General features: G+C 39.7%; 49 protein-coding genes and 2 tRNA genes (2 of these 51 only partly in view). 23 read left to right on the top strand and 28 right to left on the bottom strand.

Annotated elements, in window-relative coordinates; translation table 11 throughout:
- From BLQ18_RS08040 to BLQ18_RS08015, 6 genes are all read right to left on the bottom strand, one after another.
- Window positions 1–1225, bottom strand: partial view of a helix-turn-helix domain-containing protein gene (locus BLQ18_RS08040; RefSeq protein ID WP_090294076.1) — the 5' portion only. It extends 611 nt beyond the left edge of the window; the window shows 1225 of its 1836 coding nt (coding positions 1–1225); the start codon lies at window positions 1223–1225; the stop codon falls past the left edge of the window.
- 768 nt (window positions 1226–1993) lie between these two features.
- Window positions 1994–3748, bottom strand: a complete 1755-nt coding sequence (locus tag BLQ18_RS08035) for a RagB/SusD family nutrient uptake outer membrane protein (RefSeq protein WP_090297431.1) — start codon at window positions 3746–3748, stop codon at window positions 1994–1996.
- A gap of 22 nt (window positions 3749–3770) precedes the next feature.
- Entirely contained in the window at window positions 3771–6977 is a 3207-nt protein-coding gene (locus BLQ18_RS08030; RefSeq protein ID WP_090294074.1) for a SusC/RagA family TonB-linked outer membrane protein, read from the bottom strand.
- A gap of 248 nt (window positions 6978–7225) precedes the next feature.
- The gene (locus BLQ18_RS08025; RefSeq protein WP_090294071.1) at window positions 7226–7933 is read right to left on the bottom strand and encodes a gluconate 2-dehydrogenase subunit 3 family protein; all 708 of its coding nucleotides are present in this window, start codon (window positions 7931–7933) and stop codon (window positions 7226–7228) included.
- Window positions 7934–7935: 2 nt separating this feature from the next.
- Window positions 7936–9660: a GMC family oxidoreductase gene (locus BLQ18_RS08020; protein ID WP_417935104.1), complete on the bottom strand. Its 1725-nt coding sequence runs from the start codon at window positions 9658–9660 to the stop codon at window positions 7936–7938.
- Window positions 9661–9821: 161 nt separating this feature from the next.
- Window positions 9822–11054 (bottom strand): multiheme c-type cytochrome, encoded by a 1233-nt coding sequence (locus BLQ18_RS08015; protein ID WP_175443734.1) that lies wholly within the window; start codon window positions 11052–11054, stop codon window positions 9822–9824.
- A gap of 268 nt (window positions 11055–11322) precedes the next feature.
- On the opposite strand from BLQ18_RS08015, the gene BLQ18_RS08010 reads away from it, so the two are divergent.
- Window positions 11323–13158, top strand: a complete 1836-nt coding sequence (locus tag BLQ18_RS08010; protein WP_090294066.1) for a glycosyltransferase family 39 protein — start codon at window positions 11323–11325, stop codon at window positions 13156–13158.
- A 134-nt stretch (window positions 13159–13292) separates the two neighbouring features.
- On the top strand, window positions 13293–14327 hold the full coding sequence (locus BLQ18_RS08005; RefSeq protein ID WP_090294064.1) for a DUF481 domain-containing protein: 1035 nt from the start codon (window positions 13293–13295) through the stop codon (window positions 14325–14327).
- A 9-nt stretch (window positions 14328–14336) separates the two neighbouring features.
- Here the strand turns inward: BLQ18_RS08005 and BLQ18_RS08000 are convergent, their stop codons facing one another.
- The 6 genes from BLQ18_RS08000 to BLQ18_RS07975 are packed head-to-tail and all read right to left on the bottom strand — an operon-like array spanning window position 14337 to window position 23364.
- A complete protein-coding gene (locus tag BLQ18_RS08000) occupies window positions 14337–14777 on the bottom strand; it encodes a DsrE family protein (RefSeq protein ID WP_090294062.1) in 441 nt (146 codons plus the stop codon).
- A 37-nt stretch (window positions 14778–14814) separates the two neighbouring features.
- Window positions 14815–16581: an Ig-like domain-containing protein gene (locus BLQ18_RS07995; protein WP_090294059.1), complete on the bottom strand. Its 1767-nt coding sequence runs from the start codon at window positions 16579–16581 to the stop codon at window positions 14815–14817.
- Window positions 16582–16590: 9 nt separating this feature from the next.
- The gene (locus tag BLQ18_RS07990; RefSeq protein WP_175443733.1) at window positions 16591–17937 is read right to left on the bottom strand and encodes a DUF4249 domain-containing protein; all 1347 of its coding nucleotides are present in this window, start codon (window positions 17935–17937) and stop codon (window positions 16591–16593) included.
- A gap of 5 nt (window positions 17938–17942) precedes the next feature.
- Window positions 17943–19283, bottom strand: a complete 1341-nt coding sequence (locus BLQ18_RS07985) for a DUF4249 domain-containing protein (RefSeq protein WP_090294055.1) — start codon at window positions 19281–19283, stop codon at window positions 17943–17945.
- On the bottom strand, window positions 19280–20593 hold the full coding sequence (locus BLQ18_RS07980; RefSeq protein ID WP_090294052.1) for a DUF4249 domain-containing protein: 1314 nt from the start codon (window positions 20591–20593) through the stop codon (window positions 19280–19282). The genes BLQ18_RS07985 and BLQ18_RS07980 overlap by 4 nt, the downstream gene beginning before the upstream one ends.
- A complete protein-coding gene (locus tag BLQ18_RS07975) occupies window positions 20593–23364 on the bottom strand; it encodes a TonB-dependent receptor (protein ID WP_090294050.1) in 2772 nt (923 codons plus the stop codon). Before BLQ18_RS07975 ends, BLQ18_RS07980 begins: the two co-directional genes overlap by 1 nt.
- Window positions 23365–23582: 218 nt before the next feature.
- Between BLQ18_RS07975 and BLQ18_RS07970 the strand changes: the two genes are divergently transcribed.
- Entirely contained in the window at window positions 23583–25190 is a 1608-nt protein-coding gene (locus BLQ18_RS07970) for an amidohydrolase family protein (protein ID WP_090294047.1), read from the top strand.
- A 60-nt stretch (window positions 25191–25250) separates the two neighbouring features.
- Here the strand turns inward: BLQ18_RS07970 and BLQ18_RS07965 are convergent, their stop codons facing one another.
- The 6 genes from BLQ18_RS07965 to BLQ18_RS07940 all read right to left on the bottom strand — a co-directional run bounded on the left by BLQ18_RS07965 (window position 25251) and on the right by BLQ18_RS07940 (window position 29642).
- A complete protein-coding gene (locus BLQ18_RS07965; protein ID WP_090294045.1) occupies window positions 25251–25853 on the bottom strand; it encodes a hypothetical protein in 603 nt (200 codons plus the stop codon).
- A gap of 123 nt (window positions 25854–25976) precedes the next feature.
- Window positions 25977–26252 carry an ATP-dependent Clp protease adaptor ClpS gene (locus BLQ18_RS07960; RefSeq protein WP_090294042.1) on the bottom strand — a complete coding sequence of 92 codons (276 nt, stop codon included), beginning with the start codon at window positions 26250–26252 and terminating at the stop codon, window positions 25977–25979.
- Between the two features lie 22 nt (window positions 26253–26274).
- A complete protein-coding gene (prmA, locus tag BLQ18_RS07955; protein WP_090294040.1) occupies window positions 26275–27108 on the bottom strand; it encodes a 50S ribosomal protein L11 methyltransferase in 834 nt (277 codons plus the stop codon).
- Window positions 27109–27114: 6 nt separating this feature from the next.
- A complete protein-coding gene (gene tpiA / locus BLQ18_RS07950) occupies window positions 27115–27864 on the bottom strand; it encodes a triose-phosphate isomerase (RefSeq protein ID WP_090294038.1) in 750 nt (249 codons plus the stop codon).
- A 26-nt stretch (window positions 27865–27890) separates the two neighbouring features.
- Complete coding sequence (locus BLQ18_RS07945) at window positions 27891–28985, bottom strand: BT_3928 family protein (RefSeq protein WP_090294035.1); 1095 nt, start codon at window positions 28983–28985, stop codon at window positions 27891–27893.
- Window positions 28986–29090: 105 nt separating this feature from the next.
- A complete protein-coding gene (locus BLQ18_RS07940; RefSeq protein WP_090294033.1) occupies window positions 29091–29642 on the bottom strand; it encodes a DUF1599 domain-containing protein in 552 nt (183 codons plus the stop codon).
- A 94-nt stretch (window positions 29643–29736) separates the two neighbouring features.
- On the opposite strand from BLQ18_RS07940, the gene folP reads away from it, so the two are divergent.
- From folP to BLQ18_RS07925, 3 genes are read left to right on the top strand one after another with little or no spacing between them, the layout of a single operon-like run.
- Window positions 29737–30570 (top strand): dihydropteroate synthase, encoded by an 834-nt coding sequence (gene folP / locus BLQ18_RS07935; RefSeq protein ID WP_090294031.1) that lies wholly within the window; start codon window positions 29737–29739, stop codon window positions 30568–30570.
- 44 nt (window positions 30571–30614) lie between these two features.
- Complete coding sequence (gene cdaA / locus BLQ18_RS07930) at window positions 30615–31403, top strand: diadenylate cyclase CdaA (protein WP_090294028.1); 789 nt, start codon at window positions 30615–30617, stop codon at window positions 31401–31403.
- Complete coding sequence (locus BLQ18_RS07925; RefSeq protein ID WP_090294025.1) at window positions 31400–32179, top strand: DUF3667 domain-containing protein; 780 nt, start codon at window positions 31400–31402, stop codon at window positions 32177–32179. The genes cdaA and BLQ18_RS07925 overlap by 4 nt, the downstream gene beginning before the upstream one ends.
- A 3-nt stretch (window positions 32180–32182) precedes the next feature.
- Here BLQ18_RS07925 and BLQ18_RS07920 read toward each other — a convergent pair whose 3' ends face one another.
- Window positions 32183–33955, bottom strand: coding sequence for an ABC transporter ATP-binding protein (locus BLQ18_RS07920; protein WP_090294022.1), 1773 nt, complete (start codon window positions 33953–33955; stop codon window positions 32183–32185).
- Entirely contained in the window at window positions 33945–34694 is a 750-nt protein-coding gene (gene truA / locus BLQ18_RS07915) for a tRNA pseudouridine(38-40) synthase TruA (protein ID WP_090294021.1), read from the bottom strand. The genes BLQ18_RS07920 and truA overlap by 11 nt, the downstream gene beginning before the upstream one ends.
- A gap of 88 nt (window positions 34695–34782) precedes the next feature.
- Between truA and BLQ18_RS07910 the strand changes: the two genes are divergently transcribed.
- Entirely contained in the window at window positions 34783–35277 is a 495-nt protein-coding gene (locus tag BLQ18_RS07910) for a metallophosphoesterase family protein (RefSeq protein WP_090294019.1), read from the top strand.
- Window positions 35278–35336: 59 nt separating this feature from the next.
- On the opposite strand, the gene BLQ18_RS07905 is transcribed toward BLQ18_RS07910, so the two are convergent.
- A complete protein-coding gene (locus tag BLQ18_RS07905; protein ID WP_090294018.1) occupies window positions 35337–35747 on the bottom strand; it encodes a DUF4293 domain-containing protein in 411 nt (136 codons plus the stop codon).
- A 190-nt stretch (window positions 35748–35937) separates the two neighbouring features.
- On the opposite strand from BLQ18_RS07905, the gene rho reads away from it, so the two are divergent.
- The 5 genes from rho (at window position 35938) to BLQ18_RS07880 (ending at window position 40571) form a co-directional block, all read left to right on the top strand.
- A complete protein-coding gene (gene rho / locus BLQ18_RS07900; protein ID WP_090294016.1) occupies window positions 35938–37542 on the top strand; it encodes a transcription termination factor Rho in 1605 nt (534 codons plus the stop codon).
- Between the two features lie 132 nt (window positions 37543–37674).
- Window positions 37675–38337: a hypothetical protein gene (locus tag BLQ18_RS07895; protein WP_139150378.1), complete on the top strand. Its 663-nt coding sequence runs from the start codon at window positions 37675–37677 to the stop codon at window positions 38335–38337.
- Between the two features lie 395 nt (window positions 38338–38732).
- Complete coding sequence (locus tag BLQ18_RS16890) at window positions 38733–39032, top strand: hypothetical protein (protein WP_139150377.1); 300 nt, start codon at window positions 38733–38735, stop codon at window positions 39030–39032.
- Window positions 39033–39132: 100 nt separating this feature from the next.
- Window positions 39133–39819: a hypothetical protein gene (locus BLQ18_RS07885; protein ID WP_090294009.1), complete on the top strand. Its 687-nt coding sequence runs from the start codon at window positions 39133–39135 to the stop codon at window positions 39817–39819.
- Between the two features lie 65 nt (window positions 39820–39884).
- Complete coding sequence (locus BLQ18_RS07880; protein WP_090294007.1) at window positions 39885–40571, top strand: hypothetical protein; 687 nt, start codon at window positions 39885–39887, stop codon at window positions 40569–40571.
- A 61-nt stretch (window positions 40572–40632) separates the two neighbouring features.
- Here the strand turns inward: BLQ18_RS07880 and rpsT are convergent, their stop codons facing one another.
- From rpsT to proS, 4 genes are all read right to left on the bottom strand, one after another.
- Window positions 40633–40884: a 30S ribosomal protein S20 gene (gene rpsT, locus BLQ18_RS07875; RefSeq protein WP_090294003.1), complete on the bottom strand. Its 252-nt coding sequence runs from the start codon at window positions 40882–40884 to the stop codon at window positions 40633–40635.
- A 35-nt stretch (window positions 40885–40919) separates the two neighbouring features.
- Window positions 40920–40991 (bottom strand) — tRNA-Glu (locus tag BLQ18_RS07870).
- Between the two features lie 57 nt (window positions 40992–41048).
- Window positions 41049–41120, bottom strand: a tRNA-Glu gene (locus tag BLQ18_RS07865).
- 80 nt (window positions 41121–41200) lie between these two features.
- A complete protein-coding gene (gene proS / locus BLQ18_RS07860; RefSeq protein ID WP_090294001.1) occupies window positions 41201–42676 on the bottom strand; it encodes a proline--tRNA ligase in 1476 nt (491 codons plus the stop codon).
- A gap of 94 nt (window positions 42677–42770) precedes the next feature.
- Between proS and BLQ18_RS16885 the strand changes: the two genes are divergently transcribed.
- Complete coding sequence (locus BLQ18_RS16885; protein WP_139150376.1) at window positions 42771–44027, top strand: hypothetical protein; 1257 nt, start codon at window positions 42771–42773, stop codon at window positions 44025–44027.
- A 38-nt stretch (window positions 44028–44065) separates the two neighbouring features.
- Complete coding sequence (locus tag BLQ18_RS07845) at window positions 44066–45568, top strand: OmpP1/FadL family transporter (protein WP_090293992.1); 1503 nt, start codon at window positions 44066–44068, stop codon at window positions 45566–45568.
- 50 nt (window positions 45569–45618) lie between these two features.
- Here BLQ18_RS07845 and BLQ18_RS07840 read toward each other — a convergent pair whose 3' ends face one another.
- Window positions 45619–47064 carry a T9SS type B sorting domain-containing protein gene (locus tag BLQ18_RS07840; RefSeq protein ID WP_090293990.1) on the bottom strand — a complete coding sequence of 482 codons (1446 nt, stop codon included), beginning with the start codon at window positions 47062–47064 and terminating at the stop codon, window positions 45619–45621.
- Between the two features lie 108 nt (window positions 47065–47172).
- Entirely contained in the window at window positions 47173–48975 is a 1803-nt protein-coding gene (locus tag BLQ18_RS07835; RefSeq protein ID WP_090293988.1) for a T9SS type B sorting domain-containing protein, read from the bottom strand.
- A gap of 133 nt (window positions 48976–49108) precedes the next feature.
- Here BLQ18_RS07835 and folE point away from each other — a divergent pair, with 133 nt between their 5' ends.
- Window positions 49109–49789 carry a GTP cyclohydrolase I FolE gene (gene folE / locus BLQ18_RS07830; RefSeq protein WP_090293986.1) on the top strand — a complete coding sequence of 227 codons (681 nt, stop codon included), beginning with the start codon at window positions 49109–49111 and terminating at the stop codon, window positions 49787–49789.
- A 13-nt stretch (window positions 49790–49802) separates the two neighbouring features.
- The gene (gene cysS / locus BLQ18_RS07825) at window positions 49803–51284 is read left to right on the top strand and encodes a cysteine--tRNA ligase (RefSeq protein WP_090293985.1); all 1482 of its coding nucleotides are present in this window, start codon (window positions 49803–49805) and stop codon (window positions 51282–51284) included.
- A 3-nt stretch (window positions 51285–51287) separates the two neighbouring features.
- Here the strand turns inward: cysS and BLQ18_RS07820 are convergent, their stop codons facing one another.
- A complete protein-coding gene (locus BLQ18_RS07820) occupies window positions 51288–52196 on the bottom strand; it encodes an AraC family transcriptional regulator (RefSeq protein WP_090293983.1) in 909 nt (302 codons plus the stop codon).
- Between the two features lie 212 nt (window positions 52197–52408).
- On the opposite strand from BLQ18_RS07820, the gene exaC reads away from it, so the two are divergent.
- The 7 genes from exaC to BLQ18_RS07785 form a co-directional block, all read left to right on the top strand.
- A complete protein-coding gene (exaC, locus tag BLQ18_RS07815; protein ID WP_090297426.1) occupies window positions 52409–53932 on the top strand; it encodes an acetaldehyde dehydrogenase ExaC in 1524 nt (507 codons plus the stop codon).
- 1 nt (window position 53933) lies between these two features.
- Window positions 53934–54320 (top strand): DUF779 domain-containing protein, encoded by a 387-nt coding sequence (locus BLQ18_RS07810; RefSeq protein WP_090293981.1) that lies wholly within the window; start codon window positions 53934–53936, stop codon window positions 54318–54320.
- A gap of 57 nt (window positions 54321–54377) precedes the next feature.
- Entirely contained in the window at window positions 54378–54599 is a 222-nt protein-coding gene (gene yidD / locus BLQ18_RS07805; protein WP_090293979.1) for a membrane protein insertion efficiency factor YidD, read from the top strand.
- Window positions 54600–54665: 66 nt separating this feature from the next.
- The gene (gene lgt, locus BLQ18_RS07800) at window positions 54666–55634 is read left to right on the top strand and encodes a prolipoprotein diacylglyceryl transferase (RefSeq protein WP_090293977.1); all 969 of its coding nucleotides are present in this window, start codon (window positions 54666–54668) and stop codon (window positions 55632–55634) included.
- A gap of 3 nt (window positions 55635–55637) precedes the next feature.
- Window positions 55638–56120, top strand: a complete 483-nt coding sequence (locus BLQ18_RS07795; protein ID WP_090293974.1) for a DUF192 domain-containing protein — start codon at window positions 55638–55640, stop codon at window positions 56118–56120.
- Window positions 56121–56642 carry a GNAT family N-acetyltransferase gene (locus BLQ18_RS07790; protein WP_090293972.1) on the top strand — a complete coding sequence of 174 codons (522 nt, stop codon included), beginning with the start codon at window positions 56121–56123 and terminating at the stop codon, window positions 56640–56642.
- Between the two features lie 31 nt (window positions 56643–56673).
- Window positions 56674–57671, top strand: partial view of an ATP-binding cassette domain-containing protein gene (locus BLQ18_RS07785; protein ID WP_090293971.1) — the 5' portion only. It continues 253 nt past the right edge of the window; only the first 998 of its 1251 coding nucleotides appear in the window; the start codon lies at window positions 56674–56676; its stop codon lies beyond the right edge, outside the window.

The following is a 57671-nucleotide window of genomic DNA, read 5'->3' as shown; positions in this document are numbered from 1 at the left end:
ATTTTATCTCCAGAATTTCCTTTTGTCTAGATATTTCTGAGATTCTTCTTCGCGCTTCCAATATTCTGAGACGCTGTTCTGATTCGACTGAAAAAAGTGAATCACTTACCGATAAGTATAAACTAGTGAAATATTCTGCCTCATCAGAATACCCCATTGCCTTGTTCAATAACGATAATTCTTTGCTCACCTCCTTTATAACATCAAAAGCCTTGATCTCCTTCGCGGATTGGTATGCATTATTGTAATCTTTCTGGGCGGTGATACTATCTCCTTGTTTTAAATGAAGTAAAGCCATTAATACATGGGCTCTTGGTTTTCTAAATCTATAATTGTTTGCTTCAATTATATCAAATGCCTTATTTAAAAAATCCTGTGCTTTATCCAATTCCAACTCCTCTATATAAATGGTGGCAATATTCATATAAACCACACTTTGTATATAGTCCCCTGGAGCCTCAATTGATTCTTCCAATTCTAAATAAAAATCATAGATCTCTAAAGCTTCCTTGCTCCCCTTTAATTTATGGGTCATCCTAGCGATCTCATCAATTTTAGGAAAAATGAACCGTCCTTCCTTTAACTCTAAAATATAATCTAGGCCATGTAAACAGTTATCCAATGCTTTTTCATATTCGCCCAATCGTAAATAGAAATGTGAAATGGCCGAATAAGCCCGCATACGGGTGTATGAATCTTCAGCATCATCTCCTTCTTCCAAAAGATTAAGCGCAGTTTCATAAGCGAGATCGTATTCTCCCCTTTCGGTAAAAATGTAGGATTTAAGGGTTTCAGTATCGGCTTTAATTTTGCTAAAGTCCTGTAGCTTTTCATTTGATTCCAGCTGACAGGCCAATTCCATGGATTTATCAAACTGCCCTTCTATAAAATAGATAAAAGCTTGATTTCCTATACTTCTTAAATAACCCTTTTCATAATTTAAGTCCTTTGAGAGTGCGTTTGCCTCATCATTATATTTTTTTGCAAATTCAGTAGATTTAAAAATATAATAGGTGTACAGTTCCAAGTTTACATCAATCCGTTTCTCTCCAGAAGCATTTGCTCTTTCCGCTAAAAGGTCTTCGAGTTTTGGGAATTGTTGATTTTCCACCAACTTCTTAATTCCGTCTAAATACGGTTGAAGTGTATTTGATGTGATTTCATGGCCATATACTGATACAATGGATAAAAAAAGGAGTATTATCCAAGTTCGTCTAATTAACATGATGTGCGTTTGTTTGTTATTGTTTTAGTTTTTTTGCCATATCCTTTTTAAACAAACTAACTACTATTAAATGTTGAGGCTGATAACATGTCTTGATAATTTACAACACCCTAATTTAACATTTCTTTAATAACTGTAGGTGTATTTTGACAAAATGATAAAATATACCTATTCATTTTTTTAAAACTCAGATAAGCAACCTTGGTAAATTCCACTAAAATGTGAAGCCGCTGTATTATTATTTTGAATGCTGCATTCTTTTATTTCCAATGAAAAAAGCAATGTTGTATGAAGTCAACATTGCTTTTAAACTCGAATGAATTAAAATTCAACTAACTCAAAATTTTATGGTTTTAATCCAATTACTTAAACTTAGAGAAAAGTCAAACCTTCGTTATAAACTATCTATCGTAAATTTAACTTATCACTCGCTCTTTAGGTGTTGTATTTCCAAAAAGACACCTCAAATTCAAGAATTTTCACCCCCGTTCGATTCATAAATAAACCATTGGTAAATTATTGGCATGTTCATTCCTGAAATTGTTGACTTTTTCTCCACAAAATATCAGCTTCATATTAAAAATCAATGTTTTACACTTACACCAACATTAAATAAGAATTGCGACAAAGAGCTATTTTTTAATTGACTTTCGCACCCTAATGGTCTAATATTAGCTGTTTCCCAGTACTACAAAAGGCCATGATAGCAATTGCTACCACGGCCTTTTGATTGTTAGGCACAAAATCCTAAAATTGAATGTTATATTCCTAGTACGCTGGATCCTGTGTTAAAGTTGGAGCTCCATCTTTAACCGATCTATCAATAGCTTCAATAGGAATTGGGAAAAACTCATTTTTGTTGGCTTGGAAAGACCTTCCTTGCAAATAAGTTCTGTGCTCGGATTCACTTTGCAGGTATTGGTTCAATACGTCTGCTGCGATACCCCAACGTTGTAGATCAAAGAAACGGTGACCCTCCATGGAGAATTCCAATCTTGTCTCAAAACGTACTGCTTGTCTTGCCACATCTTTGTCGGTCCAAGCTGCATCATAAGTTGCGATATCGTAATTGGCAGCATATTGCCCATCAACAATGGTAAAGTCGTTACGCTCATCACCTTGTGTGGCCAAAGGAACAAAACCTTCAGGATTTGCTGCTCTAGTTCTAATTTGATTCACAAGACCTCTTGCAACTTCAAGGTCACCTACCTCAACCTCCACTTCAGCAAGCCAAAGAATAATCATATCCAAGCGCATCATTCTGTAGTTGTTGGCAGAAAGGTTACCCCAACCACCTTGTCCAAAGGCTTCTGGTTCTGCAACGTGTTTCATACTAAAGAATGGTCCAGCATAGGTAAGGTCACGAACGAAATCGGTCTGATAAATCTTAAATCCTTTATAAAGAACACCTGGTCTTCCAACAGAGTGGTCCAGTCTTGGATCTAAAGTACCTGTGTAGTCTGTCAACGTAGTGGTTGGATCCACTGTAGCAGGTACATCCGCATCGTCAAAAGTATCCAACATCGGAAGTCCTCCTTCGGTCTTGAATGCATTTACAAGGTTCTGTGAAACTTGATAAAATCCGCAGCATCCCCAAGGATCTGTATATGGGTGAGCCAAACCAATACCTCTGTTCGCTGCATCACCAGTGGCACTACTGATTGCATATTGCACTTCAAAAATAGATTCTGAATTGTTTCTGGTAGCTACCAAGAAGTTATCTTGGTATTTATCCATCAAAGAAAAAGGTCCGTTGTTAAGGATATCTTCCAAAATTGGTTTTGCCTCTTGCAATTTTGTTGCATTTGCAGATCCATCCGAATTCCATCCTTGATACATTTTCGCCTTGGCCAAGAAAGCTTTGGCAGCCCAACTAGTAGGTCTCCCTATCTCACTTTGCGATTCTGGCAAAACAGCAGCGGCAGCTTGAAAATCAGCTTCGATGAAAGGCCAGATCTCACGATCGTTAGGCACTTTGGTGCTCTCCAAATCGTTCAAATCAAAATCCTCATCACTGATATAGGTAGGCATTCTCCACATTTTTCTTGCTTCCATATGGAACAAACCTCTTAAGAATCTAGCTTCTGCAATAATTTGCTCTTTTTGTTCATCTGTGGCATCTTCCACTTTTTCCAAGGTATTGATCACATTATTGGTCGCTGCAACACCTTTGTAAAGTCCTCTCCACTTATCGCGGACATGCACATTAAAAGATTGGAAGTCATACGCTTCAATAAACGACTGCTCTGGCTGATCCCCAGCATCCGTTCCTTTTAAAGCATCATCAGAGGCTAAATTAAACACCCAGTTATGAATGTCGTTATGCCATGTTTGGCCTTCCAAACCACCACCAGGCACCATTGTATATGCCCCAAGCAATAGACCGTTCACACCATCTAATGTGGCAACATCTGCCTCACTGAACTGGCCTTGTGGCTGTCTATCCAAAAAATCGTTATTACAACTCATCACTAAAGCCACCAAGCCTAGAGTTCCGAGTAATGTCGATATTATCTTTTTCATTTCTGTAAACATTTAGTTTTCATTATTTAAGTGTAACATTTAACCCCAAACTAATGGTCTTGGCCACTGGCTGTGCCCCACCATCATAACCTAATGTTAGGTTCCTTCTAGAATCGTCCGCATTGCTCAATTGAACCTCGGGATTAAGACCTGTATATTTCGTAAACGTGGCTATATTCTGTGCTTGAACATAAACTTGCGCCCTGTCCAAACCAATTGTGGACAAAATTTTATCAGGGAAATTATAGGTCAACTGAATGTTCTTCAATCTAAAGAAGCTACCGTCCTCAATCAAATAGGATGAAGGTCTACTACTGATTTGATCATTTGCATCCATAATCGGGGAAGTGGCATTTGGATTAGCCGCTACCCAAGTACTTGGATCTGATTGTGGATTGGTTGGCTGCCAAGCATTGTACAACGCTCTGGTGCTTCTGTTACCTTGGAAGGTGTTGAAATCTGCGAAATAACGTACATAGTTGAATACATCATTTCCTTGAGATCCATTACCAAAGATGTTCAAGTCCAAGTTTTTGTAACTCAAATTGATGTTGATACCGTAAGTGAAATCTGGGTGAGGACTACCGATAACGGTACGGTCGTCATCATTGATAACACCATCGTTGTTTACATCTGCCACCCTGAACTTACCTGGTGCATTATAATCTCCATAAGGTGCCCATGCATCTGCCTCAGCTTGTGTTTGGAAAATACCCAAGTTTTTGAAGCCATAGAAAGAAGATAATGGCAATCCTGCTTCTGTAATGGAAAGTGCAGGAATCCTTCTACTTTGTCCAAAAATTCTAGTGCTTTCGCCTTCCAATTCATCTACATTGTTCTTGTAAGCTGAAAGGTTTGCACTGACCTCATAGGAGAAATCTCCTTTTTTGTCCCCGTAGCTAAGTCCCAAATCAAAACCTTTATTGGTCATTTGCCCTACGTTGAAAGCAGGCTCATCTGCCTGACCAGCGGTATAGGTTACAGGTACATTGATCAACATATCGGATGTTACACGCTTCCAAATATCCAGGTTAAGGGAAACTTTGTTGTCGAACATTACCACATCCAAACCTAAGTTGTTCGAAGTTGTGGCTTCCCACTTGGCGTTTGGATTTCCAAATGCTCTTGGTGCAAATCCAATGGTCGGAGAACCTGTTGAACCATCAATAGGATAACCACCCGTAAGAATATCTGAACGATACGTTGTATAGGCGTTGTAATCTCCAATTTGTTGGTTACCTGTTTTACCCCAACCGTATCTAAGTTTTAAGTTATCGATCCAAGTTACATTTTCCATGAACTTTTCATCGGACATCCTCCAACCTAAACTGAAAGCAGGGAAGAATGCACTTCTGGATGCTTGTTGGAACCTTGAGGAAGAATCGTTTCTCAAAATAACCTGAGCCAAATATTTTCCATCGTAGTCATAGTTTAACTGACCAAATTGTGACCACAGGGTGTAATCTTGCCAAACAAACCCTCTGTTCGTAGCGGTAGTAGCATCACCCAAATCCAAATAACTAAGAATGTTATTGGTTCCGAATGCGTAACGCTCACGACGAGCTTCCATGCGCTCTTCAAATTGTTGAATGGATTCCACACCCACATATGCCTTAAAGTTGTGTATCTCGCTAAAGGTCTTGGCATAGGTTAGAGTGTTTGTCCATGTCCACTGATACTCGTATTGCTCCCTTGCAGTGGATGAACGGATAAAGTTACCCTCAACGTATTCTGGTTGTGGACGCCCTAAATCTCTTTCACGTTGTACTCTGGCATCAACACCAAAACTGGTGCGGATTTCAAGACCAGGAATCAACTCATAGTTCGCATAAGCATTACCCAAAATTCGAAGGCTATATCTTCTATCATCTTTATCTCTGTACAATCTTGCGTACGGGTTAAAGTTGTTACCCAAGTTAGCTCCCCTACTACCAGCAAAGTTGCCAGCGATATCGTAAATAGGAAGTAATGGATGGTGTTTGTATGAACCAGAAACTGGACTCTGCTCATCATCATTGGATACATTTCCTTTTAAATTATCAAAGGATGCTGTGAAGTTTTCCCCAATGGTCAGTTTTTTGTTCAATGCTCTGAACTCTGTATTCGCTCTTAAAGAAACCCTATCGTAGCTGAAGAACTTCACAATACTTTCTTGGGAAAAATAACCTAAGCTAAAAGCGTATCTAGCCATTTCGGTTGCTCCAGAAGCCGAAATATTATGGCTTTGAATAGGTGCTGATTGGGAAACTTCTTGCCACCAGTTGGTATCAGCAGAACGGGTAATTGCATAAATGTTACCTGGCTCCAATGCATATAGACTTGGGTCTGTTGCTGGGTCACCTTCCATAGCTCCACTTGGGAAAACATAATCTGGAATGGAAACTTCACCATTTGCACCAAAGGTATATTGCCCGTGGCTAGGAGTTTTACCTGCATATAAATCCGCTAAATATAGATACTCACCCAATTCCCTTGCATTCAACGCTTCTACGTCATTTGCTGGTGATTGAATACCATAAAACGTATTGTAATCAATCGTAGGTTTTCCCATTTTACCTTTTTTGGTAGTAATAATGATTACACCATTTGCTGCCCTAGATCCATAAATGGAAGCTGAGGAAGCATCTTTCAACACCTGCAAAGATTCAATATCATTCGGGTTAAGGTTGGATTGTCTCTGGGAAGGAACCCCATCGATAATGTAAAGCGGGTCGTTGTTCCCTAGGGTACCAAAACCACGAATACGAACCGTGGCTTCACCACCTGGACGTGCGTCGTTAACAATGGTAACCCCTGCTGCTCTACCCTGTAATTGTTGCGAGAAGGTGGTAGAAGGTATGGATTGCATCTCCTCGGCATCTACAACGGTTACCGCACCGGTTAAATCCTTTTTGGCCTGCGTACCATAACCCGTAACAATAATTTCATCCAATTTGTTGGCATCTTCTTCTAGTGTTACGTTAATAGTAGTTTGTCCATTTACTGGAACTTCAACCGTTTTGTATCCTACATAACTGATAACCAAAGTTGCGTCACTTGGGGCAACAATGCTGAAATTTCCATCAAAGTCAGTCTGGGTACCATTGGTAGTCCCCTTGACTATAACATTGGCCCCCGGTAAAGGTCCTGTTTCATCGGAAACTGTACCTGTTATTGATTGGGCCTGTGCAAAACCCATACAAAGTACAGCAACCAAAAAAATAATTCTCTTGAAAAAAGGTTTTTTCATAAGTTCAATTTTAAGGTTTGTGTTAGTTAATTACTTGAGATTCGAACTTTTTCCACCATTGGAAAAAATACAGTTTGTGTATGGTAAACTTAAATTTTAAGATTACACCTATTAAGGAATACGCGATTATACGCCATCAAATTCATGAATTTTATAATTTTAAATGCCTGTTTTTAAGCTTTTGAGAATAAAATTCTTAAAATCAGCATATAATCACGCTTCACTAAATTGTACTATTACATTTTAAATTAGGTCAATAGGTTGCCGTGTTCATCCCATTCCGCAATTTCATTCCGCTTGCTTTGGTCCACACATTTTGCTATCCATTTTGGATCATAGGCCACACCATGTTGATCCAAAACATCTTGGGGAACTCCATCCCAAACATTGGGTTGATTTCCTTTATACCCCAAATCGGCGATGCCTACTTTTGAAGTGTAATATCCCGTTACTGTCAAGTTTCTCATCAACGCAAAAAATTGAATTTCCAACGGTTGATCATCCAATGGAATATCCACATCATGGAAAGCTATGGTATCCAAGATTTGTTTTTGCTGCTCCAGCGATGCCGATTTAAATTCCTTATCGAATTGTGTATTGGAAGCATGATCCAACCACATAAGACCACCCTTTAGGGTGAGTTCCAAATCGGGAATGTCCTTGGCGATAAACTCAATAAATTCAGGAACTTCTGCTTCAATGGGGCCGCCATGGGGTTCCTTAGGTGGCAAAATAATGGTACTCAACAAAGTGATGGTCTCCATTTCGTGCGCATTGAACAACTGGATTTCCTTTAGCTTTTCAATGCGTTTCAGTTCTTCTGGGGTTCTCCCAAAATAAGGACTTTCGGAAGGTGCTGGTAGCTCCAATTCAGTATCAGTCTTGCAGCCATGGAACATTAGGGCAGAAGCACCAGCCCCCATAATGATGGTTTGTATACTTTTTCTTCTGTCCATTTTTAAAGATTTTGTTGTTTTAATTGCTCAATGATGTAATCGGACGCACGCCATGATAATGCCAAAATGGTCCAAGTACAGTTTTTATCCGCTTGCGAGGTAAATGGTCCTGCATCTACAATAAATACATTGTCCACATCATGCAATTGGTTGAATTTATTGGTGACCGAAGTTTTTGGATCATCACCCATTCGTGTTGTACCTACCTCATGGATAATTCGCCCAGGAGCTAGCAGTCCATAATCAATATCAGCACCTGGTTTGTCCCCAAGAGCTTCACCTCCCATATTATGGATGATTTCTTCAAAGGTGTCTTGCATGTGTTTGGCTTGTTTCACTTCCAAATCAGACCATTTGTAGTTGAACTTGAGTACAGGGATTCCGAATTTATCCACAGTGGTATTATCGATTTCACAGTAGTTTTCCTTTCGCGCGATACCTTCTCCTCTACCTGCCATATGGACTACAGAGCCATAATATTTCTTCACGTCATCGCGAAGCACATCACCATATCCACCCACATTAAGACCAAAGAATTTATTGAACTCATTGGTATTGAATCCAAAACCATAATTGGGTTGACGCATTCCTCCTCCCACTTCAATATGGTAACCGCGAGGAAAATCCAATTTGCTGTTATCACCCCACCATGGAGAATACACATGCATGCCCCCTGTACCATCTTCGTTATAGGAAACTTTTCGGTTCATTAGTGCTGGAACAAAAGCAGCACGACTTGCACCTGTGGAATCATGTAAATACCTACCCACATGATCACTGCTGTTGCCCAAACCATTTGGGTGTTGCTTACTTTTGGAATTCAATAGAATACGTGCCGAACTACATGCGGATGCCGCAAGAACAACTACCCTGCCTTTTAATTTATATTCTTTAAGATCATCCTTGCTTACATAGGATACCCCAGTTGCTTTGCCCTCTTCATCGGTTGTTACTTCCCGCACCACGGAATTGACATAGATTCTAACTTTGCCCCCGCTCTTTTGGGCTGGGAATATCAAACAACTTCCAGCTGAAAAATCAGCATAAACCGAGCATGACCTCGAGCATTGTCCGCAATAGAAGCATACACCCCTATCGTTGTTTATTCGCTTGGTCAACATGGAAAGTCGTCCAGGAATTACGGGGACGCCCGATTTTTGAGCCCCATTTATATAAAATAACTCGTGCAATCTAGGTTTTGGTGGAGGTAGAAAAAATCCATCAGGATCGTTCTCTAAACCTTCATTGGTGCCATACACCCCAATAAGTTTGTCCACCTTATCGTAATAGGGTTTTACATCGTCATAGCCAATTGGCCAATCTTCTCCATGCCCATCACGGGTTTTTCCTTTAAAGTCCTTAGGGCCAAAACGGAGTGATATTCTTCCCCAGTGGTTGGTTCTACCTCCCAGCATATGGGACCTGAACCAATCAAATTTGGTACCTGGTTCATGGGTATAGGGCTCACCTTCGATTTCCCATCCGCCGTAGGCCATATCCCATCCACCAAATGCTCTTGTAGTTCCTGCTCCTCTATTGGGAGACTCATAGGGCCACTTAAGTTGTGTCATGGTTTTGGGGTCGGCGGGGTCAAAAAATGGACCTGCTTCCACTACGGCCACATTCAAACCTGCATCGGCCAATTGTTTGGTCGCCATTCCCCCACCAGCTCCAGAACCTACAATGATCACATCATAAAATTCTGGTGCTTCTTTGATCTGTATCATACATTTTCTTTGTGAAATTCGCTGCGAAAAATAGTGCTATGACCAAGAAAACTTGAAGAATTGAAAACAAAGCAGCCCCAAATTCAAGAATTTTATAAAGAATAGGGCTCCTTATAAAATTTAAACGAGTGGAATCTTATAAAAGGACTATGTTTTTTGGGTTACTCTTTGCCGTTTTGAAGTACCTGATCCATGTAAATTCCGATAAGGTGTGTTCGGATATCCACTGAAGTTTCCTCTGCATTTTCTTCCAATTTCACTTTCATGGTTTGGGAGGGAAAAAGTGGCATATGGCAACCGATACAATCGGTAAGGTTGGCAGCATCAAAACCTGAATTATTATGCAGATTCTTAGGTGCAGCATGACATTCAATACATTTTGAGTTGAAATGATCATAATCGCCTCGTTGTTTTTTATGGGGATCATGACAAGTGGTACAGCTCAATGTTTCTGAATTTTTAAAACATTCACTGCTTTTCAACAGACCATATTGATTTCCATGTACATCAAGCTCTGCTTGGGGACGACCAAAATTGTAATTTTTTGCATATGTATCCAATTGATCACCAACCATAAAAGAAAAAGGATTTTCCTTTATTTGAATGGCACGAAGTCCCGAATGACACTGTACACAATTGTCCATTTGTAATTGACGGGAAAGGGAATCAATAAGGACCACAGGATCTATTGAGGTTGAATTTAAATTTCCAGTATTGAAATCAACATGTTTTTGTAAAGGCCCATGACAGCGCTCGCAATCAATGCCCAGCATGAAAGATTCGCGATCATACACATTTGAAATACCTTTTGGATCCTCATTCTTTGCAAAAGTCACATGGCATTTCACACAATTATCGGTAACTGCCCTAGTGTATTTATAATTTGGATACCCTGGACTATTGATAAAATCATCAATGAGTGTAAAATAGGAAACCTGGAGTTGATACAGAGAATCTCCTTTGAACGTTAAATAGGATTGTCCCTTAACGCCTGACCCAACAACAATATCCAAACGAGATCTATCCAACAATTTATCGGTAGTTTTGGAATGTATGGTCTGATAAAAGCCGTCACCTTCCTGAAGGATTTGTGCCTTGCCATCAATTAGTTCCACTTCTTGTGCTGATCCGTTAAAAGAACCCTTTAGGGTTTCAACAGAAGCAACTGCTGAAGTATTGTAATGGGCCGTTTGAATATGACTTTGATAAATATCTTGATGACAGGCTATACAGGTTTCAGACCCAGCAAAATGTTCCCCATTATAATGAATTGGAAGGGATTCCGACACAGTGAAATATTCCTCTTTTTCTTGATTAAAATAGAATACGCCAGCAACTACAAGAATTGCTACAAAAATTAAGATGTAGGTGCTTTTGTTTAGTCGGGAAAACACATGTGCAAATTCAAGGTTAGTACTGAAAGCTACCAAATATAATTAACTAATCGGCAAAGCAAATTAACGGCCCAAGCTATTTTAAATATTTTGACTGGCAAAATCCCATCCTTAAAATGGGGTTATTTCAATCTAAAAACAACTAATAAAACCCTCTTTTTCAAATACCTATAATTTATTCGATGTTTTTTTTCATATCTTTCGAATGTACACTAATCAACCATCAAAAGATTTCGAAGCTATGTCCCCCAGGTTTCAACCGTAAATTATGGAGACAACTAAGAAATTAAACCAACCTCTTGCAAATTATATTTCAATCGTAGTTTTAGGTGTAGCAATAGTATTGGGTATCGCTATGCGATTTTTACAATATTTAGCTGCAACATCCTATTTTAAAGATGAACTCTATTCCCTTTATAACATCCATCGATTATCATTTGCAGGACTTTTCACGGAAGACCTTGAATATAATCAAATTGCCAACTTTGGATTTCATTGGGGTCAAAAACTGATAATTTCCTTGGTAGGATTTTCCAATGAATACACTGCTCGATTTTTCCCGTTCATATTCAGTATTCTAAGTATTTACATGGTGTATTTAATCGGAAAACGGTTCTTTAAAGGGTGGATACTTTACTTATCCATCATCCCTACTGCCATTAGTTTTTGGGCAATCATCAATAGTTCCAATGCAAAGCCATATATGGGTGATGTGTTTTTTATCATGTGTATGGTGTATGCCATGCTGGTTATTGTAGAAAAAGACATTATGACCAAATGGAAGACCGTAGTACTCGGAATCATAGGTTTCTTCACTGCCATATATTCCTTACCTGGATCGGTTTTTGTACTCATCTGCCTTTTAATGTTATGGTGGAAGCCAGGAAAAGAAAAAATAAAAGAATTGGCACCGATTTGGGGACTGTGGCTGTTGGGTGGTATCATCAGCGCCATATATCTCCTTTTTTTTCTTTCAAGTTCCGATCAGGATGCCATGCAAGGTTACTGGGATTTTGCATTTCAACCTTCCAATGGTATTATAGATATTTTGAGTTATATCCTAAACGCTCTTTACGCCATTCCCTTTAATTATTTGGTGTATGGCGTTCAAAACCCGATTTCCAATGCATTACTTTACCTATGTTTGGTACTTGCTGTTTTCGGTATTGTTTCCCTTTGGAAATCGAACCGTTTTCAAATGGTTTTACTTCTTGCTCCTATTTTAATGAGCATATTGTTTACGCTGTTCAAAGTATTGCCTATGTCTACGGTACGATTAAGTATTTACTTTTCATGGACCATATTTTTGTTGGCATTTGTTGGTTTACACTTTTTGACCACTCAAGTAAATTCTAAACTCAAAACGGTTTTCGCTAGCGTTATGACCATTTTAATGCTCGGTCAACTTTTAGTTGCCTATCAAGGAGCCAAAACATTGCCCTTGCAAGTGGAGCCCACTAAAAAAGGATTGATGGCGATCAAAGAAAATTTGAAAGAAGGCGATATTGTTATCATTCCGCAACGAGGAACCGAGCAAATGGCCTATTATACCAATGAGATTGATATTGGTGAATATGTTATTGGAACAGCAGATTTTTCATCTGAAGACCAACTCATAAACGACCTGAAGCCTTACAAAGAAAACAATAGGGTATGGTACTTCTTTCTTGGTTACCGACCAGAAGCCAATCCAGGAATGCAAGAATACAGATTTAAGGAGATATTGGATGAACATGGCAAAAAGCTGGAAGAATTCACATTTACTTCCTTCTATCCTACTTGGGTAAGATTGTATGATTTCACTTCCGAAATAGCAGTCAATAATGATAAATCATTAGGCATTCTTGGTTCAGCCATATCAGGATGGGACAGCTCCACTCCACTTCAACAAATAAATGATGAACGAGTTTGGGAAACTGAAATTGAACTGTCTGAAGGTGAAATAAAATTTAGGTTAAACGATAGTTGGGACACCAATTGGGGCGGAATGGATTTCCCAAAAGGGGAATTGATTCCAGGAGGACCAAATATTCCAGTGAAACAGGGCAATTACAAATTAAAGGTAAACCTTGAATCGAATACTTACGAGTTTATAGCCTTTTAATTTCTTATACTCCCACATTTTCAAACCACAAATTTTCAAGATATATTTATAGGAGACAAACATCGATCTTCCCCCACAATTCCCCCTCATTTTTAATTGGTTGACCAAATTGGTCCATCCAAAAACCGTTTTATATGAGTACATCAAATTTGAAGCTTAGCTACATTGCACCTTTTATTCTTTTTTTCCAATTATCCAATATGAGTGCCCAAATCGATTCGCTTGTACTTGTGAACAACGATATGATTGTGGGAGAATTAAAGGAGTTGAAACAAGGCGTTATTACCATTGAAACCGATTATAGCGATAGTGATTTTAAAATTGAATGGGAAAAAATTAGATCAATTGATACCCAAAATGAATTCATGATAACCGTTAGATCGGGAACTCGATATAACGGAATTTTAAAAAGCGTGGATACTTCACGTATTGCCATTATAAGCACATCGGATACTTTGGCAACCGTTTTAAAAAATGATTTGGTGTATCTCAAGGAAGTTCAAGGGAGTTTTTTAAGCAATCTTTCAGCCTCATTAAGTGTTGGATACAATTACACCAAGGCGGATGATCTATCCCAATTAAGCGTCCGGAGTTTATTGGGGTACAGGGCTAGACGTTGGGAAGCGAGTGCCAATTACAACGATGTACGCTCCAGTAAAAACAACACTAACTCCGTTAAAAGAGTCGATGCATCATTAGGCTACAAATATTATTTAAAAAAGAATTGGTTTACGCTGGCAGAAGTTTCTTGGCTATCCAATACGGAACAGAATATCAACTTGCGTACTTTGGGAAGGGTCGGTTTAGGCAAATATCTGGTGCAGACAAATAGTTTTTACTGGGGATTACAAGGAGGTGCATCCTTCAACAACGAAAATTTTTCTGTTGATGGCAACGATATCACAAACAACAGTACCGAAGCCTTTTTGGGCTCTGAATTGAATTTATACGATATGGGCGACCTCAGCTTGTTGACGCGAGGCATCCTTTATCCAAGCTTATCGGAATCGGGAAGGTGGCGTTTCGATTTTAATTTTGATATAAAATACGACCTACCTTTGGATTTCTATATCAATCTGGGAGTTACACTGAATTACGATAACCAAGCTGTGGATAGTGCCAGTCAAACCGACTATATTTTCCAAACGATGATTGGTTGGAGCTTATAGCAATACTTTTTAATAAAATAAGGTACTATAACCTTTGGCTTGCAGTTGCAGCAATCGGACAGAATAGGTAACCACTGGCTCCATTCCCTCTGCCAACTGGCCTTCGGTAACGCCAAGTTTTTCCATGGCCACACTACAAACGCTAACTCGAACTTTCCCTTTGTATTTTTGAAATAAGGTTTCCAACTCGGAGCCCTTTACCAATTGCTTTACTACCTTGCCTTTTACAACAATTTCGTAATCGGTTACTTCAACACCACTATCTACAAGTCTGTCATACATACCCAAAACCCCTCTAAAATGAAGTTCTTGGCTCACCCCAAAGGCATATTGTTTGGTTGCCGAAAGGTCTGAAACAATTTCAGCATCCAATTTGTCTTGACCAAAGGTTTGGGAGGTTGAAAAGAAGAAAATAGCACTCAGCAACAAAAGGGTTCTAAAAGTTTTCATATGACCTTATTTTAAGTTTAGTGCTATAAAAATACGATTATTGATTCTCTTCTCTTACCACGAAAATCTTTTTAAACGAAATAGGTTTTCCATAGGTAGTGAATCCATCAAAAACCACCTCGAACTCGCCAGTAAGGTCGGAGGTGTAAAACTCGAATTGTAATTCTTCATCCTTAACTTCAACATGGGGTTCCCAAAGAAGTAGCCTTCTGTAATCTGGAATGCTCCCATAACCCAAACTATCATTCTCTGCATAAAATTGCTTGTAATAGTTTTTATTGTCCAACGGCTTTTTAATGTCCACATTTACACCCACTTCTGGCTGATAATTTTGATAGAAATCTCCGTCATACGTTTTCACGTACAACATCCCCTGATAACTTTTGCCCAATAATACAAATTGGTCACGCACCAAACTGATGGTCTCAATTTTTCGTGCATCAAACTCCTTGATAGCCTCATGGTTCGGAATAAAAACTCCATCTATTACTACGATGGCAGGATCAAAATTGTTGGCTTCGTCATAAGTCTCAAAATCTTGTGCCACTCGGATATAATCGTTGCCTTTTCCATTGTTACGATATCCCGCAAAGCTGAACAATTCCACCAAGGTCTCTTCAAAAGTTGGAAACTGGGTGTATTCGTCCAATCGCAAAGTTTCAGGCATTCCGCCATCGAATGGGTCAATAGGAAATCCCAACAATACTGAATCTGGTTTTGCCGAGAAGAATTGATTTTCTAACTGATTGTGCACACTTCGCCCAATAATTTCATCCCTATACTCAGGTTTAAGATGAAAATTCCCAAAGTTCAATCCGCTAACATCCAATTTTGAAGCATAGCGCTGCTCTACCACCATATTCTTATCACCGTTAAGTACTTGAATGATGGCTCGGGGTGTTTTGTACTGTTTTTTCAGATAGGTATAAAAATTGCCCGATTCATCGGTTACCGCAAATTTGGTTAAAAACTCCTCTCCTGGAATCGAAACCACAACATCGGCATTGGCAACAGGGCCGTCATTATTTTTAACGGTTCCGTACAAAAGTTCTCCTCGCTGCTCGGGAAGGTAAAGACTATCGCCCGCTTTTTTTAGTAACTCACCATCCACACCCATATATGTTGTTCCAAACTCCATCGCATTCATAACTGGTTGTGCCTGAATCGCCTCTTTTTGCTGGACTTTTAAGGTGTAGTTGCCATGTCCCAATTTCGCCTTATAATTTTTGATGTTGAGCACGACCTTTTCTCTTGGCTGATGGATATTTTTATCCAATTGAATTAGAATCATGGAAGAATCCACGGGTTGCACTTTTAATGCTTCTGTTTGGTTGTCAGAAACATCACCAATAAGGGCACCTTGATCCACTTGATAGGGATTAATCACAACGATATCATCTTTATATACCTGTTTTAACCCATTATTTTTCATCCATTGGGTATAGGCCAAAAGTTTGTAATTTCCAGAGGGCACATCGGTATTGATAAAAAAATCACCTTGCCCCTTTGCGTTGGTCAATCTAATTTTTTGTTCAAGCACATATTCCTTTTGTTCGTTCACCAACGCCACATAGCCAATATCGCTAATAGTGCTCAACCTACTGTTTTGTGCATTGAAATTATAGAAGGCATAGTTTATATACTCCCCAGCAAAAACAACAGGTCCTGTGTGGTTTAAATACACCTTTTCCTGCGGTAGCTTTTTCAAATTCAGCAGTTCCGAATTATCCTTTATCACGTATTGTGCCCTTGCCAAACTGGCGACACTTAACAATATCCAAAAAAGTGCAAGCTGTTTTTTCATACTATTCTTTTATTCTTCCCAAAAATCGGGTACTATGTTACTTCCAACTACATTGCAATCACCACAAATGGCCGGAACCACCCAATAAGGCCCTTCGCATAATCCTGGATCATAATTATCTTCCCAATATTCTACCAAACCTAGTTTAACCCGAGTTATTAAATCTTGTGGACATTTATCCAACGGCGGAGTAGGTCCATCCCTTTCAGGATTAGGAATTTGTGGAGAAACTGGTCTTTCACAATCAAATTCTCCAAAATACGGTGGTAAAGGTTCTCCGGGAAACAGGTCCTCATAATTGAAATAAAGGCGCTGTTGCACCTCGGTACTTACGTCAAAAAAGCCAATTACTGTAGTGCTTCCATCCACATCCAAAACATTGCCTTCCAATCTACCTGGTTGAATTTGACTGAACAAGGACTCGCTCTGCGAAAAAGCCACCAAACGCTCATAAAACTCATAGGATTTGGCCGACACTGCCATTTGTTTTACCAAAATACTGTAGCGATGGGAAATTATAGGGTTTTGATTGCTGATAAAACGTACGAGATTTTTTTTGGCAACTGTTCCACTTAACACATTGGCATTGAGAAGCACTTCTTCGTTGGACAAATCAGTTCTATAGCATACCCTTTCCTCTCTAGCTCTTGGCACTAATCGAACGTCTGGATGCAAAACCTCCGTTTCTCCATTGCTGTATTCTATTTGCTCTCTATCTTCTCTTATAATTTCAAATTCAAACGCGGTCCATTTTGGGGCAATAATTTTATAGGTTTCCTCGTAATTGTACCGCAATAATTTTGCGCCACCGTCAGAGAATGAGGCATCTACAAAAATGCCCACTCCATCCTGTCCGCTTCCACTTTCCATGCGTTCCACATACAGATTATCAATGAGTGCTACTTCTGGAGTTTCCATGGCCTCTGATTCATAGTGCTCACCATCCGCTGTAGTAATTGCTAATTGATAGGATGTATTGGGCATGGCCGCAAAGGCAATTTCTGATTCGTAAGTACCCTCTTCGGTTTCTTGAAATACATAACTATTACCATTGTTATCCGTTACCACCACTTGTGCTCCACTTTCATAATTTGTTTCAAGACCTCGCTCAATTATTATAGGTGTGGTTGCATTGAACAACCTTTCTTCTTCCACATTTACCGTACTATCACTTTCAACCCGCTGCATGCGGCTCAGATATACTTTTTGCGTTTTTTCTACATTGGTAATATTCGATTCAACAATCAAAGCACCTTCCAAATCACCACCAGTTTCGATTTCTGAAGCGGCATCAAAAGGTTCCACACAAGAAATTACCATAAGTGGAATAACTACAGTTGATATGTATTTTGCCATACTAATCATTCCTCCCAAAATTCTGGTACAACGGTATCTCCCAAAAGGGTACAATCCCCACACAATCGGGGTACAAAAAGATAGGGACCCTCACACGAAAAAATCGACGCTATATTTTCATCATAAGGGCCATAATAACTGATCAACCCTATGTTCACTTGCTCAATAATGGATTGTGGGCAGCCACCATTTCCTGTTGAGACCCCTGTTAAACAATAGGAAGGATGTGTTTCATTGGTTGAAATTGGATGACAATCATACCACCCAAAAGCATAGGGCGGCAATTCCTCTCCAGGAAAAAAATCCTCGTAGTTAAAGAACAAGCGTTGTTCGGTCACCGTGGTGGCCTCCACATACCCCAAAACATTTTCTTCCTGTCCATCTGCCCTTCTCACATTGGCGTATAATGCCCCTGGTTGAATCCCGGAAAACAGGCTTTCGGATTCTGAAAATTCCTTTAAGATCCCATAATATGTATTCGCTTCAGTGGATTGCACATATTGCTTCACCAAAATGCTGTACCGGTGGGAGATGATAAAATTGTCTTTCCCTATAAACCGCACCATTTTCCTTGACACCTTTGATGAGTTGGTTGTATTCGTGCTCAACAAATCTATGGAAGTAGAATAGACCGTATTGTAGCAGGTTTTGTTCTCTACTTCCCGAGGTACAATCTCCAAGTTATAGGTCGGCACAGGCAGGGCGCAGGGATCATAATCCGTCAATCGAAAATCATATTCTTGCCAGTCAGGCGCCACCACTTTGTAGGTCTCCTCAAAAGCGTACCGATAGTGTTCTGGACTACCCTCACTAGGATCACTGTCCATATAAATGGCCACGCCTTCCACTCCTGTCTCGCTGATGGCCTTTTCGGCATAGAGTCCACTAATTTCGGAGGAACCTGCAAGCCGTATGGTATCGGAAACATATTCCGATCCAGATTGGGTAGCTATTTGTAAGGTATACTCCATATTCATTTCCAATGCGAAAGGGTCGGTCGAAAAATATTGTCCCTCACCGTCTTCGGTAAAATTGTATTCGGTTCCTGTATTCGACACCAATTTGAGACTGGCCCCAGACTCTACGGTAACAGAGTCAAACGGTCTGCTCCCCAAAGGAATGTATGGGTTCCAAACGGTGTCTGTAACCAAATCAGTTCGCGAATCGCTTCGACTCAAATAAACGGTTTGCGTTTTGAGCTCATCAGTGAATTTTGCTTCCACCACCAACATTCCCGCTCCATCACCACCCAGGGTCTCAATTTCCAATTCTTTTATGCATGCACTTAGCCCAATGAGCAAGACCAAGCCAAAAATCACGTTATATATTCTCCCTTTCCATCTCATTCCTCCCAAAAATCTGGTACAACATTCGCTCCCAATAAAGTACAATCCCCACAAAGTTTCGGCACAAAAACATATGGCCCAGGACATGATGCATCTGGCACCAAACTCTCCTCGTATTCGGAATAGTAGGTAACAATATTAGCTTCTATTCGATCCAGTAATCCCTGTGGGCATGCTGGCGGCGGCTCTGGATTATATAATAAGGCTGTTTCAAAACCACAATCATAATCAAAGGCATAAGAAGGTTTTTCCTCATCTGGAAAGAAATCTTCATAATTAAAGAACAATCGTTGTTCTGTAGCTCCAACCGCTTCCACATAACCCAATACACTTTCTTCGGCACCATCTTTTCGATATACATTGGAATAAATTGGCCCGGTTTGCACTTGGGAGAATAAACTTTCGGATTGGGAAAAATCTTTTAGTATTTCAAAATAGGAGTTTGCGTCTTGGGATTCCACAAATTGCTTCACCAAAATGCTGTAGCGTTGGGCAATGATGAAATTTTCCCTGCTGATAAATCGCACCAAGTGCCTGTTAATATTTGCGGATGAGTTCCCTGCGACACTCAGCACGTTTATGCTATTTGATGAAACGGTGTTGTAACAGATCTTGTTCTGAACTTCTCGTTCAACTATTTCCAAATTATAGGTAGGTGGACTGGTGGTATTATCGTAATTGGTGAGTTTAAAATCATATGGGTTCCAAAGAGGGGCTTCAATCTTATAGGTTTCATCGTAAGCAAACCTATAATATTGGGAGTCTCCTGAAAGCGGTTCACTATCTACATATATAGCGACTCCTTCAACACCAATATCATTGATCATTCTTTCCGCATACACATCTGTTATCCCCGCCGTTCCCACAACTTCGATGGGGTCTGATAGATAGCCGTCTCCAGAACTTGTAGTGATATCCAGTTGATACTGTGTGCCCATGGCCAACGCAAATGGAGTATTTGAATAATATTTTCCAGGTTCCCCTTCGGTGAACATAACTTCAGAACCATCTGTTCCCAAAAGTTTTACCGTAGCAGCTGATTCCACTGTTACCGAATCGTAGGGTGTTGCCCCGGGGGTAAGGTATGGATTATAAATTGTATCAGTTTCCAAATCCAATCGGGAATCACTTCGACTCAGAAATACGGTCTGGGTTTTGAGTTCGTCGGTTAGCACTGCTTCGACCACCAATAAATCACTAGCAGATGTATCACCCAATGTGTCAATATCCAACTCCTCTAAACAGGCCACAAAGCATGTTAAAAGAACTAGTGCAAAAACACATTTATATAAATATTTATAAAGCTTCATTAAAATTTAAAATTGTAGGTTATGGAAGGGATGGGAATCCCAAAAATGGAGCTTTGCAATGCCTTGGCCTCTCCGTCTTCTGTTACAAAAAACACGGAATAAGGGTTGTTCCTGCCCAAAACATTGTACACCTGAATGGTAATAAAACTGTGGGCCAATTTGTTCCTTTTGTGGTTCCCCTCAATGTTGAAACCTAAATCCAAGCGGTAATAATCAGGTATACGATATTTGTTTCGATCACTGAACACCACATAATCGGCATTGTTGAATCTGAAGGTCCCCACAGGATAGGTTATCGGTCTTCCTGTTTGATACACAAAATTCATAGAGAAACTGAACCGTCTCGTTAATCTATAATTGGCGATAAGACTTATGTCATGGGGCTTATCAAAATTGGACGGAAAAAACTCCCCATTGTTTATTCGTTCTTCGCTGGAGTCACCATCAAATTTGTAAAGCGATCTGGAATAGGTATAACTCAACCATCCGTTTAAATCGCCCTTGTTCTTTTTTAGCAAAAATTCAACGCCATAGGCTTTTCCTTCTCCTTGCAAAACCTCTGTTTCTACATTCTCATTCAACAATAGATCTGCACCGGTTTTAAAATCCAGTACATCGTCCATGAGTTTGTAGTAGCCTTCCAAACTTACTTCGAACATATTATCGTTGAAGTTTTTATACAATCCCAAGGCCGCCTGATAGCCCATTTGAGGTTTTATGTTCAGATCCGACAATTTCCAAGTATCAATCGGAGAAACCGTTGTATTGTTGGATAAGGTATGAATGAATTGATAGGCATTATTAAAACTTGCCTTTATTGAAAAGTCGGGAGTGAACAAATATCTGGCCGAAACTCTTGCCTCTGGACCACCATAGGTTTTAATAAACTCACCACTTTTATAATTCAAAGTATCGGTCACCGTGGACTCACTTTTAGGTTCGCCTTCTGCATATTGATATTGGGTCGATTCTCCCATCGCGGCATAAAAAGCGTAGCGGGCACCAACATCGACTGAAAATTTATCGGAAATCTTAAACTCGTCCCCAATAAAAAGTGCGCCTTCAAGCCCTTGTTCATCAGCTACGTCTACTGGCGTTATATTCGATTCACTGTTCTTGGGATCTATACTACCTGGATTTGTGGAATAATATTTTGCTGAAACCCCATAATCCAAATTATGTTTATCATTTAATCGGGTACGTAATTTGTATTTCAGTTCCGATTCGTTGATGGTGTAATCCAATTCGAAATCGTTGTTCGATTCCCCATCAAAATCAATCCCAAAACGGTAATCACTATTCGCGGCCAATAAGGTTCCATTGGTTTTTTCACTTAGTTTATGATTCCAACGCACCGAAAAAAGTCGATTACTATAATTATATAAAGAATCTGATGTTATGCTGAAGTTGTCCTTGCTATAATAAGCGGTCCCTCGAATCTCGCTATTCTCGTTGAATTTATGGTGATATTTTACGATACCATCAAAAAATGAAGCCTGACTATTGCTCAATGACTCCTCATCCAATGAACGAAGAATCCAATCGGCATAGGCACCCCTAGCCCCCACAATCAATGAAGAGGTATCCTTTTTAATAGGAAACTCCAATGCCAAATTCCCGGTTACCGGACCAATGGACCCTTCCCCAGAAATTTTTTCTGTATTTCCATTCTTGGTCTCTATATCAAATACGGAAGATAGCCTTCCTCCAAACTCAACAGGAGGTGCTCCTTTATAAATATTTACCCGCTCGGTTGTAAAAGGATTCAAGGCTTGAAATATGCCAAAAAAGTGGGTTGGGTTATAAATAACTGCATCATCCAAAAGCACCAAATTCTGGTCTGTTTTACCTCCACGCACATTAAGTCCTGATGCTCCCTCACCTGCCGATGAGATTCCGGGCAGTGCTTTTGCCACTTCCAAAATATTTCGTTCCCCCAATACCAAGGGAATATTTTTTGCCTCTTCGGATACAATTTCTTCATTTCCAGTTGTGGCATCCTGCACATTTCTGATGGCATCAGCTTCCAAAACCACTTCATCCAATTGTTCCAAACTTTCTTCCAAGTTCAGATTAAGGCTTCCATCGTTATACATCACAACCTCCCTTTCCATATCCCGTATTCCCATCGCACTTGTGGAAATTACATTATAACCTGCAGGAAGCTCAATATTGTAATTGCCCTGTTCATCTGTTATAGCTACCCTATTACTCCCCTTTATTCGAATTGCCAAATCAGGAATGGCTTCACCTGTTCTCGAATTCATTGCTTTTCCTGACAACCTGTAGGACGATTTTAAATCTTGCCTATCTGCCCTACCAATGCGGACCAAAGGCAACTTGTTTGCTGTTTGCACTGTTGCCTCTTTATAAAATGCGGGGGGCGGTAAATTTTGGTTGACGATTACACTCTCTTGGGTTGATGTGGTGTCGGTTATTCCAAAGAAATTTCCAGGGAGTTGATCGTAAACAATACTGTTCTGCAATAAAAAAACACGATTTTCCTTTTCAGAAATGTAAAAGTTCAACTGAGTTCCAGACAATACCGAGGTTAGAATATCGAATAAAGATGCCTCTTGAAAATCTTGATCGATCTTAACGTCTCCCAACCAATCTTTGAGGTAAAAAAACGAATAGCCAGATGCCTCCTCAAGTTCCTCGAAGAATTCGGAAGTGGTTTTGGCATTCCCAGAAATAGTGATATTGGCTTCTTGTGCGTTTGCGAAATGTCCAGATATAAAAAGGAACAAAACACCCACAATTTTAGCCATTTTGGCGGAGTAATTACGAAAATATAGCAATGGTTAAATGAATTAGCTTACTACAATTTAACAAAAAACCAATAGGTTAATTAAATTAGCAATGGAATTTTTGAAGTCATTTCAATCTAACACACAAAATGATAATTATTTCAAATTCAACTTATCATTTTGCAATTGAAAAGAACAAAAAATTGTCAATACCATAAACCAACCAAAACGAATTCATTATGAAAAACCTCAAAATCAGCTTTTTACTTCTTACCTGTGCCCTATTTGGGTTGCAACTGCATGCCCAAATCGAAAAAGCACCACTTCGGAGCGAAGGAGAAGGACCATGGTCCCAATTCATTATTCGCGGGGTCACAGTAATCGATGGCACCCTATCCCCTCCTATTGGACCTGTGGACATTGTTGTGGAAAACAACAAAATTGTATCTGTCCAAGTAGTTGGTTTTCCTGGAATGGACATCAACCCAAACAGAAGGCCTCAACTTAAACCGGGTGGGAAAGAACTGAATGCCGAGGGCATGTACCTACTCCCTGGCTTTGTAGACACCCATGCCCATATTGGAGGAATTCCTCAAGGCACTCCTGCTGAATATGTGTATAAATTGTGGTTGGGACATGGTATCACTACCATTTGTGACCCAGGTTCTGGAAATGGAATTGATTGGGTCTTGGATCAAAAGAATAAAAGTAATAATAACGAAATCACTGCACCTCGAATTAAAGCCTATAATTGGTTTGGCAATAATTTGAATGGGGAGCGCGGAAGAATGGATATTACCACTCCCGAAGCAGCTCGTGAATGGGTGCGTGCCAATGCCAAAAAAGGTGCTGATGGCATCAAATTTGGCGGTGGACTTCCTGAGGTAATGACGGCAGCCTTGGATGAAAACAAAAAATTGGGATTGCGTTCCAAAACGCACCATGCCCAGCTTTATGTAGGCCGTTGGAATGTATTAAACAGTGCACGTGCTGGATTAACCTCCATGGAGCATTGGTACGGACTACCTGAGGCTATGTTCGAAGATAGAACGGTACAAGACTATTCCTTGGATTACAATTACCAGAACGAACAAGACCGTTTTGGCGAAGCAGGTCAATTGTGGGCCCAAGCAGCAAAACCATTTTCAGATAAATGGAATGCCGTCATGGATGAATTGATTTCATTGGATTTCTCCATTTCCCCAACCATGGTGATTTATGAGGCTAACCGTGACCTTCAAAGAGCAAGACGTGCCGAATGGCATGAGGAATACACCTTGCCTTCCCTTTGGGATTTTTATGCGCCTAGCAGACAATCACATGGTTCATATTGGCATTATTGGGGTACCGAACAAGAAATCAACTGGAAGCAGAATTACAAACTTTGGATGACCTTTTTGAATGAGTACAAAAACAGGGGTGGTCGAGTAACTGTGGGTACTGATGCTGGTTTCATTTACCAATTGTACGGTTTTGCCTATCCAAGAGAGATGGAGCTTATGCGCGAAGCAGGATTCCACCCGTTGGAAGTGATCAAGGCAGCCACATTAAACGGTGCTGAAGCCTTGGGCATGGATGACCAAATTGGAACAGTTACAGCTGGGAAACTAGCAGATTTTGTAATTGTGGAAGAAAATCCATTGGAAAACTTTAAAGCCTTATACGGTACTGGAGCTATTCAGTTACAGGAAGACAATACCATTGAGCGTGTTGGCGGCGTAAAATACACTATCAAGGATGGAATCATCTACGACGCAAAACAGCTTTTGGAGGATGTAAAGAAAATAGTAAAAGACACCAAAGCTGAAACGGGTTACAAAATCACCCAACCAGGAATAAAGGATTAAAACGCATTGAACCAAAAATAAAAGGCAGCCAAATGGCTGCCTTTTTTTATTCTTGATGAATCACAGGTTCAAAGTATCCGAAGCCTGTTTCATTGCATTCAATTCTTGTCGCAAGCGTTCATTTTCCATAATATATTGTTCCCTTAAATATTCCAGTTTGCGTTCAAACTCATCGGCTGGCACATATTCAGGTTGCAAGAATGCGCCATTTATCATACTGAACACCGTAAACAAAAAACTAAAGGCAACAGCAGCAACCAATCCGAACAACATGGTTTTCTCTCGTTTCAAACTGGGAGAATGCCGCTTGATCTGTTTTTTATCCTCCTTGGAAATTTTCCTTGTACTGGACATCTGATCTAAAAACACATCCCATTTTTCCTCTTCCTTTACATACAAATGCATAAATCCGCCTTCATCCAAAAAATCTTCGGTACTTGGCGTTGAAGCCAATAAAAACAAATCCATACCATTGCCACTCATTACATCTAAAAGAGAAGGGTCATAATCCAAAATGTCCTGTACCAGTTTCACCACGAACTCCAAACTGTAATTGGGTCGTAAATATTCATCGTACAAGGTTTGGATTTCGAAGTAATCGGTTCTGCTCAAGGCATAATCTAAAAAACGATCTTTTAGTTCGGCCTTAAAAAATTCGCTCATTTTTTAGATAGGAGGGTTAATGGTTGGTGTTGGTTAAGTGGATTTAGATATTCTCGTTTTTTTATATATAAAGTCAGCTCCATTTCATACAAAAGGAACATCCATTAATTAATTTCACAATGTCTACATGATTTCTGCACTGAGGCCTGCTTGCAATAATTTAGTGCATTTGGGTTTTAGGATATCATATTCTCCTGTTTTGACCGTACATTTTCCATTGTAATGCACAATCAATGAGCATTGTTCTGCTTGTTCTGGAGTATGCTCACATACATTGATCAGTGTTTCGATAACGTGGTCGAAGGTGTTCACATCATCATTAAAAAGTACAATTTCATGTTCCTTTATCGTCTCTTCCTCCAGAAGGACATCTTCCATTTCTTTTTCCCTAGTGCCCATAAATTCTGAGATTTACTTCTCTCTAATTTACATATTTTGCTGAAATCCAGCGGTTCTTCTCCATTTTTTTCTCAAATTCCAAACCATGGGCAGCACATTTTGCAGAAATCACATCCAAATCCTCTAAATAGAAGCCACTTAAAAATAAAGACCCTCCTTTATTCAGGCATTTCACGTAATTCGGAATATCTTCCAATAGAATATTTCGATTGATATTGGCAAGAATCACATCGTATTTACTATCTCCCAGCAAACTAACATCACCCTGCATTGCCTTGATATCGGAGCAATTATTTCGCTCCACATTTTCCTCAGTATTCAAAAAGCACCATTCATCAATATCAATCGCCTCGGTATAGCCAGCACCTTTCATTTTTGCCAAAATGGCCAACACTCCAGTACCGCATCCCATATCCAGTACTGATTTCCCTTCAAAATCATTATCCAAAATATGCTGAAGCATCATATGGGTGGTTTCATGGTGCCCTGTTCCAAAGCTCATTTTAGGCTCAATAACAATATCGAAATCCACAGGTTCTGCTTGGTGAAAAGGAGCGCGAACCATGCACCTGTCACCCACTTTTATGGGATGGAAATTCCGTTCCCATTCGGCATTCCAGTTCTGCTGTTCAATTTCCTTTGTGGTCCAAGTGATTTTAAAATTTGGGTTTTGAAGTACAAAAAGATGGCTGAGGTTAGCCTCTTCCCATTCAGATTTAAGAATATACGCCAGAACCCCAGTTTCGTTTTCCACAAAACTTTCAAAGCCCAGTTCACCCAACTCCGCAATTAGAATATCACTTGCGGGTTGGGCAGGGTCTACCTTAAAATCGAATTCTAAATAAACCAAGGACATATATAATTAAATAGCAGCGATAATGGCCACGAAATCGTCGGCAACCAAAGAAGCACCTCCAATTAAACCACCATCTACGTCTGGTTTACCGAAAATTTCTCCAGCATTTCCAGGCTTTACACTTCCTCCATATAAAATAGAAACCTCATCTGCTACGGCAGCACCGAAAGCATCGGAAATGGTTTTTCTAATAAAAGCATGCATTTCTTGAGCTTGCTCTGGTGAAGCTGTTTCTCCTGTTCCGATAGCCCAAACAGGCTCGTAGGCCAAGACAATATTTTTCCAAGCACTGGCATCCAAACTAAACAATGCGTTTTTAAGCTGGCTTTCAACCACATCAAAATGCTTATCAGATTTTCTATCTTCCAATTCTTCACCAAAACAGAAAATGGTTTTCAATCCTTTTTCGATCGCGGTGTTTACTTTTTTAGCCAATAATTCATCATCCTCACCAAAATAAGCGCGTCTTTCTGAGTGACCCAAAATAACAGTGTCAATGTCTAGGCTCAATAACATATCAGCAGAAATCTCTCCAGTGTAGGCTCCGCTTTCTGCAAAATGCATATTCTGTGCAGCCACTTTAATGGTTGAACTACCAAGAGCTGTTTGTGCTGCTTGCAAGTTCACAAATGTTGGTGCCACAATAACTGTTGCATTCGTATCGGGTAGTTTGGCGGAAAGTTCAGTCAACAATGCCTCCGTCTCCTGAAGGTTTTTATTCATCTTCCAGTTTCCTGCCACAATCTTTGTTCTCATGATATTTGTTTTTCTTGTGTTATTGTTTAGAAAGTAAGTTTATCCAAATCGTTGTAATGTACTTTTTGTTGGATGGTTCCCTTTTTAAGGGTCAGTACCGCTGGATTGGAGCGGACAATGGTCTTTAATGTTGTTTCATCAGTAAAGAAAAATTCAAAGTCCAGTCCATACTCAACCTTAAGCTCATCTGTCATTTCTTTGCTTGATGCTGACATACCTATTACTCGATAACCATTTTGTTTGGCCTTTGCCGCCACTTCGGCTATTTCTTTGAAAGCTTCATAATTGCTTTTCTTCAAATCGTACGCTACCACCATCATTAATTTTTCTAGGTTTAGCACCTTACCTGCATAATCTACACCGTCCTGCTCTATGGTAAAATCATGAATTGGAGGTTCGTAACCTTTTTGAATCTCTGTGGTTTCCACATCAATAAATTCACCATCTACACTAGGGTACTCCCCAGCAGTGGTATAAATTTTATCTTCCCCATTTACTTTAAAGCGCCATGCGTATTCGTAAATCGGTTCTGCAGCTCCTTCTGGTACCGACATCCCTTCTTGAATATTAGCTCCAATTTTATAAGGTCTAAAATCAACGGTTGGCAAATGGTTTAGCACATGATTGGCAAACCATGCGCAAGCCACTAAAGCCACTCCCCCAATAATCCAATTGATTTTCGGTGTAAAAAGTGGCGTAATGTATTTTCTTCCGAAGAATAAAATCAAAATGAACACCAATAATATCACATCTTTAGTGAAAGATTCCCAAGGGGTCAATTTCACTGCATCTCCAAAACAACCGCAGTCGGTAACTTTATTAAAATAAGCAGAATAAAAAGTAAGGAATGTGAAGAAAACTATCATCAAAAGTAAACTCCAGACCGTAAATTTTGGCTTAAATCCTATTAAAAGAAGTATGCCTAAAATCACCTCAACAATCACCACAAAAATGGAAATCCCCAAGGCAATTGGTGTTAAAAAAGGTAAATCCAGCACTCCAGGGCTAAAATATTCTTCCAACTTAAAGGAAAATCCCATGGGGTCATTTAACTTGATCCATCCACTAATAATAAATAGTACTCCGACTATTATCCTAGATATCCAAACGATATATTTCATTGTATAAATTTGAAACCACTAAATATATAAAAGCTCTACTTGTTTGACACCCATTGCACAAATTGTTCGAATGTTGTTATGCTTTTGAGGTGCCCTACCAATAAACTATTGGTTAGATTTTTCTTCCCCAAGATGGATCAGCGCAAAAACCGCATAATTAACCATGTCTTGATAATTGGCATCTACACCTTCGCTTACCAAAGTATTTCCTTGATTGTCTTCAATTTGTTTTACACGAAGCAACTTTTGAAGGATTAAATCCGTTAAAGAACTCACACGCATATCGCGCCAAGCTTCTCCATAATCGTGATTTTTATCCTCCATTAATTTTTTGGTAATGGCCACCTGCTCATCATACAAAGCAATGGCTTCTTCCGCATTAATATCGGGCTGCTCCACTACTCCTTTTTTAATTTGGATGAGTGCCATAATGGAATAATTGATGATTCCAATAAACTCAGATTGTTCACCCTCATCCACCTTTCTAACCTCATTTTGCTGAAGGCTTCGAATGCGTTGGGCTTTAATAAAAATCTGGTCTGTAAGGGATGGTAATCGCAAAATACGCCATGCGGTACCGTAGTCTTTAGCCTTTTTTGAAAACAAATCGCGACAGGTTTTGATCACCGCATCGTATTGTTGGGAAGTCTGCTGCATGTATTGTTGCTAATTTGCGTAAATTTCGTTCAATTGTGCCCATTTGCGTGCACTTTGCCAAAGATAATGAAACCCAACAAAGGAGTTATTTTTTATGACGATAAACTGCAAAGGTGATTTGGTGGACCTTACCGTGCCCAAAGTGATGGGTATTTTGAACCTTACCCCCGATTCTTTTTTTGATGGTGGAACCTATAAAGATGAGGCTTCCATTTTGAATCGCGTTGAGGGCATGTTGAACGATGGAGCCACTTTTATAGATATGGGAGCCTACAGTTCCAGACCTGGTGCCGAACATGTTTCTGAGCATGAAGAATTGCAAAGGATGATTCCTATTGTTGATTTGGTCTTGAAACACTTCCCTGACACCTTGATTTCAATTGATACTTTTCGCAGTAAAGTTGCCTCCGAAAGTGTTGCACACGGCGCTGCCATCATCAACGACATTGCCGCAGGGAATTTGGACGAAGCTATGTTCGATGTGATTGCTGAATTGCAGGTGCCCTACATTATGATGCACATGAAAGGTACGCCACAATCCATGCAAAAAGAGATTGTTTATGAAGACCTTCTAATGGATTTGCGAACCTATTTTTCAGAAAAAGTGGCAGAGGCCACCTCAAAAAAAATAAACGACATCATCATTGACCCAGGGTTTGGATTTGCCAAAACAACAGAACAAAACTACACCTTGCTCAATCATCTAGATTTGTTTAAAACCTTTGGTTTCCCCATTTTGATTGGGTTAAGCAGAAAATCAATGATTTATAAAGTTTTGCAATCCAACCCTAAAGAAGCTTTGAATGGCACCACGGCCCTACATACCATTGCCTTGTTAAAAGGCGCAAATATTATTCGGGCACACGATGTACAAGAAGCCGTGGAATGTGTTAAACTTGTAGAAGCGTTGAAAGCCAATGCACTCTAGGCATTGGTTCTTCTATTTTTGCTAATTTTACAAAAACACTGCTATTGGATTTTCTAAATTTTCTCGATTTTCAAGTTACGGATATCATAGATATACTCCTCGTGGCAGCTTTGCTCTACTACGTTTATAAATTGGTTCGAGGAACTGTTGCCATCAATATTTTTATTGGAATCGTTATTGTTTGGGCGCTTTGGAAATTGACCGAACTGCTTCAAATGAAAATGATCAGCAGTATGGTAGGTGGATTCATGAACATTGGATTGATAGCATTGATCATAGTTTTTCAGCAAGAAATACGAAAGTTTTTGTTGATGATCGGGTCCACCAATTTTGCTAAAAAACGAAATTTCCTGAAGCACTTTAAATTCATGAAGCAGGATGTTATTGTCACCAAAACAGATGTTGAATCCATCGTTGGTGCCTGTGAAAAGATGGGAAGCACCAAAACAGGAGCCATTATTGTGATTGAACGCAACAATGCCTTGGATTTTGTAATGTCTACTGGTGATGCCATGAATATTGAAATCACCCAACCTATTCTGGAAAGTATCTTTTTTAAAAATAGCCCTTTACACGATGGCGCCATTGTGATTCAAGATAATTTTATCACTGCCACACGTGTGATTTTACCCGTTTCCAACGATAGAAATATTCCGTTACGATTTGGACTTAGACACCGAGCAGCGGTGGGTATCACGGAAAAAACCGATGCGGTTTGTTTGGTGGTAAGTGAGGAAACTGGAGCAATTTCTTATATAAAAAACGGGGATTTTATTCCTTTTAAGGGCCCCGAGGAGTTGACCAAAAAACTTAAAAAGGATTTGGAGCAATGACGTGCAAAAATTGTGAAGCCAAATTAAGAACCGACTACTTGTATTGTCCCAATTGTGGTGGAAAGGTAATTCGAAATAGAATCACGATTAAATATCTCTGGTTCGATGTTCTTGATCGATACTTTAATCTGGACAACACCTTTGTGAATACTTTTATTCACTTGTTTACCAAACCTGAAATTGTAATTGAAGGTTATATTCATGGACTTCGCAAAAAATATCTAAACCCGATAAGCTATTTGGGAATTGCATTAACGCTTTCCGGTCTTCTAATTTTTATGATGACCAAGTCCATAGACTTTATGCAATTTGACATATTCGATGTTGGGATAGAAACGGATTACCAGAAAAAATTAATGGCATTTGTCATGGATTATCAGTCATTGATTTTCATCATCTTTATCCCATTAATGGCTATAGCAGGTTGGTTATGTTTTGATGAGAAAAAATACAACTTCGCAGAGCGGACCATTATTTTCATGTATGCCTTATCCCATTTTAGCATTGTAATTTTTCTACCATCCTTATTACTTCTTATTATAGCACCTGAAAATTATATGACTTTTTCCATGTATGGATCCTTGTACATGCTAGTCTATGCAAGTTATGTGGTGATTCGCACGTCAAGCTCAAAAGGTTTAGCAATTGTTACCCGACTTATCTTATTCAATTTGTTATTTGGAGTTTTATATATCATGACATCCACCTTATTCCCAATCATTATGTTATTAACTGGGGAATTGACTTTACAAGACATGTTGCCTCCAGAAAAATAACAATTAAGCCACTTCCTCTGCCAAAAATTGGGCATTGTACAGGTCTGAGTAATACCCTCCGTTTTCTAGAAGTTCTTTGTGATTGCCAATCTCAACGATTTCTCCAGCATCCATCACAATAATCTTATCCGCTTTTTTGATGGTCGCCAAACGGTGGGCAATAATAATAGAAGTCCTGCCCTCGGTAATTTTGTCTGTAGCCTGTTGGATCAATTGCTCGGAATAGGTATCCACAGAAGATGTTGCCTCGTCCAAAATCAAAATACTAGGATTGCTCACATAGGCGCGCAAGAAAGCGATCAATTGGCGCTGACCGCTGGAAAGCATACTTCCTCTTTCCTTTACATTATATTGGTAGCCCCCAGGAAGACTGGAAACAAATTCGTGCACCCCAATTTGTTTGGCCGCTTCTTCAATTTGTTCTATGGATATATTTTCATCACGCAGTGAAATGTTGTGCGCAATGGTATCGGCAAACAAAAATACATCTTGCAGTACAATGGCAATATGTGATCGCAAAGAATGTAACGTATAGTCTTTCAAACATACATTATCCACCAATATTTGCCCTGAATTGATTTCGTAAAAACGGTTAAGCAAATTAATGATCGTGGATTTTCCTGCTCCTGTCGCCCCAACTATGGCCACAGTTTCACCTGCATTTACCTTAAAGTTAATACCATGAAGCACCTCTTCATCTGGAACGTAACCAAAATGTACATCTTTAAACTCAATATCCCCTTTTACATCGGCCTTCTCCACAGTGCCCTCATCGGCAATATGGCTATCCGTATCCAAAATTTTGAATACTCGGTTCGCAGCCACCATTCCCATTTGAAGGGTATTGAATTTATCTGCAATCTGGCGCAATGGACGGAACAATAGATCCATCAGGAAAAAGAAGGCAACAATCGCCCCCTTGTTGTCCATTCCAACATTTTCTATATTCTGAATTACTCCAAAATACACCACCAATCCGATACCAATGGAGTTGGAAATTTCAGCAATCGGAAAAAATATGGAGTTGTACCAAACAGTTTTCAACCAAGCATTTTGGTGTTTTTCGTTGATGACTCTGAACTTTTCCTTTTCAATTTCTTCACGGTTGAACAATTGCACTATTTTCATTCCAGCAATCCGCTCCTGAACAAAAGAATTCAAGTTGGACACTTGTGCACGCACTTCAACAAAAGCAACTTTCATGGCTTGTTGAAACAGACGAGTAGCAATCAAAATTATAGGTAGAATGGCAAAAACAATCAAGGCCAACTTCCAATTGATGACAAGCATAATAATTGCCGCGGACAACATTTTTAAGGCATCAGCAACGATCATAAAAAATCCTTGACTAAAAATTTCCCCGATACGTTGCATATCGGCTACGGCCCTTGTTACCAAAACACCTATGGAAGATTTATCGAAGTAGGTCATTTTAAAACCAGTCATTTTTGTGAATAGCTTTATGCGGATATCCTTGATTACCGATTCGCCCAAAAGATTCGCAAAATAATTGAACAGCAACTGGGTCGTTACTTGACCTAAAAGGAAGACCAACATCAATAAAACAGCATTCAACAATTGCTCACTGTCTTTACTTTCCAAGGATTGATTGATGATGTCCTTCACCAAAATTGGAATTCCAATAGCAAAAGCTGCGGATAAAATGGCAACAATGGCCACCAACCAAAAAATGCCACTATAGGGCTTGGTATATGAAAACACACGTTTGAAGAGCCTAAAATCAAACGCTTTTCCTGTATCCTTACTATCGCTCATTAAAAATATCTTTTGGATATAAAACCTTGGTCAAATATAATCCTTTTGCAGGTACAGAAACACCAGCTTCTGCCCTGTCCTTACTTTCTATAATTTTATGAATGTGCTCGGGGGTTATTCTGCCTTGCCCCACATCCAATAAGGTACCGACCACCGCACGCACCATATTTCGTAAAAAACGGTCTGCCGTAATGGTGAACACCCATTTATCTTCCTTTATTTCCCATTGAGCATGTCGCACATCACAAGTAAACGTCTTGACATCTGTATTGGATTTGGAAAAACATTCAAAATCGGAATAATCCAAAAGCAAAGCTCCTGCTTGGTTCATGACATCCAAATCCAAAGGTTGCAAAACACAATGGGCCAAATCAAAATAAAAAGGGTTCTTTTCTTTAACCAACCAATATTCATAAGTACGTTCTGTGGCATCAAACCTTGCATGTGCACTTGGCACCATTTCAAAAATGCCCTGCACAGCAACATCATCGGGCAAAAAGGAATTCAATCTGTACACCAACTCTTCGGTATCTTCAATTGTTTCAAAATCAAAATGGGCAAACATTTGTTTGGCATGTACCCCCGCATCGGTTCTCCCTGCACCAACTACTTCTATTCTTTTCCGAAGCAAGGTACTTAATCCCTTTTCCAAAACTTCTTGCACCGTAATGGCATTAGGTTGGTTTTGCCAACCGTGATATGCCTTGCCGAAATATGAAAATTGGATGAAGTATCTCAATGGAATCCCTTACTTTTAAGTCGATAAAGATAATTCAATCCCCACCAACATATTTCCAAGCGGATTTTTTTAGCATATTTTTAGCGTTATGACCAAGGTTTTATTGCTCTCCGACACCCACGGACACATTGATGACACCATTTTAAAATACGCTGCGCAGGCTGATGAAATCTGGCATGCCGGAGATATTGGCAATTTATCAGTAACGGACAAACTGGAGGCTTTAAAGCCTGTACGAGGGGTTCACGGCAACATTGACGACCATGTGATCCAAAAGGAATTTCCAGAAAACAATCGATTTATGTGCGAGGGTGTGGATGTTTGGATCACCCATATTGGTGGCTACCCTAACCGCTACAATATTCGGGTACGGGATGAAATCAAAAACAACCCGCCAAAACTCTTTATATGTGGACATTCCCATATTTTAAAAGTAATGCATGACAAAAAACTGAACTTGTTGCACATGAATCCCGGGGCTTGTGGCAAGCACGGATTTCATCAAGTTAGAACCATGCTCCGCTTTGTAATCAACGGGGATAAAATCTCTGATTTGGAAGTAATTGAATTGGGCAAACGCTAAAGTAAAAACCCCGGCCGGAGCCAGGGTTTTTTCGCACTAATACTACTAAGATGTTAGGTTCAACGTAAGCGATCAACAGATTTTACAAGATCTTCATCCTTTTTGATAGCCCTGTTTGCCAGGACCAGAAAAACGATAGAAAATACAGGAATCAGCATCCCAATACCCTTCTCAGAAACAACAGTTTCTCCGGATAAGCTTAGCGATCGATAAACGAAAAATCCTAGTAAAAAAAGATTTAATATCATATTCAATCTGTTTACCACAAATTGATTTTGTCGCTTTTTGTACATTAAAATTGAAACCACCGCCAATACGGTCACCACATAAAAGACGAGGCTTACAAGAACTTCATCTTGGGCAAAGACTTCCTTACCGTTAACTTCAACCCAAAGATTCAGAAAAAATGGCAATACGCCCGAAATTAGGCCTACTACCAATAAAAAAAACGTCTGAATTCGTTGAATCATTGTGCAAATTGATTTCGAATTGCAAAAATAGGCGTCTTTTTGGGAATTGAAACGATATTCTTGAAAAATAATTCGTATTATTGTGTCGTTATTAGCAAGCACCTACCTAGGAACTCTTTCTTCCTGTAGCATCCAAAATAACCTTACTTCATATTTAGAATCACACAAGTTTAACTTATTTCTTTACTTAATGTTTGAGATTTCAGATCTAAAAGCTAAAAAGCTTCCTGAGTTGCAAGAGATTGCAAAAGACCTTAACGTTCCCAAATTCAAGACTTTAAAAAAATTGGATTTGGTCTATCAAATTTTAGACGTTCAGGCTTCCAACCCCAAAGCGGTTGCAGAAACCGTTGCCGCCCCTACCTCCACAGAGGAAAAATCTGCTCCTAAACCAAAACGCACTAGGACTCCCCGCAATAAATCAAATGATTCTGTTACGGACAAAAAAGAAGATTCCAAACCAAAAGCTGCCCCCAAAAAAGAAACGCATCAAAAAAGTGATGATTCAAATAGTCAGCAGCCTCAGAAAAAGGACAACAGACAAAACAACAATAACAACCAAAAGAATCAAAACAACAACCGCAGGAACAACAACCAGCAACACAAAAACCAACACGAAAAAAAGAGCAGTAATTTTGATAAGGATTTAAAAAACAGGTACAAAGAACCTGAATATGAGTTCGACAGCATTATTGAGAGTGAAGGTGTTCTGGATATTATGCAAGATGGTTACGGATTTTTAAGATCTTCCGATTACAACTATCTTTCTTCTCCAGACGATATTTATGTTTCCCAATCACAGATCAGGTTATTTGGTCTAAAATCAGGTGATACCGTTTTAGGAAACATCAGACCTCCAAAAGAAGGTGAAAAATATTTCCCTTTAATTAAGGTAAACAAAATTAACGGATTGGACCCTCAAGTGGTTCGTGACCGCGTGGCCTTTGAACACTTGACTCCTTTATTTCCTAAGGAAAAATTCAAATTGGCCGAAAAACAAAGTACCATTTCCACAAGAATCATGGATTTGTTCTCTCCAATTGGAAAAGGACAAAGGGGAATGATCGTTTCCCAGCCTAAAACAGGTAAAACCATGTTGCTTAAGGACATTGCCAACGCAATTGCCGCTAACCACCCAGAGGTTTATCAAATTATATTATTGATTGATGAACGTCCTGAAGAGGTTACCGATATGCAACGTAATGTGCGCGGTGAGGTTGTGGCTTCTACTTTTGATAAAGAAGCTTCAGAGCACGTAAGAGTGGCCAATATTGTATTGGACAAAGCAAAAAGATTGGTTGAATGCGGACACGATGTGGTGATCCTATTGGATTCCATTACCCGTTTGGCCCGTGCCTACAACACCGTACAACCAGCCTCTGGTAAAGTATTGAGTGGTGGTGTGGATGCCAACGCATTGCACAAACCAAAACGTTTCTTTGGTGCGGCCCGTAATATTGAAAATGGTGGTTCCCTTTCCATTATCGCCACTGCATTGACAGAAACCGGTTCTAAAATGGACGAGGTGATCTTCGAGGAATTTAAAGGTACAGGTAACATGGAACTTCAGTTGGATCGTAGAATCTCCAACCGTAGAATTTTCCCAGCCATTGATCTTATTTCTTCTTCAACACGTAGAGATGATCTTCTGTTGGATGAAAACACTATTCAACGTATGTGGATTATGCGCAAATATTTAGCGGATATGAACCCTGTGGAAGCTATGGAGTTTATGGAGCAACGCATTAAGCAGACCAAAAACAATGAGGAGTTTTTGCTCACCATGAACAACTAGATTATCCCTTTAGAATACATAACTTAGAAACCCTCCACTATTTTTTGGAGGGTTTTTTATTACATGCATTTAAAGAAATGCTTTATCTTTAAATCGGTTTCCCCAAAAACTGAACTTTTAAACACTTATACCATGAAAAACATTCACAAAGGAACCCTTGCTGTGCTAGGGTCTGTGCTTTTATTGTTGGGCAGTTGCCAACAAGGAGCCAAAAAAGATGAATCCACCGCCCCTACAACTTCCGAACCCGTTGAAGCAGAACCCGTAGCCCCACCTAAAGGCATTATATCGCTGGATGAGTCAAAATCGCTTTATGATAATTACACTAAAAATAGAGTGGATATGATTGAGCGTATGGAATTGGAGCAATATCCAGATGAAAAGTTTGAGGCTTCTCGCTTCACTTCATTTACCTATTCAGACATCAAACAATATATGGCCTACATAGAACAAGAGGCCAAAGAAGCTAATGTAGACATCTCCTCATTGCGTTTTTATTTCGCCAATTACCCCAACACTCCTGATTTCCCTGATGGAAAAAAAGTGGTGCACCCTAGACAAAATTCTATTTTTATTGTACCAACCATTAAGGTAGATGGCGAAGATTACGGATTTTATATTGGAGCAGATGGCAATGCCAAATTGATCAAGGATGCAGTGGGCAGTACTGAAACTGGTTCAACTGATAGCAATGACAAATCATACGCCAGCATGCTGCCCGTTTTTTTACAAGATGACACCAGTCTTAACTTAAACCACGGTAGTTCAGGCCCTCCACCATATGGTGATTTTTAAAAATGCTTCAAGATTTTTATAAATATTTGGTTGAGGTTTTTTATGTCCCCCTTTATCTAATTACTTGGATTGTAGCCTTGTACAGATACCGAAGGTATTTTGACACACCTTTGAAGTATCTACCCATGATAATTATCTATACTTTTTTCACAGAGTTACTAGGCACATTTATTAAATATAGTAATGACTTCCAATTTTTTTCTGACATACGCTATTCTTGGCACAATGTCATTATTTACAATCTTTACCAATTGGTTTTTTTTCTTTTTTTCTTCGAAGTCTATCGAAAGGTTCTCAAAAATAAAAAACATCAAAAATGGGCTCGTTACGGAAGTTACCTTTGCTCTATTGCTTACATCGTAAATGCAATCATCTTTAATCCTTTGCACAATGGAATGAGCAATGCCCATATTATTGGCTCAATAATCCTGGTTTTCTTGATTGTGATTTATTTTAAAGAAAAAAAGGACGAAGGAAGATATCCAGCTTTAAAGGACAACCTTATGGTTTGGGTAAGTATTGCGCTATTAATGTTCTATTTACCCTTCCCCTTAATTTCCTTGTCGTACAAAATAAAAGATTTGGATATTGGAATACGTGCCATTTTACGCCCGCTACTATTAACTTCAATAGTTTTAATGTACGGCACCATAATTTTTGGACTGATCATTAGCAAACGAAGAGCATTTAGGTAATCAGTGTTTTAAAAAAATTAAAGCCTCCTTCAACGGAGGCTTTTTTATTACATTTACAACCCTATAAATTCACTGTAATTTAAGAGGTTACAATTCACCAATGGAAGGATTTTACACATTCATCACCCAACATTACATTCTCCCATTTTATCTTATTGTATGGATCGTGGCCATGGCCCGTTACAGTACTTATTACGACACCCCGTTAAAATACTATCCCATGTACTTAATGTACACCTTTCTCACTGAAGTATTGGGCTATTTAATCAAGTATTTTGAAGAGTTCCAGGTGGTAAATGTTGAAAAATACAGCTGGTACAATGTATTGATCTTCAACATTTATTCGGTGATTGCTTTTATGTTTTTCTATTATGTCTATTGGCTAGTGTTAAAACAAAAGCATAACAAAAAGTGGATTGTTATTGGAGCTGCGGTAACCTTAACCAGTTATGGCATCAGTTTATTTTTCCAAGATCCTTTTTATAGCAACCTGTATTATGCTGATATGATTGCATCTTTTGTCTTGTTGTTCAACATATGGCTTTATATCAAAGAAAAGAAACAAGAAGACAGTCCCTACCCCATGAAATACAATCTGATGTTTTGGACCAGTTTGGGACTGGGTGTTTTTCACATCATTTATCCATTCCTGTTCTGGGTAGGCTACGAGATTCCACAAATCTGGATTGATTACAACTTTCGAACAATTCTAAGGATTTCCATTTTGTTCATGTACGGCACTTTCCTAATCGGAGTTCTAGTGCACCGTCGAAAAGCCTTCCGTTAAAATCGTTTATTTAATAAACTGTATTTTTAGTATTGTCCGATTGTTCGGATAACTACGACTACTGCATGGAAGAATTCTATGGTTTTTTAATCGATAATTACACAATTCCACTTTATTTCATTACTTGGATTGTGGTTATTTTCCGTTATCGCATCTATGTGGACACCCCCTTAAAGTTCTTTCCAATATTTATCATTTACACCTTTCTAACTGAAGTGTTGGGATATTTAATTTGGCGATTTGATGAGTTTCAATTTTTAGCAGATGATGCCTACAGCAACTACAACGTAATTGTATATAATTTTTATGCATTCATCTCATTTCAATTTTTCTATTATGTTTACTGGAATGTGCTGAAGCGTGAAAAGCATAAAAAGTGGGTGATGTACGGTGTTTATACAAGCATATTGGCTTTCTTGGTCAGCCTGTTCTTTCAAAACCCATTTCACATCAGCTTGTACTATGCAGATATTATTTCTTCACTTATTTTACTGATTTGTATTGGCTTGTACATTCATGAAAAGCGAACAGACAAGGAAATGTATCCCACAAAGCACAACCTTATGTTTTGGACAACTTTGGGATTGGCCATCTTTTATTGCTTTTTTCCAATCATATATTATTTGGGACACGAATTACCCACTGTAGCCTCAAATTATGGTGTTTTTAATATTTTGATGATCGTGGTACTTTTCATGTATGCCTGCTTTATTGCTGGTGCCATTTTTGGTAGAAGAAAAACCTTTAGATAAATAAAGCGCAAAAAAAACGCCCCCGAATGGGAGCGTTTTTCAAATATCTTTAAATCAAGAATTACATTCCTGCAACCTTGCTCATCAACTTACTCTTAAGGTTTGATGCCTTATTGGTATGGATAATGTTCTTTTTTGCCAATTTATCGATCATACCAACTACTGTAGGCAACAAAGCTTCGGCAGCTTTTTTGTCTTCCTCGTTACGCAATTTTTTGATAGCATTACGCACAGTTTTGTGCTGATATCTGTTACGCAAACGTACCGCTTCGTTTCTTCTGATTCTCTTTAATGCTGACTTATGGTTTGCCATTGCTTATAATTAATTCTTTCTAAATACTTTTTTTGTAGCCCGTAGGGGAATCGAACCCCTGTTACCAGGATGAAAACCTGGCGTCCTAACCCCTAGACGAACGGGCCATTAATTTCAATTTAGGGATTAAAATCCCATTTTCAATAAGTCCATATGAACTTTAGTAGCCCGTAGGGGAATCGAACCCCTGTTACCAGGATGAAAACCTGGCGTCCTAACCCCTAGACGAACGGGCCATATGGTTGCACAATTGCGGATGCAAAAATACAACTATTTTTAAGTCTTGCAACAGTAAATATTATTTTTTGCATCCTAATTAATAGGCCTTTGCAAACAATACCCGTTGCGAAGATGGTTTTCCTGTCACAATACAGCTACCATCTTCCTGTTTTGCATTCAATGGAATACAGCGTATAGTGGCTTTTGTCTCCTCTTTTATCTTATCCTCTGTCTCCATGGAGCCATCCCAATGCGCTGATACAAAGCCTCCTTTTTCTTCCAACACCTTTTTAAATTCGTCATAAGAATCCACTTCGGTGATGTGACTATCCCTATAATCCAAGGCTTTTTGGAAAATGTTCTCCTGCATTTCCTTCAACAAGGCTTCAATCTTGTCCACAATGTTATCAGCAGCAACTGTTTCTTTCTCCAAAGTATCCCTGCGGGCCACTTCAAATGTACCATTGGCCAAATCACGCTGACCAACCGCCAAACGAACAGGAACACCTTTCAACTCATATTCGTTGAATTTGAAACCAGGCTTATGTGTATCCCTATCATCAAATTTTACCGTGATTCCTTTGGCACGAAGCTCCTTCACCAACGGATTCACTTTTTCAGAAATGGCATCCAATTGGTCCATTCCTTTATATATAGGTACAATTACAACTTGAATTGGCGCCAAGTTCGGAGGTAATACCAAACCGTTATCATCACTGTGAGTCATTACCAACGCACCCATCAAACGGGTAGAAACTCCCCAAGAAGTAGCCCAAACATGCTCCTGCACCCCTTCTTTGCTGGCAAATTTTACATCAAAGGCCTTGGCAAAATTCTGTCCCAAAAAGTGCGAAGTACCAGCTTGAAGTGCTTTACCATCTTGCATTAAAGCTTCGATACAATAGGTTTCCTCTGCTCCAGCAAATCGCTCGCTCTCGGTTTTGGTTCCCTTAATCACAGGAACACCCATATACGTTTCCACAAATTCGGCATACACATTCATCATGAGTTCGGCTTCTTCCAAAGCCTCCTCTCGTGTGGCATGTGCAGTATGCCCCTCTTGCCATAAAAATTCAGCAGTTCTTAGAAAAAGTCGGGTACGCATTTCCCATCGCACCACATTGGCCCATTGGTTAATTTTTAAGGGAAGATCTCTGTAGGATTGAATCCACTTGCGGTAGGTATCCCAAATTATAGTTTCGGAAGTTGGACGAACAATAAGTTCCTCTTCCAATTTTGCATCTTCGTCCACAACAATACCACTGCCGTCCTCAGCATTCTTTAATCTATAGTGTGTCACAACGGCACACTCCTTGGCAAACCCTTCTACGTGACTTGCCTCCTTACTTAAGTATGATTTTGGAATAAATAAGGGAAAATAGGCATTTTCATGACCTGTTTCCTTGAACATTTTATCCAATTGAGCTTGCATTTTTTCCCAAATGGCATAGCCATAAGGTTTTATCACCATACAACCCCTAACTCCTGAATTCTCAGCTAAGTCCGACTTTACAACAAGTTCATTATACCATTTGGAATAATCTTCTGCTCTACTTGTTAAATTTTTACCCATCTATTGAACTTTGGCACAAAACTTGTGTTTTCTTTAATAAAATAATTCGGTAAAACTAGTTATTTTTAATATGTTCAACAATAAAAATTGCACCATGTTAACGTCTTTACCCCTCAATAAACTACAGACCTTTTCCATGTTTTCCGTCATCGCTCTATTGATGGCGTCATGTGGATCTTATCAACAAGCCTCTTATTACGATGATGGAATTTATTCCAGCAGAGACCGTGTTGTTTATGTGGAAAAACAAAATCCCGAAGCTGTTCGAAATGCAGAAATGGAGAACAATATTTATGGGGATTATTTTGGTGAAAAAGCCAATGAATATGGCGAGATCTTAGATGGTGAAATCTTCACAGATGTTGATAGTTACTCAAGTCAAATGGCCAACGACACCATTCCCTATGGTGAGCAAACGGATTACTTTGCTTATAACAACAATTACAACGGAAATCCAGGTTGGGGAGACAATCCTACAAGCATCTCTATAAATGTTTATGGCAACAACTGGGGCTGGGCCAACTACGGTTGGGGTGGTTACTGGGGTTGGAATAGCTGGGCCTGGGGTTACCCTTACAATAGCTGGGGCTGGGGATGGTACAGTCCTTGGAGATATAGCCGTTGGGGCTGGGGTTGGAATACTGGCTGGGGTTGGAACGCTGGCTGGGGCTGGGCTGGATATGGCTGGAGATGGGGTTACCCATACAACGGCTGGGGCTGGAACGGATATTACGGAAGAGATTATGCATACATGTCGGGCAGAAGAGGATATTCACGAATTCCTGGAACCACTTTGCGCTCAAGAAATAGTTACACCAGTGATTTTAGAAGAAATAGCGGTCGCTCCAATTCAGCAGTGACCAATAGAAGCAATAATCTAGCGAGAAGAAGCAACAGCAGCTACACCAATCGTGCAAATACACAACGATATTCAAGAAGCGCTGCAGCTACTCGAAACCAAAACTACAGAACAAGCAGAAGTACTCGATCTACGGCTGGTTATTATAATAGAAGCAGTAGAACAACCCGTCCTTCATACGGAACCTACTCCCCCAACAGAAGCTCAAGAAGCTATAGTGGAACAAGTAGACCGAGCACAAGAAGCTCTTATCCAAGCTATAGAGGAGCTACAAATAGTTCTAGATCATACTCAACACCTTCAAGAAGCAGTGGCTACAGTAGACCTTCGTCCTCTACAAGAAGCTCAGGAAGTTACCGAAGCAGCGGTTCTTCTTCCAGAAGCTCAGGGGCCGTTAGAAGCTCAGGTGGTAGCAGTTCCAGAAGCTCTGGAGGTGCTTCCAGGTCTTCAGGTGGTTCACGTGGTGGTGGAAGCCGAGGTGGCAGACCATAATATGCTAAAAACTATTCCTTTAATCTAAATCAAACAAAATGAAAAGAATCTCAACTTTCATCATGGTAATGGTATGTGCTTATGCCAGTGCCCAGACCATAGATGATGTACTGCGATTTAGCTCGGAAGACCTACAGGGAACCCCAAGGTTTCAAGCTATGGGAGGTGCCTTTGGTGCATTGGGTGGCGATTTAAGTGCCATCAACGTAAACCCTGCAGGGTCGGCGGTGTTCAACTATAACGAAATCACTTTTACGGGAACCAATTACCACCGAAACAATGACGCTTTTTATGGTGGTGGAATGACCAAAACAACGATGAACGACCTCAACTTTAATCAAGCTGGTGGCGTGTTTGTTTTTCAGGCTTCAGACAAAAACCCATGGCGGAAAATTGCCCTTGCCGTGAATTACGACATGGTTCAGAACTTTGAAAATGAGTTCTTGGCAAGGGGAAGCTCATCGGTGGGTATTGATAATTACTTTTTGAACTTTGCACAAGGAGAACCTTTAGGACCATTAAGAGTTCAGAACGGAGAATATATTGAAGATGCCTATTTGGATATCGGCTCTAGTTTAGGATATGGACCACAACAAGCATTCTTAGGTTTCCAAGCGGGTATTATTGAACCTGTAGCTGATGATGACAGCAATACTTCCTACTATTCAAACGCCGATTACAGCAGTGTGAATCAACGCTATATCAACAACACTTCTGGATACAATAGCAAGTTCACTTTTAATTTTTCCGGTCAATACAAGGAAAATTTATATGTGGGAGCGGCATTGAATTTTCACTCTGTTTTTTACGATCAAGTCACCTACTTTGATGAGGATGGGTATAATGCCAATTCCCTGATTCAAAGCAGTTCGTTCGATAACTTTTTACACACTGATGGCTCTGGATTCTCTTTTAGTTTAGGCGCCATTGCCAAATTGAGCGAAGCGGTTCGTATTGGAGGAAGTTACCAGTCCCCTACTTGGTATAGATTGCGAGACGACACCTCTCAACGCATCAATTCAAATTTGGCGGTTTCAGATATCAGCTACATCAACTTCGGTATCGTAAACCTATATCCTGATTATAGAATCCAAACACCTGCAAAAATTACAGGTAGTGCTGCGCTTGTTTTTGGCAAGTCTGGTTTGATCAGTTTTGATTACGGCTATCAAGATATGTCCCAAGCAAAGTTGAAACCAACATCTGACCCTAGTTTTTCAGATGAGAACAATTACATTTCAAACACTTTAGGCGTTGTGAACACCTATAGAATTGGAGGAGAATACCGAATTGACCAAGTAAGTTTAAGAGCAGGATACCGTTTTGAAGACAGTCCGTATGAAGATGGAAGCACAGTGGGTGAATTGAATGCGTATTCCGCTGGTATCGGATACAATTTTGGCGCTAGTAGAATTGACCTATCCTACACCAGAATGGAGCAAGATGTAAATACCTATTTCTTTGATGGAGGTCTTGACCTAGCCAGTTTAGTGAACAGGGTAAACACCAATATTTCATTGGGCTACTCCATGAAATTCTAAACAAGAAATTAAAAAATTGAATAAAGGCTGGAAGAAATTCTGGCCTTTTTTTATCGTACCAACGAAAAATGCCTACGTACTTGGGTGGCTACAATTACACCATCCTCATCCTTATCATAATCCAATCGGAACCAATAATCGGATGACGGCATATCCCGTCCATTAAAGGTACCATCCCAACCTAAATTGGTATCCAATTGCTTTAGCAACTTTCCATAACGGTCGAATATATAAATAACAGGATTGGTCAGTTGTTCTACTCCCAAAACATTCCAAGTATCGTAAATTCCATCACCATTGGGTGTAAAAAACTTGGGATAGCCCACAACCAAAAATTCAGCTGGTTCCGAAGTACCACATCCATTTTTATCGTTGATCACAACTGTGTTTACCCCTGGAGGCACATCATAAAAAATAGGACTATCTTGAAACTCTCCACCATTGATGGCATATTCGTAATCCCCATCACCTACAGGAACAATTTCTACATTATAAGGATCTGTTTGATCACTCGAAACCAAATCATCTATAATTCGAACCTCATCCAATTCTGGCTGACCATAAAAAGTTATCAGGACATCGTCAGAATAAATTTGTCCAAGACTGTTTTCAATGGATACGAAATAACGTCCTGAATCTGGACTCGAAACCGTATACTCTGTCTCAGTGGCACCTGTAGCCAAAACTTGGTCAATCGTGCCATCATCGTCCCAATCCACCGTCCAAGTTATGTTGTTCAAGTTTGGACCAGCAGGTGAATTCAACGCACTCAAAACAATATCTGGATCACCTTCGCAGGCCACAATATCAAATCCTAAAAACTCATCTCTCAACGTACAATCCAAAGCCGTATCCTGATCTTCATCCACAGAAGACCCTGTAAATGTCAAGATGAAATCCTCTGGTTCATCATCAAAATTTGTATTGTAATTATTAATGTAGAGGTAATAAATCTCACCCTCGGTCACATTCAACCATTCATCATAGGTATTTTGACTCGCCTTCACAAAAGGAGCTCCTTCCCTACCATCCACTGGATTCACGCCAATTCCTGTAAAACCTGTGTCATTATATTCGTAATTACATCGAATGGGCTGGGCAGAGCCATCACCAATAATTGTACAGTAATTAGCCCCTGAATCTTCATCAAAAGGACCATACAATGCAAAATCCCATTCCGCGGTAATAGGTCCACCTGGGTTAACTGGAAGCGCTTCAATATCAAATCCTATTTGTCCATTCGTACCTGCCCTAAAAACATACCAAGCTGAGTTGTTCTCTATGTTTGCCGAGCTCACACTCCCTTTTTCCAAACAGCCTGTTTGGGTAATCACCTCAGGATCAAAATCATCGATATCACCCCCACCATCTGTAGTCCCCATAATAGGGGCATCGGCACAAACAGGAATTGCAGTTCTACAATCTGGGGAGTTTTGTGCGCTTACCTGTAGCTGAAAGAAAACAATAAGGCATACGGCACTAAAAAGAGCTCTCATAGAGTTTGGGCTAAAGGTTATGCTACATAACCTGTATAACTAAAGAAAGTAGGTTTTAGTATACAATAACCGAAAAATTAAACAGTTAATCGATGAATAACAATTTGATCATCTTCTTAAAGAGAAATGGCTTTGCAAATATTTGGCAAAGATTCGGTTACCATCATTATCCAAATAAGAAAGTTTAAACCAATAATCGGTAGAAGGAAGTGGTTTTCCTTGAAAATTACCATCCCAACCTGCATCGAACTGGCTCATTTGCTTGATGAGCTTTCCATAACGGTCATAAATGGTGACAATGGGCGAATTCAGGGTTGAAAGTCCTTCCACTTGCCATAAATCGTTCAACACATCTCCGTTGGGAGTAAATGCGGTCAAAAATCCGACAACCACAATTTCTTCCACTACTTCGCCACAACCATAAAGGTCGCGCATGTGAACTGTGTGAACTCCAGGCGGAACACCTTCAAATATATTGCTGGATTGGTATTCTCCTTCATTTAGAGCAAATTCGAATTCACCTTGCCCCTCCGTATGAATGGTTACTACATTGTTGACACTCATATCGGCAATATCGATACTGGTAATCACTGGCATTTCAGAAATAGAAACTGTAACCGTTCGGGATGATTCACAACTTACGCCATTTACGATATTGGATACGGTAAGGGTATATTCTCCAGCTTCAGTTATTTGAATGGTAGGCGTTTGCTGCCCTGTATTCCACATATATTCAAAATTTGGAACAGGATAAGCCTCTCCTATTTCCAAAGACCCGACGGTTTCGCAAATCACTTCTTGCTCAGAAAATGTCAAAACTGGAGACTCAATCACTTCCAAAACAAAACTTTGTGAAGCATCAAAGCAATTGGAATTGGCCATTGAAGTGGTTCGCACATAAATAGTTTCTTGACCCACTAGAGTTGTATGCTCCTTTTCCAAAGGATGAATTCCCATTGTGGCATCAGATGGAGAACTATGGTAGCTAACCATAAAATCATTTGGACTTTGATTACCTAAAGCTTCAACATCTTTGGTATTTAAATCAAAAGTCATGGAATCCGTTTGGCAAAAAGTTTCATCTGAAACTTGATTGGTCATGGGGCTTGGGTTGAATCCTACTTGCACATCACTAATAATTGTTTCAGCATTGGTGGCAACTACTACTCTATAATCTCCTGAAGCAGTTACTGTATAAGTAGCAGAAGTAGCTCCAGTAATCTGAGAATATCCAGACCCTGTATTCATGAACCAACTGTAGTTTAAAGCATCGGCAGTGGTAGCATTCAATTCCACATTGTCACCTTCACAAGCCGCAATCGGAGGCCCCAAAAGGTTACTAACAATGGAACAATCCAATGCATCGTAAGGATTAGTTTCCCAGATGGTTCCTGTAAACTGAATGGAAAAACCAGAGTTTACATTGCTATAATTATTGATGAAAAGATAGTAATCCTGTCCTGGCTCAACTTCCAACCAATCTTCAAAATGAACAGAATCTGTATTGCCCGTTGGATCTTCACCCACACCAATAAAACTCACCCCTTCGCTATTATCGAAAAAGTTACATCGTATAGGGTCACCCAACAGATTACAATCTGAGGCTTGATATAATGCAAAATCCCAATCTTCGGTACTGTCATGTCCGATATTAAATCCAAGTTGTCCTGAAGCATTGGTCCTAAATCTGTACCAAGCCGAATTGGATTCAATCGTTCCCAAAGTCGTGGCCTCCAAACAGCCCGTAGCCGTTGCCCCATTAAAGTCATCACTTCCAAAATCGTAGGTGCCACCATTCACAGGTGTGTTGCTACAAATAGGAATGGCATCCACACAATCTTGCGCAATCTGTGCATTAACAGCTTGACAAAATAGGGACAATAAAAAGACTCTGGCGAAATTCTTAAACATAAAAGACTGTAGGTTTGCGCATTATAAAAGTACCGCCACTCTTGCCTTAACAATAATTTATGTTGTCAATCAACCGATACCAGATGTTAAATCGTTGATTAATGTATATCTTTGCTCTCCTGAATAAACAGCTATGAAATTAGAGCAGGCTTTGGAAGAACAATATGAGGAAAGAGGTAACGATCACGTTGGCTCTTCAACGGAAACACCAATGAGGAAAGATGCTTTTGTATTGAGCGATGACGAAAAAATCGAAAGAATACAAAAAAGCGTTAGGGAAATTATGCTCACTCTTGGACTTGACTTGGATGATGATAGTTTGAACGGCACTCCAAAACGTGTGGCAAAAATGTTCGTGAAAGAAATCTTTGGCGGACTTCATCCCGATAGAAAACCGAACTCCTCAACCTTTAGCAACAAGTACAAATACGGTGAAATGTTGGTGGAAAAGAACATTGTTCTTTACTCTACTTGCGAGCACCATTTGTTGCCCATTGTTGGCCGTGCACACATCGCCTATATTTCAAATGGCACTGTTGTTGGGCTTTCCAAAATGAACCGTGTTGTGGATTATTATGCCAAAAGACCTCAAGTACAAGAGCGTTTGAACATTCAGATTGTAAAAGAACTTCAAGAAGTTTTGGGAACTGAGGACGTTGCCTGTGTAATTGATGCCAAGCACCTTTGCGTAAATTCAAGGGGAATCAGAGATATTGAAAGCAGCACGGTAACCGCGGAGTATGGAGGAAAATTTAAAGATGAGGCCGTTCGCAGGGAATTTTTGGATTACATCAACCTAGATACCGAATTTTAATCCTAAACGATTAATGCAACTGTATAAAAACCAACACCTACGCATCCACAATTCACTTTCTGGACAAAAAGAACTATTCGAACCCATAGATGAAGGCTACGTGGGCATGTATGTCTGCGGCCCAACCGTGTACAGCAATGTACACTTGGGCAATTGCCGAACCTTTATGTCTTTTGATATGATCTTTAGATACCTTAAACACTTAGGGTACAAAGTTAGATATGTGCGTAACATTACCGATGCGGGTCACTTGGAGAACGATGCAGATGAAGGTGAGGACAAGATTGCGAAAAAAGCCAAATTGGAGCAAATAGAACCTATGGAAGTAGTGCAACGCTACACCGTGGATTTCCATAATACCATTCAAAAATTAAATCTGTTGCCCCCCAGCATTGAGCCAACGGCTACTGGGCATATTATCGAACAGATTGAAATCATCAAAGAAATCCTAGAAAAAGGGTTGGCTTATGAAGTAAACGGTTCAGTTTATTTTGATGTGGTAAAGTTTAACGAAGACCACGATTACGGTAAATTGAGCGGACGAAAGTTGGAGGATATGATCACCAACACCCGCGAACTTACCGCTCAGGATGAAAAGCGAAACCCTCAGGATTTTGCCCTTTGGAAAAAAGCCGAACCACAACATATTATGCGCTGGCCATCACCTTGGGGAGATGGATTCCCAGGCTGGCATTTGGAGTGTACAGCCATGAGCACCAAATACTTGGGTGAAACTTTCGATATTCACGGCGGTGGAATGGACTTGAAATTCCCGCACCACGAATGCGAAATTGCCCAAGCTGAGGCAAGTACAGGAAAATCTCCTGTAAAATATTGGTTGCATGCCAATATGCTTACCCTAAACGGTAAAAAAATGTCCAAATCCACGGACAACAATATCTACCCAGCAGAAATTTTTAGTGGGGACAACAACATTTTGAGCAAACCCTATACTCCAGCAGTGGTGCGCTTTTTTATGATGCAGGCCCATTACACCAGTATATTGGATCTTAGTGATGATGCATTATTAGCGTCTGAAAAAGGCTACCACCGATTAATGGATGCTTTAGACAATGTTGATGGTTTACCAACCTCCAATACTTCAGATTTTGATGTGGCAGCATGGAGGCAGAAATGCTATGATGCCATGAACGACGACTTCAATTCTCCAATTCTGATTGCGCAACTTTTTGATGCCGTTAAAAACATCAACCTGATCAAGGAAGGTAAATCTGGAATTTCAGAAGCAGATAAAACGGAGCTTTCTGCAACTATGAAAGCTTTTGTGTACGATGTACTTGGCATCGAAAATCAATCGTTGGCGAATGATGATTCCACAGCTTTAAATGGGGTGATGGAATTGTTGATTCAAATGAGAAATGAAGCCCGTGCCAATAAAGATTTTGCCACTTCTGATAAAATCAGGGATGAACTCAATGCTTTGGGTATTCAAATCAAGGACGGAAAAGACGGAACCACTTTTAGTCTGAACTAGGCTTTAATCTTTCTTGAATTTTGATTGATACTGTCCTGGTGAAACGTGGATTTTTCGTTTGAATAGCCTGTTGAAATAGGAACGGTTCTCAAACCCACATTCCAGATAAATTTCCTTTATTTTTTTATCGGGATCCTTCAATAAATTGATAGCCATTTTAATGCGCTCGCTATTAATGAAGTCGATTGGTGTAACCCCCAATTCCTCTTTAAAGGTTTTGTAAAAATGGGATTCGCTCATGCAGGCCTTTTTACTCAAATCACTAATGGACAATTGCTCATGCAAATGGGTTGAAATAAAATCCATTACATAGGCCAAACGATTATTTGAACTTAATTTCGAAGCATTTTTTGCATAGTTATCCCGTTCATTGCCTTGTAATATGCGAATAATCAGCTCCTGCAACATATTGTCCACAAAAAAATCTTTTGAAGGGTGATTTTCCGTGAACAGGTACAGCAAGCGTTGGATAATACCATAAATACTGGCATCGTTGGTAAAATGATAGTTATAATCCATCAATGCCCATTCGGAACCATCCACTTTGGGCATTTGTTCGTTCATCAAATTGATGACATTATTGATCTTTTCATCGGAAATGGCCATTGCCAAACAACGCGTAGGATTGTCCACATCCGCTTCAGGAAAATCAATACACATCACCTCATTCGAAGGAAGAATCAAGGATTCTCCTGGTAAAAAATTGAAAGATTCCTTATCACGTAAATGCATCACCTTCTTACCGATCAACATGGAAGCCAAAACGGGCTGATCAAACTGCAACAAAACCTTCTCCGCCTGTAAATGGGTCTCAAAAACATGCATAGAGGCATTGTTCAGCGTATACGAAGTTTGGTTCTCGACCAAGTGCTCCAGCTTTCGCTCCTTAAAAAATCGTTCGGGTAATCGCATATTAAATTACTACTCCTTAATATATTATATGTTTAGTTATTAAATATAAAAAATTCAAAGTCAATATTTGTTAAATATTCAATAACAAAGAGAATCGGTCATGTCATTAATAGAATACGTCAGATGCACAGAACTCAAAATCAATACTTTTAAAATCAGTCAGTTGAACCATGCACGTTCAACCTACAAAAATTAACTTAAACAACAGTATTATGAGCAATGTACAAACTACGGAGCGCAACGTTTTGGAAAAACCAAAATTTAAAGCGCAATACGAAAATTACATCGGTGGAAAATGGGTTCCACCAACCAAAGGAGAATATTTCGATAATATTTCTCCTGTAGACGGAAATTCTTTCACCAAAATTGCACGATCTACCGCTGAAGATATTGATAAGGCCTTGGACGCCGCTTGGGCAGCTGCACCAGAATGGAACAACTCATCTGCCACTTACAGAAGTAACCTTTTACTTAAGATTGCCGACGTTATGGAACAAAACCTAGAAGTTTTGGCCCGTGCAGAAACTTGGGACAATGGTAAGGCACTTCGTGAAACACGCGCTGCCGATATGCCATTGGCCATAGACCACTTTAGATATTTTGCAGGTGTTATCCGTGCAGAAGAAGGTTCGGTCAGTGAATTGGACTCCAACACCGTTTCCATGAACGTTTTGGAGCCGCTTGGTGTGGTTGGACAAATTATTCCATGGAACTTTCCATTATTGATGGCCGCTTGGAAGATAGCGCCAGCCTTGGCTGCGGGTAACTGTGTGGTATTAAAACCAGCAGAGCAAACCCCTGTGGGCATCCTTATATTAATGGAATTGATCGAAGATATTTTACCTGCAGGTGTACTGAATGTGGTAAATGGTTTCGGTTTGGAAGCAGGAAAACCGTTGGCTTCCAGCCCAAGAATCAACAAAATTGCCTTTACTGGTGAAACCACCACAGGACAATTGATCATGCAATATGCATCTAAAAACATCATCCCTGTGACTTTGGAATTGGGTGGTAAATCACCGAATGTTTTCTTTGAAAGCATCATGGAAGCAGACGATGAGTTCTTCGACAAATGTTTGGAAGGTGCCGTTATGTTTGCCTTGAACCAAGGTGAGGTTTGTACCTGTCCATCCAGGATTTTGGTTCAAGAAAGTATCTACGACAAATTTATTGAGCGCGTAGTGGAAAGAACCAATGCCATCAAATTAGGTCACCCACTAGACCCAACCACCATGATGGGAGCACAAGCCTCCAACGATCAGTATGAAAAAATCCTTAACTACATCCAAATAGGAAAAGAAGAAGGATGTGAAGTACTTGCAGGTGGTGAAGCTGCATACAACGAAGGTTTGGAAGGCGGTTACTACATAAAGCCAACCATATTAAAAGGAAACAACAAAATGCGCGTGTTCCAAGAAGAAATTTTTGGCCCTGTAGTGTGTGTGACCACTTTTAAGGATGAAGCTGAAGCTTTGGAAATTGCCAACGACACTTTATACGGATTGGGCGCTGGAGTTTGGACTCGCGATATGCACCAAGCCTACAAAATCTCAAGACAAATTGAAGCAGGTAGAGTTTGGGTAAACTGTTATCACGCATACCCTGCTCATGCACCATTCGGAGGATACAAAAAATCTGGAATCGGTAGGGAAACACACAAAATGATGTTGAACCACTATCGCCAGACCAAAAACATGCTGATTTCTTACGACAAGAATAAGCTTGGATTCTTTTAGAATGAAAGATTTGACAAAACGGGTCTTGGTCACGGATCGAGCCAAAGAAGTTATCGACCAATTGAGGGAACGCCATGGTGAACTTATGTTTCACCAAAGCGGAGGATGTTGCGACGGCTCATCACCCATGTGTTTTCCTAAAGGTGAATTAATGCTAAATGACAACGATGTGCATTTGGGCAGCATTCACGGTTGCAACTTTTATATGAGCAAAGATCAGTTCGAATATTGGAAACACACCCAATTGACCGTGGATATCACCACGGGAAGGGGTTCCAGCTTTAGTTTGGAAATTCCAATGGGACTTCGGTTTGTGATCAAATCCAGATTGTATACAGATAATGAAAGAGAAAATTTAGAGCCTCTTGTACCAGTAGAGGATGTTTAGTGCGAGCCCCGATTTATCGGGGCTTTTTTTTACCTTGTACCCGCAGACACATCGCGCATGAAAAAGATACTGATAGCCCCTTTTGTTCTTTTGGTGAAATTGTACCAATATTTGATTTCGCCCATGCTGCCCGCTACCTGTCGCTACTCCCCCACTTGTTCACAATACACATTGGAAGCTTTACGGAAGCACGGCCTCTTTAAAGGAGGATGGTTGTCCATAAAACGTATAGCCAGTTGTAACCCTTGGGGTGGAAGTGGTTATGACCCCGTTCCTTAAAATTGAAGTCGCAATTCAACGCTTCAACCAATCAAAGTAGTTATATTAGTCCAAAAAATAATCAAGATGTATTTCCTTGGATTTGATTGGAACCCCGAAGGAACCCTTTTTAAACTGGGTTTTTTACAGATAAAATATTATAATCTTCTTTGGATCGCTGCCTTTGTTGTTGGGTGGATGCTCATGAAAAAGATCTTCCAAAATGAAAAAAAATCCATGGAACAATTGGATTCCCTTTTCATTTATTCGGTAGTTTCCATTATGTTGGGTGCACGTTTGGGCCACGTATTCTTTTACGATTGGGATTATTATAAAGATCACATAGCCGAAATTTTACTTCCTATCCGCGAAAGTTCCGATGGTGCTCTTTTTGGCATCATCAATGGATACGAGTTTACAGGATTCACAGGTTTGGCCAGCCACGGTGCCACCATTGCCGCCATAATTGGGATGATTCTCTACACCATAAAATGGAAAGACATAAAAATCATGTGGCTTTTGGATAGAATGTCAGTGCCCGCTGCCCTTGGTGCGGCCTTTATTCGTATCGGAAATTTTTTCAACTCCGAGATCAATGGTGATGTTGTAAAAGATAAATCATACATTTTTGCCACCCGTTTTATCCGTGATTCGGATGACATGCCTGCATACAAAGCTATGGCCTTAACAAAAGAACCTACAGAAAATGCAGCCTACAAGGCCATTCAACATAATCCAGAATTTTCACAGCTTTTACAATCCATTCCTTACCGTCACCCAGCGCAATTGTATGAAGCTTTCGGTTACCTTATCGTGTTTGCCATCATGTATCTGGTGTATTGGAAAACTAAAAAAGATTATAAACCTGGCTTTTTATTCGGTCTGTTCTTAGTGCTTCTTTTCACGGTGCGCTTTGTGGTTGAATTCTATAAAAAGAGTCAAGGAGGATTTGAGGACAAGCTTGGATATTTAACCACAGGACAATGGTTGAGTTTTCCGTTGATTGCTGCAGGACTTGCTTTAATGATAAAACCACGGTTGGAAAGTAAATACTAACCCATGCTCAAACAAATTTCCATTTTGTTTTTATGCACATTGTTTTTGGCTTCATGCAAAACTGAAACAAAAACTTCCATAAAAACAGAAACCGTCTCCTTTAAAAAAGAGGGTGAATTACAGGTAATCAAATTGGCTACGGATTCTACAACCGTGAATTTTGATATAGAAATTGCAGAAACCGAATACGAAACCCAAACGGGATTGATGTATCGCCCATCCATGAAAGCCAAAAGAGCCATGCTTTTTATTTTCCCTGATGTTCGTATGCGTTCGTTCTATATGAAAAATACCCAGTTTCCTTTAGATATTATTTATATAGATGGCGAGCAAAAAATTGTGAGCATCCAAAAAGAGGCCGAAGCCTATAATGAAGGTAGCCTGCCATCTGAAGCTCCAGCTAAATATGTTCTGGAGATCAACGCGGGACTTTCGGACACCCATGGATTTCAAGCTCGAGATAGTATAAGTTTTTCCAGAAACTAAATGGCTAAATTTTTACTTGAACAAGAAGCATCGGAACGTTTGCTGTTCCGAAAATTATTAGCGGCAGATTTTGAGGCTTGGCTACCCTTTTACCACAACCCAAAATCCACCCAATATTGGGAAGGGCTCCCTTCTGATCCCAAAACAGCTTGTCAAGTACAATTTGACCGAATTTTTGAACGGTACCAAAACGATTTGGGCGGCATGAATGCACTAATTTCAAAATCAAACGGGAAATTGGTCGGGATTTGTGGACTTTTAGTGCAAATTGTGGATGATGTACAAGAATTGGAAATCGGCTATTCCATCCTCCCTGAATATTGGCAACAAGGTTATGCCTTTGAAGCTGCGCAAAAATGTAAGCTCTATGCCTTCGAACATGATTTTTCCAGTTCCTTGATTTCCATTATTCATGTGAACAATGTTCCTTCCCAAAAGGTGGCCCTCAAAAATGGGATGCATTTAGATAAAACAACCACCTACAAAGACAATCCTGTTCATATTTTTCGTGTAAACGCGTAATCATTGTAAATTTGGGAGTATACTTTCTTAAATGAAACCACCCAAAAGTTACGCCATTCTCACCCAAAATAATTCGAACACCAAAAATTTGGTGGAATCTCTGTTAAAACAAGAAAATGTTTCCAACATTGAGGAATTACAAAAGCTTAAGGGTTTACTTTTTTCCCGTTCCGAAATCAATCGGTTTATGGATGAAGAAGAGCGGCATGATATTAAAATTTTGACTAGGGATACGAACCAACCCCTTAAAACAATGAGCAGTGGTGAGCAAAAGAAAGCGTTGCTCAATTATCTTTTGCAACAAGAACCAGACTTTCTCATTTTGGTGAATCCTTTCGATAATTTGGACGTTGCCACTCAGGCAAAATTGAAAGACCAATTAAACGACATAGCATCTTCTCGAATTTTAGTACAGTTAGTCAGTCGCGTGGATGATATTTTACCCAGCTCCACTGATTTTTTCAAACTAGACGGCGACACACTACAACGGTATGAGTCACCGAAAGACTTTTGGCAAGCAAATCAACCTAAACGAGTACTATTTGAAGGCACAATTCCACCACCGCTGAGCCCCATTAAAGTGACTGAAAAAACATTGGTACAGCTCAAAAAAGTATCGGTAAGTTTTGATGGCAGACAGGTACTTAACCAAATTGATTGGAAAATTGAATCGGGAGAGTTTTGGCAATTGATCGGACCCAACGGGAGTGGAAAATCGACCATATTGAGTATGATCACTGGAGATAGCCACAAAGGTTACGGGCAAGATTTGACCATTTTTGGACAGAAAAAAGGAAGTGGAGAAAGCGTATGGGATCTCAAACAAAAAATTGGTTACTACACTCCTGCCATAACAAACAAGTTTCGTGGGTATCACACTTTGGAGCACATGGTTATTTCAGGACTGCACGATTCCATAGGACTATACGTTCAACCCACGGATGCAGAAAAACAATTAGCCAAACAATGGTTGGCACTCCTCAAATTGGATCATAAAAAAGAGGATTATTTTAAAGATCTTTCCGTGGG

The organism is Flagellimonas zhangzhouensis (genome assembly GCF_900102925.1).
GTDB classification, from domain to species: Bacteria; Bacteroidota; Bacteroidia; order Flavobacteriales; family Flavobacteriaceae; genus Flagellimonas; species Flagellimonas zhangzhouensis.
This window is presented reverse-complemented; position numbering and strand designations above follow the sequence as displayed.

Coding starts and splice junctions, on each gene's coding strand:
- BLQ18_RS07945 (WP_090294035.1), bottom strand. CDS start 28,985: ATGAAATATATCGTTTGGATATCTAGGATAATAGTCGGAGTACTATTT.
- BLQ18_RS16885 (WP_139150376.1), top strand. CDS start 42,771: ATGTTAACGTCTTTACCCCTCAATAAACTACAGACCTTTTCCATGTTT.
- BLQ18_RS07840 (WP_090293990.1), bottom strand. CDS start 47,064: ATGAGAGCTCTTTTTAGTGCCGTATGCCTTATTGTTTTCTTTCAGCTA.
- BLQ18_RS08025 (WP_090294071.1), bottom strand. CDS start 7,933: ATGGACAGAAGAAAAAGTATACAAACCATCATTATGGGGGCTGGTGCT.
- BLQ18_RS07970 (WP_090294047.1), top strand. CDS start 23,583: ATGAAAAACCTCAAAATCAGCTTTTTACTTCTTACCTGTGCCCTATTT.
- prmA (WP_090294040.1), bottom strand. CDS start 27,108: ATGTCCTTGGTTTATTTAGAATTCGATTTTAAGGTAGACCCTGCCCAA.
- BLQ18_RS07880 (WP_090294007.1), top strand. CDS start 39,885: ATGGAAGAATTCTATGGTTTTTTAATCGATAATTACACAATTCCACTT.
- BLQ18_RS07925 (WP_090294025.1), top strand. CDS start 31,400: ATGACGTGCAAAAATTGTGAAGCCAAATTAAGAACCGACTACTTGTAT.
- lgt (WP_090293977.1), top strand. CDS start 54,666: ATGTATTTCCTTGGATTTGATTGGAACCCCGAAGGAACCCTTTTTAAA.
- exaC (WP_090297426.1), top strand. CDS start 52,409: ATGAGCAATGTACAAACTACGGAGCGCAACGTTTTGGAAAAACCAAAA.
- BLQ18_RS08030 (WP_090294074.1), bottom strand. CDS start 6,977: ATGAAAAAACCTTTTTTCAAGAGAATTATTTTTTTGGTTGCTGTACTT.
- BLQ18_RS07995 (WP_090294059.1), bottom strand. CDS start 16,581: ATGAAAAAACAGCTTGCACTTTTTTGGATATTGTTAAGTGTCGCCAGT.
- BLQ18_RS07940 (WP_090294033.1), bottom strand. CDS start 29,642: ATGCAGCAGACTTCCCAACAATACGATGCGGTGATCAAAACCTGTCGC.
- BLQ18_RS16890 (WP_139150377.1), top strand. CDS start 38,733: ATGAGCAATGCCCATATTATTGGCTCAATAATCCTGGTTTTCTTGATT.
- BLQ18_RS08035 (WP_090297431.1), bottom strand. CDS start 3,748: ATGAAAAAGATAATATCGACATTACTCGGAACTCTAGGCTTGGTGGCT.
- rpsT (WP_090294003.1), bottom strand. CDS start 40,884: ATGGCAAACCATAAGTCAGCATTAAAGAGAATCAGAAGAAACGAAGCG.
- BLQ18_RS07795 (WP_090293974.1), top strand. CDS start 55,638: ATGCTCAAACAAATTTCCATTTTGTTTTTATGCACATTGTTTTTGGCT.
- cysS (WP_090293985.1), top strand. CDS start 49,803: ATGCAACTGTATAAAAACCAACACCTACGCATCCACAATTCACTTTCT.
- yidD (WP_090293979.1), top strand. CDS start 54,378: ATGAAAAAGATACTGATAGCCCCTTTTGTTCTTTTGGTGAAATTGTAC.
- BLQ18_RS08020 (WP_417935104.1), bottom strand. CDS start 9,660: ATGATACAGATCAAAGAAGCACCAGAATTTTATGATGTGATCATTGTA.
- tpiA (WP_090294038.1), bottom strand. CDS start 27,864: ATGAGAACAAAGATTGTGGCAGGAAACTGGAAGATGAATAAAAACCTT.
- BLQ18_RS07985 (WP_090294055.1), bottom strand. CDS start 19,283: ATGAGATGGAAAGGGAGAATATATAACGTGATTTTTGGCTTGGTCTTG.
- folE (WP_090293986.1), top strand. CDS start 49,109: ATGAAATTAGAGCAGGCTTTGGAAGAACAATATGAGGAAAGAGGTAAC.
- proS (WP_090294001.1), bottom strand. CDS start 42,676: ATGGGTAAAAATTTAACAAGTAGAGCAGAAGATTATTCCAAATGGTAT.
- BLQ18_RS07975 (WP_090294050.1), bottom strand. CDS start 23,364: ATGGCTAAAATTGTGGGTGTTTTGTTCCTTTTTATATCTGGACATTTC.
- BLQ18_RS07895 (WP_139150378.1), top strand. CDS start 37,675: ATGAAAAACATTCACAAAGGAACCCTTGCTGTGCTAGGGTCTGTGCTT.
- BLQ18_RS08000 (WP_090294062.1), bottom strand. CDS start 14,777: ATGAAAACTTTTAGAACCCTTTTGTTGCTGAGTGCTATTTTCTTCTTT.
- BLQ18_RS07965 (WP_090294045.1), bottom strand. CDS start 25,853: ATGAGCGAATTTTTTAAGGCCGAACTAAAAGATCGTTTTTTAGATTAT.
- BLQ18_RS07905 (WP_090294018.1), bottom strand. CDS start 35,747: ATGATTCAACGAATTCAGACGTTTTTTTTATTGGTAGTAGGCCTAATT.
- BLQ18_RS08010 (WP_090294066.1), top strand. CDS start 11,323: ATGGAGACAACTAAGAAATTAAACCAACCTCTTGCAAATTATATTTCA.
- rho (WP_090294016.1), top strand. CDS start 35,938: ATGTTTGAGATTTCAGATCTAAAAGCTAAAAAGCTTCCTGAGTTGCAA.
- BLQ18_RS07820 (WP_090293983.1), bottom strand. CDS start 52,196: ATGCGATTACCCGAACGATTTTTTAAGGAGCGAAAGCTGGAGCACTTG.
- BLQ18_RS07845 (WP_090293992.1), top strand. CDS start 44,066: ATGAAAAGAATCTCAACTTTCATCATGGTAATGGTATGTGCTTATGCC.
- BLQ18_RS07885 (WP_090294009.1), top strand. CDS start 39,133: ATGGAAGGATTTTACACATTCATCACCCAACATTACATTCTCCCATTT.
- BLQ18_RS07990 (WP_175443733.1), bottom strand. CDS start 17,937: ATGGCAAAATACATATCAACTGTAGTTATTCCACTTATGGTAATTTCT.
- BLQ18_RS08005 (WP_090294064.1), top strand. CDS start 13,293: ATGAGTACATCAAATTTGAAGCTTAGCTACATTGCACCTTTTATTCTT.
- BLQ18_RS07980 (WP_090294052.1), bottom strand. CDS start 20,593: ATGAAGCTTTATAAATATTTATATAAATGTGTTTTTGCACTAGTTCTT.
- BLQ18_RS07960 (WP_090294042.1), bottom strand. CDS start 26,252: ATGGGCACTAGGGAAAAAGAAATGGAAGATGTCCTTCTGGAGGAAGAG.
- BLQ18_RS07910 (WP_090294019.1), top strand. CDS start 34,783: ATGACCAAGGTTTTATTGCTCTCCGACACCCACGGACACATTGATGAC.
- BLQ18_RS07835 (WP_090293988.1), bottom strand. CDS start 48,975: ATGTTTAAGAATTTCGCCAGAGTCTTTTTATTGTCCCTATTTTGTCAA.
- folP (WP_090294031.1), top strand. CDS start 29,737: ATGACGATAAACTGCAAAGGTGATTTGGTGGACCTTACCGTGCCCAAA.
- BLQ18_RS07920 (WP_090294022.1), bottom strand. CDS start 33,955: ATGAGCGATAGTAAGGATACAGGAAAAGCGTTTGATTTTAGGCTCTTC.
- BLQ18_RS07810 (WP_090293981.1), top strand. CDS start 53,934: ATGAAAGATTTGACAAAACGGGTCTTGGTCACGGATCGAGCCAAAGAA.
- BLQ18_RS07790 (WP_090293972.1), top strand. CDS start 56,121: ATGGCTAAATTTTTACTTGAACAAGAAGCATCGGAACGTTTGCTGTTC.